The sequence below is a fragment of the Paenibacillus taichungensis genome (genome assembly GCF_013359905.1).
GTDB lineage: Bacteria > Bacillota > Bacilli > Paenibacillales > Paenibacillaceae > Paenibacillus > Paenibacillus taichungensis.
Genome location: NZ_JABMCC010000108.1, coordinates 57,672 through 115,342, shown reverse-complemented (window position 1 = coordinate 115,342; position 57,671 = coordinate 57,672). Strand labels below are relative to the sequence as shown.

Sequence of the window (57,671 nt, the reverse complement as noted above, 5' to 3'; positions counted from 1 at the left end):
AAAGCAGACCCTTCTATTGTTCTACGTGACTTCCCTGACCTTTGCCATTCTGATTATACCGTTCCAGTTTGGTGCAAAGTGGCTGTCTATGGGCTGGCTAATCGAAGGGGTTCTACTGGTTATGTTCGGACATCTGAAGCGATTCAAATTGGTGGAGCGCGCCGGATGGGGAATCGTGCTTCTGTGCATGTTCACCTTTGTGTACTATGACGTGCTGGTGCTGTTCATCATGGGGGAGCAATCCTATTTCATGCTAAAATACTCCTGCATTACGCTGGGTGCGCTGCTTATTACGCTCTATTACGCCTTAGATCGCAACGGCTCCCTATCCGGGGAGAAGTATCAATATAGCCAGACAGAGCTTGGCTTTTTGAATGCATTCAAGTACGTCACACTCGCCAATCTGTGGTTATATGTGCTGTATGAATCGAATGAATTGTATATGAAAGCAGTCGATGACTCATTCCTGTTATACCTGTTCTACAAATGGCTGTTGTTCGCTGCGCTGACCATTGCCATGGCCTATGGATTGGGTAAAGTGAGGCTTTTGCGTGATCGGATCGTGCAGGGTTATATCGTCTTCCTGCATGCGGTGGGCTGTTGTATTGCACTGGCAGTAACGTTATCCATGCCGGCACTTCAGCCGGATGTTCAGCAGCACACAGCGGCTGAAGTCGTAGGTTTACTCGTATTAATCATCTTTAATGTGGGCGTGTTCTTTGCAGGAAGGGATCTGCTGATCACGGCAATCCGCGGGCAGTTCAAAAGCATTGAATGGTATCCGGTTATCGCAGGGGTCTATCTGCTGGGTGTCATCACCGTGTTCCTGACGATCCAATTCCAGTGGGGAGATGTAGGGCTGTTATTCAGCCTAATCTATCTACTGCTTGCGATCCTGTACATTGCCTATGGGTTCCGCAGAAAATATGTAATGATTCGGCGCCTCGGTCTGGGCCTGACGTTGTTTTCCACCGGGAAAATGGTGTTCTATGATGTGGGATTGCTTACATCGGGCAGCAAGATTATTGCCTATTTCAGCTTTGGCGTACTGCTGCTTGGCATTTCTTATCTGTATCAGAAGGTGTCGAGCCGGATGGAGGAAATTCAGGTTAGAGAGACCAAACAGTCTGATGAATCCGATCTGCCGGAGGATGAAAAAAACCAATTTTAGGATCGTTGATGCAACATGGGATTTGACCTGAGTATCATATTATGGCAACTGTTATGGATTGCCGGCCCTGTAGCACTCATAGTGTATGGGTGGAGGAAAATTGGTATCAGGAAAAAGCGGCGTTAAGTGCAGGGAATGCCGTTGCAACATCGCTTTTGACATAATTTCATTATCGGATGCACTGATCGGTATCCATATCATAAAATTATATTAAAATGAGGCTCTTGAGCGCTGGTTGGTAGCGTCCAGGGGCCTTATTCTGATGAATGGATTAAGATATGATCCTCATTCAAGATGGTATGACCCAGCATAAGATGACATTCGTGAAACGTTTTTTCTGTTGATCACGTTATAATAGAGTATACTTACCGCTGGGTATTCAGTTGCAACCATGATGTTTCGGTTGTGGTTATGCCTTTCAATGATTCTCCGCGATCATCGTTGATGCGAGAGAGCACTGTTAATGTAATAGACAGGGTGAAGGCGAGCAGCACATATATGAAAATGTTTTTTTTGTTCATGATGAGGGACCTCTCTTGTTGGTTGGGCTAAGGCATGCATACGACGGTTATGAGAAAAAAGGCACAACGTCTGGTATAGTAGAGAAAAGCATATAACGATGCCTGTATACACTATATAAATTATGATGGATGCAAACAATGGAACAAATCTGATGAATTTATCATTATTTATGAACGAAAGCGCTCATAGAGATAGAGTGATATTTGAAGGTGGGAGAATAACATGCGGGAGACGGCAAAAATCGTCATTCGTACGCCAGGGCAGGAAAGTGATGGTTCGTTCGCTTATGTCAGCCAGGGGCGTTCCATTACAGTGGGGCGTTATACGGGTGGAGATGAATTGGACCTGTCTGTCTACAATCAGTTGATATCGAAGCGACATTGCCGTATTCATTATGATGCGCAGCAGCAACTGTGGATTGAGGATCTGGATAGCAAAAATGGAACGGAATTGAACGGGCAACGCCTCGTTCCTTATGAGAAATATCCGTTTTCCGAAGGAGACAGCCTGACGCTGGTCAACGGCTTGATTCAGCTTCGCGTAGAAGGGGATCTCGAAGAAACGAGAGAATATCGGCTATCTGACCTGCTGGGCGAAGGCGTGCGGTTACAGGATCACCTGCAAACCGTGCAGATTGGAGAAGTGGAGATTCCACTGTCCAAGAAGGAGTACCAACTGTTCAAGCTATTGTACAGCCAGTTGGATCACTTTGTGACACGGGAGCAGATTGTCGGCCAAGTGTGGCCGGAGCGAAGCATGCTGGAGAGTGAGCCGGTGGGCATTGACGAGATTAACTCGCTCATCTACCGGACGAATCGCAAGCTGGGCGTACATTTTACAATCAAGTCGGTGTACAAAAAGGGTGTATACATGAAGTCCCATGTGCCGGACTGAATGCGTGAAATGAGCAGCGGGATGGAATGAGATTAACCCAAAATAGAATAACAAGCAGGAAGCTTCTGTCAGGTTTTTTTAGACCTGGGGAAGCTTCTTTTGTTATGATGAAGGTGCAAATGCCGCCTCTTAATTAAAATCCAAAGGGTTGAGGTTATGTTCATATTTCAATTTATACCATGGCTCATTGCTGTGGTGACACTTATATCGGTAGTATCCATCGTGCTGGTCAGTTGGAAAAATGGAATCTCACCGATGCCTACATCCAGCATCGTCAGGCAGACAGTCATTCAGGAGGTCAACCGCATTCCCGGTTACGGCGATGTTATTGAAGCAGGCTCCGGGTGGGGAACGCTCGGAATGGATGTGGTGAGGCATTGCCCAGGCAAACGGCTTACGGGGATCGAAAATTCAATCATTCCCTTATGGGCCTCCCAATTCATTGCTTTTCTAAGTGTCCGCTTACGGCGAGCGAAGGGAAAGCGTCATTCTCTGGAGGGGCGGCTGCGATTCATCCGTGGCAACATCTATACCAGTTCATATGAACACGCAGATTGCGTCATCTGTTATTTGTTCCCTGGAGCAATGAAACGTCTCGTCGACAAATTCAATCGGGAGCTTCCGCCGGGAGCAAAGGTGATTAGCGTTTGTTTTGCACTGCCAGGCAAGGTACCGCTACGGACGATTACATGCCGGGATACGCTGCGTACCAAGGTGTATGTATATACGTTTTGAGCGCTAACGAATGTACAGCATCTTAAAAGATGGATATCAAGGGATGCAGCATTTAATGAACATCAGCAATGTTATTCCTTCACAGACCTGGGCAATTGAGAGCGAATAGCGTGTACCAGCTTCTATAGAACAAAATAGCAAAAATAAGGGATGTCCCTCGTCATATTCATGACGTATGGGACATCCCTTATTTTTAATTGTTTAATCGTTAGCTTTTTATAGCCTGAATCTTAGCTTACTTGGCGGTATCTGTAGTGCCCGTTGTACCTGTAGTGTCTGTTGTTGTGCCCGATGTACCGGATTGCGTTCTGTTTCTACCGCCTCCGAATCCACCTTGGCCACGGCCTCCGCCTGGACCACCCATACCTGAATTGGCAGTTGTAACACCAGATTCATTTACCCAAGTTGCATTGCTTGTGGATTGGAAGGCAACCACTTTGGTTCCGCCACTATACGTTCCGTCTGTATAGAGCCCATCCACAGCTTTACCAGTCGATGATCCGCCGGAATAGATCACGTAAGAGCCATCTTTTTTCAGATCCGGGGAGCTGACTACCACCGTTTGATAATCTTTCGCTGGAGCAAAGGTCAGGATATTATTGCCTTCGCTGTCTTCCACGTGTACCAGTGTTCCTGCTTTTTGCGTTTCAGGGAACGTCATGGCAATAGTATTTTGAGTCGATGATTCAGATGTTGCCTGAGCCATACCGGAGCTGCCAGCTGAGACCAGATATCCACCGCTAATCTCGAAGTTACCGTCATAATCCAGTGCTCCGTTGCCGCTGTCTGTAGGACCGTTCACAATGACCGTACCGTCTGTCATATAGATGGAGCCATTCGAATCCAGTCCGTCGCCGCCTGCATTGACAGTGAGGGAACCGCCGTTGATATGAAGCTCACTGTTGCTGGCGGATTCACCCGGCATACCACCTGGAGCACCGCCTTGTGGGCGAGTATTGCTATTCGCGTCTGTACTTTGATTGGCCTGATCCGTAGTTGATGTTGTGCCAGTCGTCTCTGTAACAGAAGTGTTGGAGACTGCAGTTGTATCGGTATCGGCTGCTTGAGTGCTGTCATCTGCAGTGGTGGTTGCATTTGCATCAGTTGCAGTTATTTCACCAGAAGCATTCACGCCATCATCTGATGCAGTCACATCTACATTCCCATCGTTCATAGTGATAATTGCACCTTCAAGTCCTTCATAGCTCTTGGCAATAGTGATCGTTCCGCCGTTAATGGTAAGCGCCTGATCTGCATGAATACCGTCATCACCGGATTCAATGCTGAACTTGCCGTCATTGACGGTCACATTGTTGTTGCTGTGCAGGGAATCATCCATGGAATCGATCGTATACGTACCGCCATTAACGGTAAGATCTGCTCCTGCTTTAAGTGCTTTGGCACTCGTTGTTTCTTCTTCTGCAGCTGTTGTGCTTGTGTCTGCATCTGCATTGGAATCAGCAGGTGCTGTTGCATTTGTAGAGCTGGATGGTGCTGCGCCTGCTGCGTTCGTTCCATTATTGTTCGGCATATCAGCAGGTGGTTCCCCATCCGGTGGTGTGCCCATATCGGTTGGAGGTGTACCGCCACCCCATCCGCCGCCACCGCCGCCAAATGGTCCTTCTTCTACTTTTTCTGGTGCATTGGCACTGCCGCCTCCGGTTACGATGTCAAATGTGCCGCCATCCGTAACCAATGCGGTTTCCGCTTGAATGCCGTCGCTGCCGCTCTGGATGTTGAATGTGCCTCCTGCAATGGCAACGAAGCCTTTGGTCGTATCCGTATCGTTTGTGGATTTGATGCCGTCACCTTCTGAATTAATGGTAATGGTACCGGCTTGAATCGCCACCATATCTTTACCTTTGATGCCGTCATCGGCGGATTTGACGTTAATTGTGCCGCTGACGATTTTCAGGTCATCCTTGCTCGTAATACCTTCATTATAGTTACCCGTAACTGTCAGCTTGCCTGTACCATTGAACGTCAGGTCTGCCTTGCTGAAGATGGCTGCATCCGGCTCATCTGTTGTTGCGTCGGCGTATACGTAAGTCTTGCCATCCGAGACGGCATTCTCGGTTCCTTCCTCCAACGTAATAATGGCTTTGCCCGCTTTCTGGATATAGATAGCTGCACTGTCGTTATCATTGATGGTTGCCCCGTTTAATACGAGATGTACGGTGCCCTTATCAGCAACATTGACCACAATCTGTCCATCGGTAAGCTTGCCACTAAGTACATAGGTACCTGCTGCGGAGATGGTTACCGATCCGTTTGCTGCTTTTGCACCCGATCCTGTGATGGAAGCGGTCGTACCGTTCAGCTTAATCGTTGTGGAATCTGTTGCACTCCAGCTAACGTTGGTATCGTCTGCATCCATCGTGACCAGATCGGCATATTTCACTGAGGTTTGTTCACTGACGGATACGGTTTTGGTTGTCCCTGTCGTTGACACTGCGGCGTTTGCAGTGCTGCTGGTTGCCGCCGGGGCGCTGCAAGCCGTAACCATTGCAGTAATCATCGCGACGGACCACAGTTTGCTGCCAGTTATGATTTTCTTTTTCATAGTATATCGTTCCCTTCGGATTCAATTTAGTATTCTGGTGTTGGACTCATCGTTAACGAGATATCCAGATTTCCGTTTCGTGTACGAATCGCGTCCAAGAATTCCTTTTGGCTTACACTTTCGTGAATGGTAACACTGTAGACAAGCTCGTACAGACTGCCGAGTTCGGTCGTTCTGATTTTTTTGAGATCAAAAGGTACGTTAAATTTATGGAACACTTCGTTCAGTGCTTCTTCGTAGCTCAAGTTTTCCGGAATGGTTACTTTCAGCGTTTTTTGCTGGGCTTTCTTCCCTCCGAAGTTGAAGCGACTCAGGACAAACATCAGTACACACAGGATAATGGTGAACATTACAGCATAACCGAATGCGCCTACACCGCAGGCAAGACCGGAAGCCATGGTGAATAGAACATAAGCAATGTCTTTCGGGTCACCAGGCGCACTTCTGAATCGGATGATGGAGAAGGCACCCGCGAGGCTGAATGCACGGGCAATGTTGCTGCCGATCAGAAGAATGATGATGGCTACGATGACTGGCAAGACAACCATAGTTAGTGTAAAGCTTTGGGAATAAGTGCTTTGATTTGTCTTCATGTACGTCAGGCTGATGATGACCCCCATGATGATGGCAAGTCCGATCGTTAGAATCGCATTACTAAAAGTTAGGGTGGTATCTGTTAAAGCTGAGCTGAAAATGGAATCAAGCATATACTACACGCTCTCTTTCTGTGATTGTTTTTTCTTGTTCTATGGATGGGTTGAAATCGGTACCCGGCAGCAATTCTCGTTCCGTCTGGTAGTTCAGGTTGGTTGTTCTGGCCAGATGTCTGTACTCATTGCCGTATTTCGAGAATCCGGTGCGATATAGGCCGTGTTCGGATAACAGTTGAGAGAGCCACATCGGAACGGTTTTCTCGGCTTTGACTTCCATCAGCCAGCGTCCATCTTTCACCAGTGGTTCACCGTAATCCCCTTGCTCCAGCTTCAGATCGTATCTGCGACTGCGGATGTTGGTATCAAAGGTGATGCGGAGATCGCGGCTGTTCTTGTCGAACAACGCTTTGCGTTCATACGCCAGATATACTTTTGGTTCCAGATCGTACAGCCGGAGGAAATACTTGATCTCTTCGACAACCTGTTTGTTCATATAATCGGCGAGATCAGGCGCTTTGCCTGTCCGTACGAATTCGTAGGCTTCATCCAGCTTCAGGGCAGTTCGGCGTTTGTTCACCAGGCCAAATACTTTCTTTTTGATCTCCAGATATACCTTCGCATTCTCTTCAGGAATTCCGTATGCCCGCAGTCTCAGCTTCTCCTTGTATTTGGGTTTGGAGAGACTGGCGCGGATCAGGGAATCCTGCGGAGTATCAAAGTACAGGTTGCTAATGGAGTAAAACTCGTGTTTCTTGTTATAGGCGTCCAGCTCCATATACTTCAGCAAGTCGGTGTAGAAGTTCTCGTACTGCTCATCGGTGAGGAGATACTTGCTCTCATATCGGTTGAATACTTCAATTGCCATGGGGGTTCAGTCCTTTCATCCATGTTTTGTATGTTTTGTTGCATCGTGTATTGCTTCCATGTCTGTATCTTAGAGCCCCAACCTTGAATGAATCTTAAATGATTTTACATTCCGTTGATCTTTTTTTACCTTCCTTTAATAGTTCGCGAAAAAAGTGGAATTAAGATTGATTCAAGGTTCGGTTGTTACAATCGTTGGTATAATAGATTGACATATATCGAAACCAATTCATGCAGAGGAATGAAGAACCGATGAGAATACTTATTGCGGAAGATGAGGTTCATTTGGCAGAAGCCGTATCGCAAATATTGAAAAAACACAATTACTCTGTAGACATGGTGCATGACGGGAGATCGGGTCTGGATTATGCGCTGAGTGGAATCTATGATCTGTTGCTGCTGGACATCATGATGCCGGAAATGGACGGGATTACCGTGCTGAAGAAACTGCGCAGCGAAGGCAATCATACGCCTGTCATTCTGCTCACAGCCAAAGGAGAAATTTCAGACAAAGTGACCGGGCTGGATTATGGAGCCGATGATTATATAGCAAAGCCCTTTGCCACGGAGGAATTGCTCGCACGGATTCGGGCAGCCCTGAGAAGGAAGGGAGAAGTCGTTCCAGAGGATGGACTGAAGTTCGGTGACGTCGAATTGAACACCACGCAGCTGAAGCTAAGTGTTCAAGGTAAGGAGATCAAGCTGAATCTGAAGGAAAATGAACTGCTGGAACTGTTAATCACTCGCAAACAGGCCATCACTTCCAAAGAGCAGATTATTGAGAAGTTGTGGGGTTTCGATTCGGAAGTGGAGTATAACAATGTGGAGGTGTACATCTCGTTTTTACGCAAAAAATTAACCTTCCTGAACTCCGCGGTCCGCATCAATACGATTCGGGGTGTGGGGTACGTACTTGAGGTGACGTCCTGATGTTCAAGAAACTCAGAAATCGATTTCTGATCGTGAACCTGGTATCCATCTCAATTATGATGCTGGTTGCCTTTGCTACGATCTACATCATTACGTACCAGAATGTACAGAGGGAAACCAACATGGAGCTGTTCAAAGTGTCGGATTTCTATCATGGTCCGTACAACTCCAGCAAGATGCCGCGTGGTGATGACAGGGATTCAGTGACAGGATCACAACCATCGGATTCCATTGCGAATGGAGCACTGGGAAGTGATCCGAACTCACCGCCAGGTCGTTCTGTATCGTTCATGGTCAAGACAGACAGTGAATGGAAAATCACGGATGCACACTCCAGGTTTGATATGGATGACACCTTCTATACTGAAGCTTTGCAAAAGGTGGACAAGGTTAACGATTTGGATCGGAAGACCGGACAATTTACGCTGAATGGAACGGACTGGGCTTATGTGATCGATCCGAGCAGCACAGGGCACATGATTGTGTTCATCGATGTGACGGCCCAACAGGGCATCCTAACGAATCTGATTTATACTTTTGCCATCGTAGGTCTGATCATGCTGATCGTCATCTTCTTCCTGAGCCGTTATTTCGCCAATCGTTCCATTACCCCGGTCAAGGAAGCCTTTGAAAAGCAAAAGCAGTTCATAGCCGATGCTTCACATGAGTTAAAAACGCCGCTGGCGATCATTAATACCAACACGGATGTGCTTCTCGCGAACCGGGAGGATACGATTGAGAATCAGGCCAAGTGGCTGCATTACATCAAGTCGGAGACGGAACGTATGTCGGGACTGACGAATGATCTGTTATATCTGACTCAAATTGACGATTCGCGATCCTCGATGATTCATGCCAAATTCAATATGAGCGATGCGGTGGAGACGATCATTTTGACGATGGAGGCTGTGATTTTCGAGAAAAATATATCCTTGGACTACAGCATTGAACCGCAGCTCATGGTCCATGGCAACAGCGAACAGATTAAGCAAGTCATTCTGATTTTGCTCGATAATGCTGTGAAATACTCCAGAGCCAAGGGCTCGGTCAACGTATCGTTGAAGAAACAAAATAATGATGTTGTGCTGGCCGTTTCCAACACGGGAGAGGGCATTGCGGCTGAACATCTGGACCGGATCTTTGATCGTTTTTATCGCACGGATGCCTCCAGAGCTCGGAAACATGGTGGACATGGATTGGGTCTTGCGATTGCAAGGTCGATCGTGGAGCAGCACAAAGGTGAGATTTACGCCCGCAGTGTGGTAGGGGAAGGTGCAACATTTTACGTTCGTTTATCCTAGGGGTAAGGAATAAGGCATGACTGTTGTGGGTTAACCTATGCTACAATGACAACAGAACGTATGAATCAAGGAGCTGACTTTAACGTGACTGAGGCAAATTCAATTAATGAACAGGAAATGAAGGCATATATTGCAGAGAAGACAAAGGCAAGCGAAGCGAATATCGCTCTTGTCCTGAAGCACGAGCAGGCATACATTAACAAAGCACATGAAAATGCCAAAGGCGACGTGGATATCGACGGTGATGATCTGGCCGACTACATTCTGAGCCGCAAAGATGTGAAGCTGGACGAGCTGACCGTTGAAGGCATTCTGGATGCTGAAATGGACTACTTGATGGAAAAAGGTCTCGCAGGCTACGTGGATTAAATTTAAATCAATCTATTAAGAAAAATGACCTCAGCTTCCACGTTATTGTGGAATTTTGAGGTCATTTTGGATTGTGCTTTGGGAATTACCTTTTAAACAGCCAGCCCGTTGGGCTAGGCCCATTTTCCTTATTGACCCATCATACCGCCATCGACAGTATAGAGGGAAGCGGTGACATAAGAAGCTTCTTCGGACAACAGGAAGTTCATGATGGCTGCGACTTCTTCCGGTTCACCATAGCGGCCCATCGGAATTGCGGATACGGTAGCGGATTGATAATCTTCCACATTACCGGAGTTTGCTTCGATTTGACGCATCATACGGGTATTAATGGTGCCTGGCAATACCGCGTTAACCCGAATACCATGAGGCGCGAGTTCATTCGCTGCTGTGCGGGTGAGGCCAATCACGGCATGTTTGGACATAATATATGGAGATACGGCTGGAGCACCCATCAGACCTGCGAGGGAAGAGGTATTCAGAATCGCACCAGATTTTTGTTTTTTCATGACAGGAATGATGTTCTGCAAACCAAGGAATACACCGCGCACATTGACGTTATATACGAGGTCGAGCGCTTCAACGCTCAGATCCTCGATCAGTCCGGTTGGACCTTCAATGCCGGCATTGTTGGCAAAATAATCGATACGACCAAACGTATCAAGTGCTTGCTGCACATAGTTTTTCACGTCGGCTTCTTGAGATACGTTTGCTTTCACTGCAATGGCGTGCTCTTTGTCGAGTTTCAGATCCGCGATGGTTTGCTGGATGGCTTCTTCGTTCAGGTCGACCAGCACCAGATTAATTTTACGTTCAGCAAGGCGGCGTGCCAATTCTTTACCGATGCCTCCGGCTGCTCCTGTAATAACTGCTGTTTGGGTATATGATGTACTCATCATGTATTCGCTCCTTATAAAATGAAATCAGGTGAACTGTGAGTGAACGTTCAACCTGTGGTCTATCGTTCCTATCTCAATGTTAAGATATACATAGAAATGTGACAATCATCATTGACAGCGCATATGTCAGCTATCGGACAGAGATGTAAGCGGTGTTCATTTAGGTTACAATAATGGACAGAGGAGGTGGAAATGTTGATTATCGAACACCCTCAGGATCGGAGAGCACGAAGAACGCAGGATGCCATCATCGCTGCGGCAGTTTCTTTGATATTGGAAAAGGGAGCTGAAGCCGTCACGATTCGTGACATTACGGAGCGGGCGGATTATAACCGGGGAACGTTCTATTTACATTTTCCTGGTAAACCCGAGCTATTGCAATTCATACTGGATGATTTCATGCAGGGCGTGGGACAAGCTTATGCATCACCTTATGCGGAGTTAAAAGAAGTGGATATGACGGCATTGCTGCCATCAACGATGCCTGTATTTGAATATATCGAAGCGCATCAGGATATCTTTCGAGCCTTGATGACGATGCATGGGGATATGGGAACGAGACTCTGCAATATGTTCAGAACATATTTAACCGAGGATTTTGTATTGGTGACCGAAGACAGCGACTACACCATTAATTACGATATCATGCTAAGTTACCTGGTATCTGCGACCGTTGGTGTGATTATGCACTGGGCGGAGATTGGGTTCAAGTATTCTTCCCACTACATGGGAGAACAGTTGACCGCGTTAATTAACATCAAACCGACCCGTCTCCTGATTGAACCAGGGCAGAAGGGCCGGACCATTCATGAACGCATGCTTCAGGACTGAATAGCGTGCCTGATTGTCTTATTCCCAAGGATAACTAACGGTGAGGAAGTCGGTGAAGTTCTTGCTTTCTGCCCGCCGTTGTTTCCGCATGGCCGCCCGGGCTGGAGCAGTCTCGTATAATTTATTCTCTTCCTCCGTCTCCGGAATGATGCGAGGAACAATGAGTTTACGGTTATTTTCATCCAAAGCGACAAAGGTAAGGAATGCGGTCGCCGCAATCTTCTTCTCCCCCGTCTTCAGATCCTCGCGGATCACCTTCACAAAAATCTCCATCGAACTTCGTCCCGTCCACGATGCGAAGGATTCCAACGTCACCGAATCCGTCGGATTAATCGGATACAAGAAATCGACCGAATCGGTCGAAGCCGTAACGGTATTTACCCGGCACAACTTGGATGCGGCGATGGATGCAATGTCATCGATATAGGACATGAGTTTGCCGCCAAACAAGGTATTATGGTTATTTACATCGGTTGGAAATACTCTTGCCGTCTTGAAACAACGTGTTTCGCGCACATACTTTCTCTCCACTTGATCTAATTCCGTAGGTTTAGGTATCTCTCTCATTCTTTGTAGTCCTCCTGACAGTATGGCTGATGGACGCTGCAAGATATGCCGCGTCCATCCTCTCTATATGTTAGTTCTAGTATAGGTGTCGGTCACTTCTTCCTCGCCATCAGGAACCAGTTCAAAGCGCAAGCCAAGCGCAAAAGCCACCTTCTGGAGCGTATCGCGAAGCGCGGAATCTGCGCGGAGCTCTCCAGACGGGCAATAGCCGACTGCTTGAGTCCTGCTCGTTCACCGATATTATCGGAAGCTAGGACGCTTCTAGCGTCGACGACATGCCGTCTGATGTACCAATATAATAGACTGTCATACACTGTTACATTTCGAATACACAAAAAAGGATTCGAGCTGCCGATAATGGCCTCGAATCCTTTTTTGTGAATAATCAGTCGTAACGGATTTTAATGTTTTATGCGTTAGCTTCAGTGACGCTATTGGAAGCGAATGCAGACCACTTTGCATTTACACCACTGGAACAATGGAATGAGATGGTATAATCACCACCGCGCATACCTTGCGGATAATCCGCCGTGCTTCTCCAAGTATATGCTGCTCCCGGCTTAACAGTAGCTGCAATATACTCTAATCCTGATGAGTGTGTCATCGTAACAGTTAGATTGCTTGTTCCATTGTTTAGGAAGTAGAATTTACCATGTCCGTAACCAGCTGGAACCGAGAAATAAGCGGGGACGATAGAAGTAGCAGCGCTCACAGTTGTGAGCGGCTGTTGGTTACCAACAGAGAACGGAGTAACAATTGGTGGCGTTGTCTCATCTGCCGGATTTGCTTGGACGCTATCAGCGCTAACTACTGCTGGAATCGCCAAAGTTGCGGCTAGTGCTAAGGATAAAACTGCGGATCTTGCTTTGTTTCTCATTTGTTATAAACTCCCTCACCTAGTAGAACGTTGTATATGACATGTTAATATTATACTTTTTTTCAGAAAAAGAAATGAAAAAAATGGTAAAAAGTAAAAAAGAAGCTGTATCCCTATTCAAGTGAAGCATGATTCAAAAAAACCGCCAGGCGCGGACCGGCGCGCTGGCGGTTTGATGCTGTATATTAAGCCTTGGGTCTGAAAATGCCAGACGGCTTGCCGATAGGCAAGAACGTATAGCCGAAGTGAGCGTTCAGTACGGAAGCACCTGTGCCGTACAACGACACGATTCCGATTCCCATTTCAGCATAAGCTGCGATGGTATGGAAGATATGAGGAGCTACGCCGAAAGCGTCAAAGGTCAGGCCAAGGAACAGGAAGTCAATGAGAATGAAAATGATGAGCAATACTTTGTTGGCTTCCACGGCACCCAGCGTCATGAACAGGGTGAACACGAGGTATCCGGCAAAAGCAAATCCGAGCTGCTTTCCATCTGCCTGTTCCGCAAGAGTGGAGCCAAACACGCCCATTTTGATCAGCCAGTTGGCACCCATGGCGAACCAGAAGAATGCATATGCGCCGAAGGCAGTTGTGCCAAAGGTATTGTTACGTTTGGAATCTTGAATACAAGCGAACAACTGGGCAAAAGCACCTAGGAAAATCGCCCAAGGAATGGCGTAGCTAAGGCCGTCTGTAATGCCAAGCTTTTGGGAAGAAGCGACCAGAGTGACGATGGCCAACCCAAATAATCCCATCGCGCTGGGATCGGCGTTTATGATTTTGACTTTAGTCTGTGAATCGGTTTGCATGGTGTTGATGAGCCTCCAAATAATCAAATCAGGATGATCCGCTCGAACTGAATCGTCCTCTATACTTCTTATTTTGTATCCGCCTGGTCCGGACACACACATCGCCCTATTGTACCTGAATGAATTACGTATGAAAAGGGATTTTATTACCTTTTGGAGCAAGGTGGAGAAAAACGGAAAATTACATGTTCATTCTTTAAAGTGAACTGACGAAGAAGCACCTCTTTATCGAATAGGGTTACCCCTTGGGTAAGCCTGTAGATCGAGAGGTGTTTTTTTGGTTTTTTAACATACACAATAATGACACAACTGTTTGAATATGAAGTTAGTGGGGAAAATTTGCTCGTGAAATTGTAAACCAACCTTCAATTAGGCGTTGCAGAGCCATTTTCGGATCGTCTTGTAGAGATGGCTATAGAGACTTTCAAAAATTGGAGAAGGATACAAAACATCCATGCGAACTATGCCATATGTTAATCCAACTATAGATTGACAGGAAAACCTAAAATGTAACACAGAAATAGGGAGGGATTAGACGCGATGGTTATGAGTTTGGAATTGAAAAATCAAATAGAGAAAGCCAGACATAACCTTCATATGTTGGTAGAGCATAACGAGGGTAGATTTGGACATCCCGATGTGCTTCAGCAGTCCATGGTACTGGATGAATTGATCAATGAGTATAATCGAATGCACTTAAGCAAGCCGAGGGCTTGATGGATATAGATGAGCTATTTTTTGCAATCATGCGCACATGATAATAGCTGGAATAGGCAGCAGGAAGAACGAATGCTGTATCAGTTCCAGTTCGATCATGAGCGCATGTTTTTTTTACTCTTTAATGCAACAGCCGCTTGGCTTCCAGATACAGTACCTGAACGAACTTTTTGGTGTTAATGCGGGTCTGGGACAAGGAGGGCTCCACATTGTTTTGCAGTTCCAGCATTTTCTTGCGAATCTCCGTAAAGTCAAAGAACTTTGACGCGTAATTCTCGAACTTTGGATGTGTGTAATCCGTGAGTCCGAGCGATACGACATGGCTTAATGTTTGGAAAATTGCCCGGCGAACGCGCTGCTCGGATGCCTTGATCTCCTTCGTTATTTCCGCTGATGTGGCATCGGAGCCCAGTTTGCGTATGGCTACATTCTGGAAGATATCCTTAAGTGACGGGAACGTGTATGGAGAGAGTTTATGTTCCTCCGTTTCAATCTGCTCCAGGTATTCCAGCATGTCCAGCAGATCTCTACTGCCGGCTTCTCCGATCATGCCCATCTCGGATAACAGGAAATGTCCTGCTGTCGTGATCGTTTTGTCAGGGGCCGGTGTTGAAGCACGTTCAGAAGATTGTAATCTGGACAGTCCTTGCAGCGTACGCTGAATATCTGCGATGGATTGCTGCATACGCAGACGCTCGTCCACCAGTCGCAGAACAGACAGAATCTCCAGTCGATTAATCGGCTTCGTAATATAGTATTCGATGCCAAGCGAATAGGCTTCCCCAATCATATTTTTCGACTCAATCTGGGAGATCATCACGATCTTGCCATCGAACCTTCCTTCAAGCGCACGTATCGTCTGAATCCCGTCTCGCTGCGGCATGAGCAGATCAATCAGGAGTACATCCACCTTATGCAGCTCCAACAGTTCAGCATGAATATGAGCCCCATCTTCGGCTTCTCCCACAATCTCACCGAGCCCCTCATCTTCAATAATATCCATTAGCATGGATCGAACCCCAGGATCATCATCCACAATAAAATAACGCATTTCCGTGGTCCTCCTTTCTGATTAAGTTCACTCCTATATATTTCGTTCTCTGCATCTATAAATGATCTTTCCCTGCTATTAATGTCCCCTATTATCATACTTGGTTGTATATCCCGATGTGAAGACCCGTGTATGCTGACGGATATGTCAGATAAAGTAACAGTGAATGGATAAACGTTGCTTATTTATAAAAAATTTAAATGTTTCCGTGTAGGTATTTGTCGGTTTCCGTAGATGACCCTGTAGTATAGGTAACATCCGAAAATGTGGATTCCGAGATGTGCAGAATGGTGCAAACGATCTCTTAACTATCGTACTGCAGCAGAGATCTGTCCGTCTGGAGCGATAGAACTGCATGCCTTTATGAAGTAGTATGAGAATTTTTCGCTCAGTCATACAGCTGGGGAACGCTTTTTAACGAACCGTCAACGAAAAGGGGCATAGCCAATGGAGCAAACAATACAAGATATTATTGCAGTTTTCAATGATTTTCTGTGGTCCAAGCTGTTAATCATCTTGTTGGTCGTATGTGGTTTGTATTTTACGACCAAGACCCGGTTCATGCAATTCCGCATGATTGGGGATATGGTGAAAGTGCTCAAGGAGCCGAAGAGCAAGGAGCCCGGCAAAATTTCGCCGTTTCAGGCATTCTGTATCAGTATGGCGGCCCGCGTGGGAACCGGGAATATTACCGGTATTGCACTGGCAATCGCACTGGGGGGACCAGGGGCTGTATTCTGGATGTGGGTTATCGCAATTTTTGGTTCGGCTTCGAGTTTTGTGGAGAGTACGCTTGCTCAAATTTATAAAATCAAAGATAAAGGCGGATTCCGCGGAGGGCCGGCTTATTATATGGAGCGTGGCCTCGGGAAACGATGGATGGGGATATTGTTCGCAATTCTCATTACGTTGTCGTTTGGTTTGGTCTTTAATGCTGTGCAGTCCAACACGATTACAGTCGCATTCAAAAATTCTTTCGGCATCGATCGGTTGACTGTAGGCATCATTATGGCCGTTGTGTTCGCAGGAATCATTATGGGTGGTGTTAAACGGATTGCCAAGGCGTCTGAATACATCGTCGTTGTTCTTGCTGTGCTGTACATTGGTGTGGCTGCATTTGTTGTTCTGTCGAACATCACACAACTTCCGGCCATGATTGCGCTGATTGTGAAAAATGCCTTCGGCATTGAACAGGTCGCGGGTGGTACACTTGGAGCCGCGCTGATGAATGGTGTCAAACGTGGTTTGTTCTCCAATGAGGCGGGTATGGGTAGTGCACCGAATGCTGCCGCTACGGCGGATACAACACATCCGGTCAAACAAGGGCTTATTCAGGCGTTTGGTGTGTTGACCGATACCTTGGTAATTTGTACAAGCACGGCCATGATTATTTTGTTATCTGGGGTGTACAAAGGTTCCAATCTGGGCGGGATTGAATTAACTCAAGCGGCATTAAGTGTGCATATTGGTTCATGGGCATCCGGATTTTTGGCAGTGATGGTGTTCCTGTTTGCCTTTAGTACGCTCATCGGGAATTATTACTACGGGGAAACCAATATTGAGTTTATCAAATCCAATAAAGTATGGCTGTGGGTATACCGTGTATGTGTCATCGCGATGGTGCTGTTCGGTGCCGTTGCCAAGGTACAGTTGGTATGGGATCTGGCCGACCTGTTTATGGGACTAATGGTTGTGGTGAATCTGATCGCCATCCTGATGCTGTCCAAGGTGACATTCGATGCGCTGAAAGATTACAAGAAACAAAAGGCCGAAGGACGTGACCCGATCTTTACTCGGGACCGTATTCACATTCCGGGAGAAGTGGAATGCTGGGAGTCGGAGGCCGAGGTAGTAGGGACTCCACGTACACCGCGATAAAAAGACAAATGAAACAGGACTTAGAATTTCCGTCACGGGGACGGGGATTCCAAGTCCTGTTTATTACATCTAAATTAGTTATTATTCAAAGAGTACTGGTGGAGTCGGTAACCTTCCTATCGGGAGATGCACATTTTCTTAATCATTCACAGAGTAACTGATCAGTTGCTCAGACAGGGCTTTCATGCATTCTCCCGCTTCATTCAGCTTCTCGATGACATCCGTGAACGAAGATACGAGCGTAGCTTGCTCCTGAGAAGAAGCTGCAATCTGAGATACTTCGACTTCCATCTGTTTAATAACCTGTTGTACATCCTTCAAGCTAATATCAATATCGCTGGTAGCCTGTTTGGCATCGACAGAAAGTTTGCGCACTTCCGTTGCGACCACACCAAAGCCGGCTCCGGCTTCACCTACACGCGCAGCTTCGATAGCGGCATTGAGCCCAAGCAAGTTGGTCTGTTCCGAGATTTCACGAATGAACCCGGCAACCTTGTTGATCTGAGACGAATTCTTTACCGCCAGGCGTGTATTCTCCAGAATCTGTTCGCTGGTGGCCTGCAATTCCTCCGCATGAGCGGCAACGTGCTGGACCATTTCAACCAGGTTTCCATTAATCGTTTGGTTTTCTTGTATAATAGCTTCAAGCTGATTCTGGTTCGATTGATCATATGATACGCAGAAAATAGCAACGACCTGATGATTATCATCAAAGATCGGTACATTAAGGATATCAAGCTCGATACCGTAGTATTCTGCCGGCAGGTGGGTCAGAGAGGCTTCGTTTCCGTTCGTGAGAGCGGTGAAGTTCTTATATCCATCCAAAAGAGGATCACCTTCGTTGAATCCAAGATTGAACTTATCGGTGGAGACAGAATACAGTACCTTCTCGTGATCATACACCGTTAGACTGGCTGGTTCTCTAAGAATCATACGGATATAAGGCATTACTTTCAAAAGAGCATCTACAACGTTCATAACAGGTAGAACCATCCTTTCTTTATTTGAATTCTAAATTAGCAGTTGTAACTATGCTTATTGCTTTATCTTTCATCGGATAAGAGTGCGCTATCATGTACTTCTTTTTTCATAAAATATTGTCATTTTGAAGGCTGGATTTTAAAGTGTTTCCCATTTAAATGAATGTATTGGATATAAGTTCTAGTTGTAACTATTTTTATATTAAGATATTTGTACTGATCTATATCGTTTATGGGACATGTGTCCAATGCATATGTAGATCTACACAGGGGGGTTCCGAGATGAGAGAAATCATGGACTTTGGATTGCTGCGCCAGCTTGCGCGGGAGCATGGCCTGGATCAGGTGCTCGACGAGCCTGCACTTGCTGAATTAAGGTTGCTCGAAGCCTCCAAAGGCGAGATTATATGTGCCAAAGGTGAACGTCCCGAACGATTATATTTTCTCGTCCAAGGTAAGCTCAAGATTTATACAACACTTCCGAATGGCAAGTCTTTGTTGCTGCGTTTCAGTATGCCTCCTGCTCTGGTAGGTGATCTGGAGCTGGTCAATGGTAAGGAAGCCAAAAACACGGTGGAATCCGTCAACAAGAGCCTGTTGCTCGGTGTAAGCTATCGCTATCTCAAGAATACATATGCTGAAAACCCGAAATTTCTCCATTTTATGCTCAGTCATGTGACCCACAAATTATATACCTTCTCGAATCTATCGAGTCTTAATCTGCTTTATCCTGTAGAGAGCCGTTTTGCAAGCTATTTGTTGTCCACGATGGAGCAGGGGGAGCAGATCACAGAAGAAATCCAGACCTCCAAGTTAACAGAGCTGGCCGATATGCTGGGCACGAGCTATAGACACTTGAACCGGGTCATCCATGACCTTCGTGACCGTGAAATCATCCGCAAAGAACAGCGCAACATTGTCATCTGCAATCTGGAGCAGCTGCGTGAAATTGCGGGAGGTAATATGTACGAATAAGTAGGTTAGATGGCAGTACCTCACATCGTTTTACGGTAAAAATGTAAAGACACCCTCTGCAGATCAGAGGGTGTCCAGTGCCTCCACTTGTCAGGTGAAGGCTTTTTTTCTTTGTCGTTCTATTAATTTAGATATGGTTTAAACATCTCCACGCTGTTCGAATAATTGAGCGATTTCCACGATGACCTGTGTGGCCTTCACCATATTATCCACCGATACATATTCGAATTTGCCGTGATAGTTCTCTCCGCCAGTGAAGATGTTGGGTGTAGGCATACCCATGTACGAAAGCTGGGAACCGTCTGTGCCTCCCCGAATTGGGCGGATGACAGGTTCGATATCCAGGCGAGTCATCGCTTCGTGTGCAATATCGACGATCTGGCGCACAGGTTCGATTTTCTCACGCATGTTATAGTATTGATCATTTAATTCAATGGAGATACTTTTCTCGCCATATTTGTTTTTCAATTCGCCCACGACATCCAACAAATACGCTTTACGTTCCTCAAACTTCTCCCGGTCGAAGTCCCGGATGATGTAACTCATCTTAGTCAGTTCGACGTCTCCCTCGATAGATAACAAATGATAGAATCCTTCATAACCTTCTGTGAATTCGGGAGCTTCCTCCGCAGGCAATCGGCGGTTCAACTCCATCGCAATTTTAGCGGAATTGACCATCTTGTTTTTGGCTGTGCCCGGGTGCACGTTGGTGCCCCGTACTGTGATTTTGGCAGCAGCCGCGTTGAAACTTTCGTATTCCAGCTCGCCAAGTGGTCCGCCGTCCACCGTGTAGGCATATTTGGCTCCAAAAGCAGGGACATCGAACTTATGCGGCCCACGGCCAATCTCTTCATCCGGGGTAAAAGCAACACGAATCTTTCCATGTTTTAATTCCGGGTGTTCAATCAGGTAGGCCATTGCTGTCATGATCTCGGTAATACCGGCTTTATTGTCCGCGCCAAGAAGTGTTGTGCCATCTGTTGTAATCAGGGTGTGGCCTTTATATTCACGCAGTTCTGGGAAATCAGTTGTGGATAACACCACATCCAATTCCTGATTCAGCACAATGTCCTGTCCATCATAGTTGTCGATGACCTGTGGTTTGACATCTTTGCCTGTGAAGTCCGTTGCTGTATCCAGATGAGCCAGGAAACCGATCACTGGAACATCCTTGTCTGTGTTGGATGGCAATGTCGCCATTACGTAGCCGTTATCATCCATGGTCACTTCCTGCAATCCAATGGATGTACATTCTTCAACTAGGTATTTACCCAAGACCAGCTGGCCTGGTGAGGAAGGGCAGGTCTCGCTATTTTCATCGGATTGTGTGTCCATTTGAGCATAGGTTGTTAGTCTTTGAATTAAAATATCTTTCACCAGTAATCGCTCCTTCGGCTCGGTTAGTATATAAGTTGACCACTTATTTTACACTATCACTACGAGGTCAGAATACCCTTCTGATCGCTGTTATCCCCAGATTTTTTTGATTCCCTTATTAAAAGGGAAATCCGGTGATAAAGGCGAACGCTTCGCTTCTCCAGTTTATCCTGCCCTCTCCGTTTTCGTGTAACCGTTAGGTACAACTTATATAAAGTGGGTATAGTATAACCTGTATGTCTGTATGGCTATCATATCATGTTTTGGGTTCATTTCGAGTTGTGGTGAATGCATCAGAAGAAAATGGTCAACTAGGTATAAAAAAGGGTACTATCTCACAAAAAAGTACGTACTTGTATTTCTATAGGTTAGGTTCATAATAGTTATTGAGGATTTGGAGCAGGACAACTGCGGCAAGCATGGGCAGCTGTTTTCCGATCTGGAAAACAAGGAATTGCCTCAACATATATCAACATACTGAATAGGAGATGGAATTGAAATGACAGAGAAATTATTTTCCCCTTATCAATTCAAGGGACTTCAACTAAATAACCGTGTCGTTATGGCACCGATGTGCCAATATTCCGTTACTGCTAAAGACGGCATTCCGAACGATTGGCATCAGGTACACTATGTAAGCCGTGCGGTTGGGGGTACAGGGTTGATCGTGATCGAGATGACGGATGTTGATCCGGACGGACGTATTACTGACAATGATCTGGGCATCTGGTCAGATGAACACATTCCTGCCTTTACCAAGCTGGTGGATGGTATTCACGCATATGGCTCCAAGGTGGCGATTCAGATCGCGCATGCTGGACGTAAAGCAGAGGATGCGGCTCGACCTGTAGCTCCATCAGTGGTTACTTTCCCTGGAGAGAGCTTTAATACACCACACGCTTTAACTACAGAGGAAACACAAGCCATGGTACAGAAATTTGCGGACGGTGTACGCCGTGCAGTAGCTGCGGGGGTCGATGCGATTGAGCTGCATGGTGCACACGGTTATCTCATTCATCAATTCCATTCTCCACTGATGAACCATCGCGAGGATGAGTATGGACAGGATCTTTCCCGTTTTGGTGTCGAGATTATTCGCGCAGTGAAAAAAGAAATGCCGGAAGATATGCCGCTGATTATGCGGATTTCGGCAGTGGAATACGCTGATGGCGGGTATGACATTGATCATACCATTGAAATTTCCCGTGCCTATCAGGCAGCAGGCGTGGATATGTTCCACATTAGCTCTGGCGGTGAAGGACCTTCCGGACAACGTAAACCGGGTAACTACCCTGGTTACCAAGTGCCGTTTGCTCGTCGTTTCCGTGAAGAACTGAACGTTCCTGTCATTGCGGTAGGCATGCTTGAAGATTCAGCTCTGGCTCAAGCGGTTATCGGCAACGGTGATGCAGATCTGGTCGCGGTTGGCAGAGGTATGCTGCGTGATCCTTACTGGGCGACTCATGCAGCTCTGGAACTGGGTGTTAGCAAAGATAAAGCGGCTATCGCACAGCCGTATTCTCGCGGGTACTGATCTTAATTAGAACATTTTTAATTAGAACATTTATATAAATTCAATTAAAAAGGGATGTCCCATAAGTCATGAACATGACGGAGGACATCCCTTTTTAGCATCATTACAATCTAACGAACCTAGCAACTGTTATTAGCTGCAATTTTTACGTATTAACCAATCGTATGCACGTTACTTCCTCGATCTTGGATCTTATCCCGGTGTGGTCGATTCGATAGCGCTTTGACCTGAAAGTGAATCCACTTCCGAGGGTAGTCCTCGTGTCGCTTCAAACACAAATTTCTGATCAGAACGCGAAGGTTCCTGGTCGGGGTCGAAGTCGGCATATACAATAACTTCAACGAAACCGATCTGTTCCAGAATCATGCGCATCTCCTCCACGCCGTACCAACGTAATGCAAGCTGTTGCAGTTCTGTGGCTATGAGGGTGCCATGGCGCCACTTTTCATAGCGAATTAAACTTACTTTGTATTGCTGAAGCATATTGACTTCGATGTCTTTGCTCTCCATTGTAATCGTATCGCCATCCGGTAATTGAACAGTCGAGGTACCTGAGTAGTGTGAGGTCGTATTCGTAACATCGGGTAGGAAGAGGTCCAGCACAAGTCGGCCTCCAGGTTCCAGATGTTGATACAGATTATGCAGGGCCTTTATGGAAGCCTGTCTATCTTGAATAAGCAGCAGGGAGCCTGCGGCGATGATAATGACTTCATACCGATAAGGAAGATCAAGTGTCTCCAGATCAGCAGCGAACAATTCAGGCAGGGGCAATCCTCGCTCGGTACAAAGAGCCCGGCATGAATCGAGCATATCCGTTGAATAATCAAGACCGTCTACGTTCAAACCAGCCTCAAGTAATGGAATCAGCATTCGACCTGAACCAGACATTGCTTCCAGGATGCGTCCATTGCAGTTCATCAGATAATCACGGTAAAATTCAATATCGCCTCCGAGGGATTGGCCAACGGGTTTGGTGGCATTATAAACCTCGGTACATAAAGGACCATAATAACTAAAAGACATGTAACGTTTCCTCCACAACATAATTAGAATAGAATGTGGAAGGGACTAGCTACGAAATGTTTATCCCTTCCGGCAACGGTTGGAATTGAATTTTTCAGAGCAGACTATCATAAGAAATCACGCACCTTTTATGTAATATGTTCCAATTATAGATTTGTTTTCAATGCCGGTCAACAGAGTACCTGTTGTTAGCAGAATATATTTGACACATATCATCTAATCTTGAACAATGAGTTATATCCATTTAGAAGGAGAGATATCATGGAATCTTCAAGTGCATTGCCAGATATTCGGGAACAACTGTTACTTCACGCACCTGTGGAGAAAGTGTGGGCGATTGTATCGACGTCGAAGGGCTTGGAATCATGGTTTATGCCAAGCAATCTGGAGCCGGTGGAAGGGCATGAATTTATATTGGAAGCAGGACCCTTTGGTAAATCACCGTGCAAAGTCACGGAAGTTCAGCCGCTACATAAGCTGTCATTCCAATGGGGTAAGGACTGGACGCTTACGTTTGAACTAACGGAGCAAGGACAAGACACTGACTTTGCATTGATTCACAGTGGTTGGGACGCGGACAAACTGACTGAATTTGGACAGGCTCATGCCATGGTTCGTGAACGGATGGAGCAGGGCTGGGCTGGAATCGTGCAGAAACTGGCCCAGGTCGTTGGACAAGCGTAAGGAAACGAGAGAAGTAGAAAAGATAGTCAACAAATTCAAAAAGTCACGGGTCTTACTCCGGTCTGCATTCCGGTAGCTGAGCCTGTGGCTTTTTTGGCGTTAAAATATCATGTAAGAACTATTTCCGTCAGCAACAGAAACGTGTAACATGGAGTTATAGGTATAAAACGACAAAATTAGACGTCTCTCGCCATGGGGGCGGAAGGATTACATAGATGAGAAAACACTGGATTATGCTCACCATTAGCTTTATATGTATTGTTGCCTTTCCTCTGGGATCCATTATTCAAACGTTAATTATTGAGCGCGGCAACCCTCATGCAAGGGATGGGGTCATGGACCTGACCAGCTGGAACTTCGACAGGCATGGGGCTGCATCCCTGAATGGTACTTGGGATTTCTATCCGGGTCAGTTGTTGAAGCCTGTTGATTTTGAGGCGGACGTATCCGGACGCAAGCCGCTTTCCAAACCTCTACCTATCCATGTCCCCTCCCGGTGGAATGGGATTCTTGGAGAGGCGCACGGGTATGGGACCTATCATTTACGTGTTCGAATTCCCCCTAGAGCAGAGAAGAACGATTACGGAATCCGCACTCAAAATATCCGTATGGCTCATCGTTTATTTATAGATGGCAAAGAGATTGGCGGCAAAGGGCTGCCAGGTACAACACGAAATACCGACATTCAGCTCAATTTGCCTTTTACAGGATTTACTTCCATAGAAGGCGACGTTGCAGATATTATCATTCAGGTATCCAATTACAGCTACTCGTCTGGAGGCATTATCGCATCCATTTTGTTTGGAGACGAGCACAGTATCCTGAAGAGCCAACAACAGGATTGGCTCAAGGATCTGATGACACTATTCGGATTTATTTTGCCAGCGGCCTTCTTCCTGATGTTATTCCGGCTGCGGCGCAGTGAGAAAGAGCTTCGGTATCTAGGGTTATTCAGCCTGTCCGGTGCAATGTACGCATTAACTCATGGAGAGAAGTTGCTGGGAACCCTGTTACCATTCTTACCGAATAATGATATTCTGCGGCTGCAATTACTCAGCGCGGCTCTTGCGTATTATTACTTGCTACGTTACATGGATGCACTTGTTCCTGGAGCGGTACATCAATGGTTTGTTCGCTTGGGTGTGGTTCTGGTAATAGTCCAATGCGTGGTAGGCCTTACATTGTCTCCTGTTCTATTCTCATTGTTGGAGCTGCCTATGCTGCTGATTTCACTGGTGGTGATTGGTTACACGCTGCGAGCTATGCTCCATTGGCTGAAAAAGCAACCGAACGACGGTCATTTTGTCCTAATGAGCATGATGAGTATATTTATGGTGGTTGTGCTGCACACCGTTGGTGCTTTCACCACCGTGGATACGACATTTCTTGCGCTGTACGAGCTTCTGTTATTCGTCTTTGCACAGATGATTCTAACAGCGACCCGATTCGCACAATCATTCCGTGAAGTTGAAGCGTTGTCTGAACGTTTGCTTGCCATTGATATTCTCAAGGATGAGTTTATGGCCAATACGTCACATGAACTGAGAACTCCCCTACATGGCATTATTAATATTGCTCAATCGATGCTGGAAGGGGCGGCAGGAGCGGTTACACCCAAGCAGGCTAAAAATCTGTCCATGATCACCTCAACTGGAAAGCGGCTTTCACTGCTGGTAAACGATATTTTGGATTTTTCCAAGCTCAAAAATGGTGAAATTGAATTAAAACGGAATGCTGTGGACCTTGAATCCGTTGCCCGAACGGTGGTTGAAGTCTCTGGTTTTACCTTTGAAGATAAACCGGTTGTGCTGATTCAACAATGGCCTCTAGCGTTGCCGTTGGTTGAAGCGGACGAGGATCGCCTAAGGCAGATTCTGTACAACCTGCTGGGCAATGCGTATAAGTACACGAAGCAAGGTGAGATTCGGATCTATGCCCGTGTGGATGGAGCTATGGTGACGGTATCTATCGCCGATACAGGTGTTGGTATTACCCCAGATAAACTGGAAGACATATTTCAGTCTTACGAACAGGGCAACGGAACAAGTGAGAGGGTTAACGGAGGAACTGGTCTTGGACTGAGTATCACTCGCAAACTTGTCGAGCTTGGGGGAGGGATCATCTGGGTAGAATCGGAGCCAGGTGAAGGTTCGACCTTTCATTTTACCCTGCCTGTTGTGCAGTTTCCTTTGCTGCAAGTGAATTCGAAGCCTGTTGCGGCTCAATATGTATCTACCCAAGAAAGAAGAGCGCAGGATACGGCAGCAGCAGTGCATTGGGATGAGACGGATGATAGTCTGGAAGCAGAGCATACCATTCTGATTGTGGACGATGATCCTGTGAATCGACAGGTATTGTTCAATCTTCTATCAACGGAACGTTACCGTGTCATTGCAGCGGATAGCGGGGCAGCAGCACTGAAGCTTCGTGAAGAACACCCCTCCATTGATCTTGTCATTACAGACTGGATGATGCCACAAATGTCCGGGCTTGAGCTGTGTCGCAAGCTGCGTGAGAACAGCTCCTTGTCCGAGCTGCCTATTCTTATGCTGACAGCTCGCGGGCTGCCTGAAGATATCAAAATGGGGTTCCAGGCAGGAGCAAATGATTTTCTGAGCAAACCTGTGGATGCAGGTGAACTGCGTGCAAGAGTGCGGACGTTAATTGAGATGCGTACCTCGGTACAGGAAGTTATTCGTACGGAAATGGCCTTTTTGCAAGCTCAGATCAAACCGCACTTTTTATATAACGCGCTCAACGTCATTATTGCAACATGCGCCGTCAATCCGGATAAAGCGACCGATTTGCTTATTGAACTGAGTCATTACTTGCGGGGAAGTTTCGATTTCCAGAACCGCGACCAACTGGTTCCGCTAGCGAAGGAACTGGAGTTAGTGGAGTCCTACGTACATCTGGAACAAGCTAGGTTCGAGGAACGTTTGGTGGTCCATTATGATATCGACCCAGATGTGCGTCTTTACCTGCCACCACTCAGTATTCAACCACTTGTGGAGAATGCGATTCGTCACGGGGTGATGGAGCGTGCTGCAGGCGGTACGGTTAACCTTGGTATTACCAGGGAAGATGAGCACATCGTCATTGTGGTACAGGATGATGGAGTAGGCATACCTCCTGAGCGTTTGGCTCAAGTAAGTTCAGGGCGAACTGAAGGTCCTGGAGGTGTAGGGCTACAGAATATTAATCGACGCCTGTTGTCTATATATGGTCAAGGGCTGGAGATTCAGAGTCATTCGGGGAAAGGAACGCTAATACGGTTTCGCATACCTGTGGAGAAGAGAAATGGTTCCAAATAATGGGCCGAGCTGGGCGGATTTGGTTAACAGACTATTAAGCGGGTGCCAAGATAACCGGTATTCCCATTGAATAATTCACGGCAGGAGGCTGGAATAGCGATGAAAGCCATTGTAATCGATGATGAGAAACCGGCGCAGCTTCATCTGGAGCGCCTGTTACGATCGGATGGGCGGATTACACCCGTGCAGTGTTTTTCAACAGCCCGTGCCGGTCTGGATTTTCTGGCAAAAGAGCGTGTGGACGTAGTGTTTCTGGACATTGGCATGCCGGAAATGAATGGACTGGAAGCGGCTGAATATATACAGCAATTGGACAGCAGTATTCGCATTATATTTATAACGGCTTACGCGGATCATGCGGTTGAAGCCTTCGAACTTCAGGCGTTGGATTATGTGCTGAAGCCGGTAAGTTCAGTGAGGCTTGGCAAAACGATCGATCGCATTGCCGCAGGGATGATAGCCTCAACCCCTCAGGTTGCTGCAACTGCTGAGGTTCTGGAATCTGAGGCTGTGGAGTTGGATACCCGTGTGCCTGGATTGCTTACTTTTAAACATCTCGATATCTACAGAAGCCTGGATCAGGAAGCGCAGAAACATAAGTGGCGTACAGCCAAATCGCAGGAACTGTTTGCTTTTTTGTTTCACCATAGAGGAGATTGGGTAAGCAAAGAGATTCTACTGGATAAATTGTGGGCGGATGTTTCGCAAGAGAAAGGGCTAACGCATTTGCATACATCCGTTTATCAAATCCGCAAACTGCTGAGGGAATGGAGTATGACGGGCAAGCTGGAATACAACATGAACCGCTATCGTTTGTTATCGGGTAATCTGGTGAGTGATGTAGAGCAATTTGAGCAAGGTATGGCCTATGATACCGTTACGTCAGACAATGTTGATCAACTGCGGGATATCGTCCCGCTCTACCGCGGTGATTATCTGGAGGAGCATGATTATCGCTGGGCTCAAGCCAAAGCTAGAGAACTGAAAAGTAAATATGTAGGACTGGTTATGGATATCGCCGAATGGGACATGAAGCATGGACGGGGCAAGGAAGCGATGGAGCAGTTGAACGAACTACAGGAACGGGAGCCATATGCCGAAGAGATCTGCCGATTAATGATGAGAGTATGTGCATCCATGGGTGATCAACAAGCCATACTCAGAATATATCATTCATTTACGCTGACCCTGCTTGAAGAACTGGGACATCAACCGGAGCAGGAGACAATCAGGCTGTATGAAGATTTAACGGCAAAGTAGGCTGAAATCCAGTAGGAGGATGAAGCATGAAGTTATTCATACATCGCAAAGATTTGCGTACAGATGATCTAGTCGCATTTGATTATTTGCGGAACCAGGATGCAGAGAGTCTGCATGTGCTCATCTATGATCCATTTCTGCTGCGGCAAGGTCGCGAAGAGGAACATAGTGGAGTGAACTTTCTACAGCATGCTGCTGAGCTTGGTAAGCGGTATCGCGAGTCAGGCTGCAAGCTGCACGTTCTTTATGGCAAACCAGCTGAGGTGATTGAACATATCCTCGATCGGATGCAAAGTCGTATAGATGAAGTTATAGTTCATCGGGATATGACGCCATATGCAATCGAGCGTGATCGTGGAATACGTAAGGTAACGGAGTCACGAGGAGTCACGTTTACGCAGCTGACGGATCATTTGCTGATGGACCTGAAGGGGTTCGCTGATTATACGGGTAAGTCCGAGCCTTACAAAGTATTTGCTGCCTTCCACCGACGCTGGGTGGAATTCATGAATGAGCATCCTAATCCAGCTTCAACCACTACGGTTGCGGATGTGAAGGTCAGTGATCAGCAGATAGAATGGCCGGAGACCTTCCAGGTGCCACCTCAATTGCTGTCATATGATGTATCGGATTTGGAGGAACCTCATCAATTGTTGGACGGCTTTTTATCTGACAGAATTGCCGATTACGGAGACCATCGGGATGAATATGAAGCTTATGAATCGAGTCGGCTCAGTTCTTATGTAGCTGTGGGGGCTGTTTCCATCCGTAAGATGTACGATGCTGCAAAACGCACGGAGCATTCGGATGAATGGATCAGACAATTGTGCTTCCGCGACTTCTATCTGTATCGGGCCGTATATGAGAGTCATTATTTTACATATGAAAAAGTTTATGATCTGTCGGCGCTCAGTGAGGTTCACTTCGAACAGTGGTGTAAGGCCGAAACGGGCATTCCGATTATCGATGCAGCCATGACGGAACTGAATGAGACTGGACATATGCCGAATCGGCTTCGTATTCTGACCGCGATGTTCCTTACCAAAAATCTGCGATGCCCGTTCACGCTGGGTGAAGCGTATTTCAGACGCAAGCTTCGTGACTATGACAATATTCAAAACCGGGGCAACTGGCTGTGGTGTGCATCACTTGGCGAGAATGCAGCTCCATACTTTCGGGTGAACAATCCGGTGACACAGTCAGAGAAGTATGATCCCCAAGGGGATTACATCCGCAAATGGCTGCCTGACTTGAAGGATTTGCATAGCAAAGAGATTCATCAGCCTCGGCAGGGTGCAATTGTGGATCTGAAAGTCTCAAGACAATCGGCTATTGAGGTCTATAAACAAATTCTGGCCAGTCGTCAACATTGAAGTTTACCATTTTCATCCCAGTGAACCAACAATATTTTGGACAGATACGAAACATGCTTAAAGGCCGCGTCATAGCGGTCTTTTTTACATATATAGACATGAAAAAACTGTGAAACATGTTGAAAATTTAGGAACTTTTAAGAATTTGGACTACCCATATTAAGCTTTATGCTTTTTAATAGATAGTGTGCTTATCGTATTAAGTCATCTTAGACATATCAACGAAACATATTAAGGAGAAACGCTAATTATGAGTGAAACCATCAAAAGAGAGCGAATCCCAGAGCTGAATCTCGTACGGGCAATGGCTATCATCGGTGTGCTGTGTGTGCATTCCACTTCATACGCGACGGTGGACATGACAGGTTCAGGGTATTACTGGCTGTACAATTTTATTAATATTTTTATGAAATATGGTACACCAACGTTTATTTTCATGAGCAGTTTTGTACTGTTCTATAATTATTATTCTCGTCCGCTCGATAAGAAGCTGGTCAGCAACTTTTACAAAAAAAGATTTGTTTACATTTTACTGCCCTATTTCCTATTTTCATTAATGTATTTTGTAATCCTGCACTTCACCCACTATCAGGGCCGTCCGTTCGGTGAATCAGCAGTAAGTTTCATAACGAAACTGTTCACGGGCAAGGCGTATACGCATCTGTACTTTGTATTTATCAACATGCAATTTTATCTGTTATTCCCGTTGGTATTGTGGCTGCTTAAGAAATATCCCTCAGTCGTCAAATGGTCGGTACCGATTGGGTTGCTCATTCAGTGGGCATTTATCGTAAGTAATAAATATGGCTTCCAGGTGCCGAACAAGGGAAGTTGGGCATTTTCGTACTTTTCCTACTTCATGCTGGGTGCTTTTATCGGAGTATATTTTCCGAAGATTAAACAATGGTTTGTCATTAGTCGGGAAAATGCAACCAAGGCTCGTGTAGTTTCATGGATTGTGCTGTGGGCGGTATGGATTTTTGCCGGACTCGGCCATGTATATATTTATTATCTGTTGCGCCTGAAGATTGCGACGTATAACACGCTGTGGTACGAGTTTTTCTGGAATCTGCATACGTTCGCCTGTGCGCTGGTGCTCATTCAGATTGCGTACCTGCTTTATCGTAAAGGACCATCGCTGATCGTTAAGCCACTCAATCGGCTTGGGGCATTGTCCTTTGGTATTTATCTGATACATCCATTCTTCCTCTTGGTCTATCGGAATTATCCACCACAAACCGGGGTTTCCTGGCTGATTCACCTCTGGTACGCGGGAGGTTTTGGTGTGGCGTTGATCGCATCTTGGATTGTGGTTGGACTCACTGCAAGATTCGTTCCATTTGCATGGGTGATTTTCGGCAATTTGCCAAAACCAAAGCCTCGTCTGGTACCGCAACAAAACTCGGGACAACTCGACGTTCGTTAAAATATTTATGCCAATACAGGAATAATAAACCGTTTCTTGGTCGACCATTAGGGTTGAGCAGGAAACGGTTTTTTGATTGCGGATTTAATTCATATATGGGGAACGGATGTTTCTTTTTTGCACGCGAAGGGTAATGAGAAGGCGGAACACATTTTATCATTTGATAAGCAGATAACTTTAAGAACAGGATTAAGGTGAGAACAATGACAACATGTGAACAATGCGGGAAACCGATGCAAGATATATTGGAATACGTGGAACACATCCTTCACGAATGCGTGGGGCAGACCCAGGAGTACAAGACAAAAGACTATGGGACATCTGGCTATGAGTGTGTTGGCGAGCAGATGTGATACAATAGAAAGAAACCGGATTCATACGGAACCGAGGTGACAACATGGAGATGGGCTCGGCCCCTTTCCGGCAGGAAATGACGGAACATGAAGCGCAACTGACCAAGACATGTATGTACTGCGGGCAAAAGCGTCCTTTGTCCGAATTCCGACGAAGAACCGGAAAGCGGGCTGGCCCTGGAGCCAGACGTGGCGCTTGTCGCTACTGTCGTCAGCTCGGTGGACAAGCGGATAACAATAACAACTCACTCCGGCCTGAGGATGAGTCGGTAAAGAGTCATAAAGGTGCTGGGACTGCCCGACCTTCTGCACCTGCAAGTCATACAGCAGAACGGAGCGTCGATCCAGCAATTGGTACGCCTTCTGTTGCTGCTGCTTCAGAAGGACACGGCGAGTCACAGCCGCCGGTGGGGTCATCTTCTTCGATGGAAGGTGAAACGGCTGAATTCGTTGCTTCTTCAACTGTCTCTTCGTCTTCGGGCAACCGCAAGAAGAGGAGAAGGAGGAGAAAAGCAAAGCGTCCAGAGCTTCAGTCTGGTATAGAGCAAACGGAATCGCTCTCCCGAACTGACAAGGAGAGCGAGACTGTAGATCAGCCTCAGACGGGGGCTGATCTGCAAGACAGGGATTCGCAGGTGCATACAGCGAATGCTGATCCATCTGCGAAGCGTGCCCGCGCGCGTCTAGCCGCTGGCACGGATCAGGCCGCCGAGCAGGAGATTGCGGCGGCCAAGGCTCTGCTGCCAGCTAAGCCGCAAGGCCCGGCAGCAGAGCCAAAGGCTGCGGATCAGCCGACCGCAGCCAAGCGCAAACGCAAGCGGCGCCGCAAACGTGCTGCCGCGCTGCCGTCCGGCGCAGGACAGGCCCGCAGCATAGCTGAGGCCAGTGCGCCGAACCTGAGCGACCGTGGCGATGCCTCGGTCGTCGGCCCCCCCGCAGCGGCCGCACAGCCTGCCGCTGCTGCAAAGCCCGTGCCCGGCCAAGCACCGGGCACGGACATGGAGGCTGCGCCTCCTGCACCCGGGCGCCAGCCAGGCTCGCCCGGGTCGAAGCCGCGCTCGGCACGCAAGGAGCGTGCGCCTAAGGCGGGCGGCGAAGACACAGCCCGCGCCGGATCATCCGGGCAGCGGGCGCCAGTACATTCCAGCCGCAGTCATGGGGCTGGAACGGAAAGTCGTACCCGCCGTCATGCACCGGCGGTGCCTGTAGCGATTGATCCGGAAGATCCGGCATCGCTTCGGACGAACCGGCAGGGCATGGTGCGCATGCGTGGCAAGACGGACAAAGGGCGGCGCTGGCATCAGGAAGTGGATATGGAGCTGGCGGTCACGCTGGTCAAGGAAAAAGCCGCTGTTGTAGTTAATCGGTACACGATCCGCCGATTGTTTAGCAACAAGGATTTCAAACGGTTTATTTTGACCCGTGATAACTATACCTGTTACTTCTGTGGATCGTATGGAGATACGATTGACCATCTTCTGCCGCGGGCCAAAGGTGGGCATACCACCCCACTTAACTGTGTCTGCGCCTGCAATCTGTGCAATCAGTCCAAAGCAGCGATGGATGCCGAGGAATTCATGCGTTCCGGTATTCCCGAGTGGAATGCTGCGCATCAGGAAGAGCTGAATGAATTGGCAATGCAGGAAGCTCAGCTAGAATAAACGGTTTATGCGAAATACAAATACTGCCCTAGGCTTGTTAACCAATGATTTCAAGCGGGTATCCGATATATAGAGCACACCAAGACTGAACAGGTCAGGGTGTGCTTTTTTGTTTTTCAGCGTCGCTGGTGAAATTTCTTCAAATTGACAACGGTACAGCGCTCATATGTACGTTATACTGGGGAGAAGTGAGTCGTGAAACTTCACATCGGTTTACCAGATGTATTTTATAATGGGCACCACATCTTTAGAAAATTTGAACTGTATAGATTGGAGGGAAGCAGATGAACCCGGCATCTTTGGACATCATGTCCTATATTACGGAAGAGAATATTCGTTTTTGGCTGGAGAAGTTCCGCTCCCTGGGCCCTTTACCTGCAATTTTGCTTACCTTTATGAAATCATTCGTGCCCCCGCTACCTACACTGCTCATTGTTGGGGTTAACGGAGCAGTGTACGGGCTATGGGCTGGATTTTTATATTCATGGATCGGGATGGTCCTGGGATGTACCGTTACGTTCCTGATTGTACGAGAAATTGGGAAATCGGCTTTTGTGGAACGTTGGGCCAACAAACCCCGTGTGCAGCGCAGTATGGTATGGATTCGGCGGAATGCGTTCAGCTATGTGTTTTTGTTGAGTATATTTCCAGTGGGTCCGTTCGTGATTATCAATGTTGCGGCAGGTATCGCACGGATGAGATTAACGTCCTTCCTGCTCGCGGTGAGTTTTGGCAAAGCCATTATGATTTTCTGTGTGACGTATATCGGTTCCAATGTAGCTCAGTTTATGGAACACCCTGTGCGCTGGGGCGGCGTGTTGCTGTTTATCGCAGTATCCCTGTGGGCAAGTCGGAAGTTGGAGCGGCACTTCACCCGTTCGTCATCCAATCGTGAGGAAATGAATGAACGGAGTCACTCCTCTGGAAAGTCTATTTCTTCGTAAACTTACGATGATACAAATACGTACTCGATTTTGAATGGTTAAGTGTGGAGATGACCATCTGTTCAGACTGTTTAGAGGGGGATAAACATGATTGACAATGTCTTTGATTTTGATCAGGAGCTGTACCGTATGGATGAGGACGAGCTGCGTTCGTTATTGCGTACGCTCTATCTCAGCGCAGATATGGCAGTCAGTGATCAGTCAGCGGAAGAACATTCTGTTCATTTTGCAACAAAAATTCAGTCGATATTTAATACATTGGACGAGAATCGGAACCGGGAGAAAGCGGAGCAACAGGCACTAAAGGCACAAAAACCACGTGAAATTCATATAGCAATTGGAGAATCGCCGCTAGGCAGCATTAAGGTTGCGATGGGCAAAGTTCCAGGGCGCTCGGAGCGGCGGTTTTTCTCTATGAATGACTACTATGCGATCGGTCCATTGGGCGATTTGACGAACAAGGCGGATTTACACCGCAGGCACCTCTGGTTACTTGAGAAATTCTATTGGAATGAGCATGGAAGATATGCCGTCCAAGGCATGGATGAGCTGATTCAATTAAACAACATGTTGAGTTCAATTGATGAAGATACGCGAATCATCATCTGGTATGCGAATAATGCTCATGAGAGAACGGGGCTTTTATATGCCATGCATTTGCTTCGTAAAAGGCTGGGGCCTATTTATTTGATCGATACCGGTGCATTGTATCGGGAATTATTCAACCCTTCTGAAGTTCAGTATGATGTTCCTAGAACAGGTGAAATTTTTTCCGAGAAGTTGTTAGCGATGTGGCAACACCGTGTGAATGCTGAACCGTTGTCTGTGGAGGAACGAAAACACATTGAGCAAGAGTGGGGGAATCTGGCTGTACAGCCTGGACTTCTGCGATTAATGAAGGATGGGCAGATTCAGAGCGTGCCCGAAGACGCGATTGACGAGTACATTATGCAGAAGGCTAGAGAGGTTACGTTAACCAGACAGCATGGCGAGTTTATAAAATCAGCCCGCGTCGTAGGTGAGGTGCTGGGCCATCTCGAACAAGCTGTCGGAGACGCATTCATTGAATACCGTGTTCGACAGTTGATCTTACAAGGACAGCTTGAGATGGAAGGGAAGCCGCATGCCATGCGATTATACAGTGTGAGGCTCCCTCAGTGACCGAAATATGGACTGTTCCCGGTAGTTTTTTTATCCCGGAGCAGTCCATTATTCTTTCATGTCTTATTCTGTTTCCATAACTCCAATAGTGGCCCCTCTTGCCCATAGACCGGATCGGTATCCGGGGTGGGAACCTCCTGAATTTCACGCAGAACTTTGGGACGCTCTCCCGGTTCACCCGTTCGGGTATTATAACTCATGCCACCTGGATAGGCCCCTGAAATGCGGAAATCCAGGCTCGCACTCCGCCGCTTATGTCCGGTTCCCGCAGGTAATACGACGACATCTCCTGCCTGAAGGCGCACAACCTTTCCATGTTCTCCACCAAGGATGAGCTCAACCCAACCACTCACCACTGCAAGTGCTTCGTGAGCATTGCTGTGATAATGATGATAATCAAACACGCCGTTAATCCAGCTGTTTCCCCATCCGTTTTGGTTCAGCAACGACTCTGCACGAGAGGAATCTGTTGCCCAAATCCCCTTATACAGAAGTACAGGCAGACTTGGATGATTGGGGATCACACCATCGTCCTGGAACAACATTGTCTGTACATTGTTCATGTCCTCTTTCATCGTAAATATCACCTCTCTATGGCATTACCCGTTTATTTCTGGAGAAGAACAAAAAACAATTGTAAAATGATACAAAATGTATCACTATAAGGTTATAATCAGAACATAGACTCTCTTCAGTGAACTTGTTGTATTAATCCAAGGGGGAATGTGCTTGAATATTGCCATTACAGGGGCTTCTGGTTTTGTAGGATTTAACCTTTCTCAGTATTTGGCGCAAAAGGGACATCGAATCACCCTGGTGGACCAGGATGATTATTGTCAGAGGCTTGTTCATAGCTCTCCACTTCATGAGATGGCCTTTATCTGTTGTGATCTCGCGAAGGACAGATTCAGCTTGCCGCACGAAACAGACTATATTATTCATCTGGCAGCGATGCCGCACGTAGATTATTCGTATCATCACCCCGGAGAAGTGTTTCGTAACAACACCCTCAGTACACAGGCCATTCTGCAATACGCTTCCGATCACCATATTCCCGTGGTACTGGCTTCATCCGTTGAGGTATACGGAGGGGAGATGGGCAGAGTGTATCACGAATCCGATGAATATGCTCCGGTATCCCCTTATTCCGCTTCCAAAGTAGCCTGTGAGATGCTCGCAAGATCCTACGCTCAATGTTACCAGCTTCCTGTAAAAATATTTCGTTTAACCAATCTCTATGGTCCTTGGCAGTTGCCGGATCGGATTATCCCGCGTAATTTTGGCCGAATGATGGACGGCCTTCCTCTGGATATTCAGGGATCAGCTGTACGTGATTTTCTGTATGTGGATGATGCGCTGCGAGCGATTGAACAGATTATGCTGAATGGACAAGATCAGCAGATCTATAACATTTCGACGGGGCAAGGAACGACCATGCAAGAGATCGGAGCTCAATTGCAACAATTGCATACTTCTAATGGAACGGCGGAGATTCGAGAGCAGGAGCCCACCCAGTCCAGGGGTTCGAGTCTGGTCGTTCACTCTGGAAAGTTACGGTCAGAGACCGGATGGTTCCCCCAGACGACGCTGGAGCAGGGACTGGAGCAGACCTTTCGATGGTATCAGGAACATCCCGAATGGGTAAGACAATTCAGCCGTGAATACCACACGACAAGAGAAGCACGCAGTTTTATTATCGATATGGCAAGATATGCAGTTCCGGCTATCTAAATAGGACAAAAAAAGCCAGGGAAGGGTGTAGTGAATAACACCTTCCTTGGCTTTTTTGCGCCCCCGTCGAATCCCGGCTTTCAACCGATATGGACGGTCGGGCAAAGATTCTATATTTACTGCACGAATCGTCGTGCGTGTTCACGTTTAACGAATGGATCTAGTGATGTTTTTTTACATCAGCAATTTTGTCCTGCACAGCACCTTTGGCTTTGTCTTTTTTGCCCTCAGCCTGAAGGGATCTGTTGTTAGTTGCATTACCGACCTGATCCTTCACTTCGCCTTTGGCCTTGTTTACGCCTGCTTTGATTTTATCGCTAGTTGAGTTACTCATATCGAACATCTCCTTCGTTTCTGGTGTAGTCCTTATTAACCGGGATGTCCGCATTCTAAACGTTCGCTAGTTCATGCGGGCAGAAATTTGTTCTGAATATTCTGTCAGAAATGATCTGTACGAAGAGTCAATATAAGTATAGGCATTGCATGATCGCGTGCTTCATTAAAGAAATGAGAGGATGTTATGATATGAGCAATTATATTGGAAATGGTGCATATTGCTACGCCAATTCAGCTTCAATGCTGCTGTCGTCCATTGGAGAAAAGGTAGACCCTGGTCTGCTTGAAACCGTCGGTGGCTTTTCACTAGGGGCCTTTCGAACGCAGGAAGACCTTCTCTTTTTTGATAATTGTACCTCTAGTCCTGATCTGGCCATCAGCAAAGCGATGAGCATTCTGGGGTTTAGTGTGCGTGAAAGTGTGCAATCACGGGGTACAGAGATGCCTGTAGATGAGCTAAGAGAGGCCTTGAAGCAGGGTCCTATGATGATGGGTCCGCTGGATATGGGCAAACTCGTCTACAATCCCAACTTTCCCAACCTGGGTGGTTCCGATCATTATGTAGTGGCGTTGAGCATGGAGGGCGATGAAATATGCCTGCATGACCCGGCTGGATTCCCGAATGTCTTCCTGACATTGGATACACTTGAGGAAGCATGGAAGTCTGAATTCCCGTGGAGTAGCGGTGTGTATCGACGATGGTGGAGTCCTGAACGCATTGAACAGCCTGATCTGGAGGAGATTAACCGCCGTGCTTTTTCTTGGTTCAAATCAACCCTTACACAGATCCATGATATTGCTGCACAGGAAGGACGAACCGGAGTTTCAGCAATTCTACATAAGGCGGAACAGGTTCGTGCTGGAGCAATTGATGGTAATGAGTGGGCTCATTATGTGTATTTTGCTCTGCCAGTAGGCGCGCGTCGTGCCCATGATTATGGCTTGTTTTTTAAAACAATCCATCCTGACCTTTCTGCTTTGAAATACGCACAATCCCGCCAATTCGGGGAATGCCAATCCCGTCTTGTCTCCCGGAACTGGGAGGCTGCTGCGACAATCATGGAGGCGCTTGCGGAGACAGAAGCCATGATCGAAGCTGCTATTTTGAAGATGGAGTAATGGAAGTGAAGCGAGGCTATGAGAAAGGAAAATCACATGGACGAATTAACTGTTAATCATCGCCATATCAGCTCAGGGCAAGATGAAACATTCGAGAATCGGCAAAAGGAGTCGGACATTGCGCTTATCCAACGAGCCCAAACTGGGGATACAGAGGCCTTTGGTGAGTTGATTCACCGTTACCGCGGACAATTGTTCCGTTATGTGCGAGCACTTACGCATGATTCTTATCTCGCAGAAGACATTTTACAGGATGGGCTTATTCGTGCGTTCATTCATATGAGACAGCTTCAGAATGCTGACCGTTTTATGGCCTGGATGCAGCGCATTGTGCGTAATCAGGCGTATTCACATATGCAGCGCCGAGAGCAGCAGCGGGAACAACATTTTTCTTCGTTCTTTGCATTTGGATTTGGAGCCGATGATGCCTCGTGGAGCGATCAAGACTCGCTCGACATGACGCTGAACCATCTTCTGAACGACGCCGAGCGGAGATCGCAGGAAACAGGCTATGATCCATATCAAGCTGTTGCTCAGCAGGAAATGAGGAACAATCTCCACAAGCTGCTAGGTTGTCTGAATGAGAGAGAGCAACAGGTCTTTGCATCGTATTGGATGGAGCAGCTGTCGCCGCAGGAAATTGCCTGCAAATTCAATCTGACAAGTGCTAATGTGTATCAAATTCTGTCCCGTTCACGTAAAAAAGTGTCGCAGCTTCATATTCATTTATCTGTAGAAGAAATGCTGGCAGAGTGGCATTCAATCGGACAAAATCGATTGATTTTGGAGGAACCCCTTTCATTTCGAGCTCCCCAAACCTGGAACTCGGCAGCAGCATCCATTCACGAGATGTTAGGTTATATCGGTTCATCTCCATCTCTCCCCATGGTTATGGGGATGATTGGACTTTCTTTTCGTCTGACCATCCTGCCTCAGGACATACATATCGCTGGCCCCACCGCCTATAACTTCAAAGAGGTGCTTACCCGAGGATTGCACCATATGGGTTATCGTTCCCATGCGGTTGAGGCTTTGGCGAGCGAAGCGGGGCTCAATGCCAATCTGGTCGATCCTTCGATGCTAGAGGAGAAAGCGAAAGGGAAAAGGTTGCTAAATCCAAGGCTAGTTCGGGCCCTCTCCCTGATTCGTTACTCCATTCATCGGGGAATTCCGGCCGTCGTATGGGACCTGAATATTCCCGAATTCGGATTGATCTATGGCTATGATGATGCAGTTCGAACCTTATACGGTACAGATTTCATTAAATCAGGAACAATTCCCTATGATCATGTAGGGCGGGGTGTGAATCAGGAAGTATTTGTACTGACAGCGGAATCAGATGGCATGATACGAGAAATGAACCTGCGCGCAGCACTGACAGATGTTTTGGCTCATTATCGTGGGGAGGACCCGTATACCTTGCCGAACACGGTCAGTGGTCTGGCTGCCTATTCGGTCTGGAGAGAAGCCCTAGAATATAGACGGGTAGAACCGAACGGTCATGCCTATAACCTTGCGGTTTTGTGGGATGCAAGACGTTATGCAAGTGAGTTTTTCAAAGTACTTTCTGTAAAGTGGGCTTCGACTCCCCTCCATTCCAGCTTGATTCCACTCTGTCTTCAGGCGGAAGAGTTATATCGAAACATGTCCCAAAGGTTAAATATGCTCAAGCAGTGTTTTCCTTTTCCAGATGGAGGACTGCCTAATGAGAAGCTTCATGCCGATCAGGCTATCTCGATACTTCTGGAGGTGGAGGAATTGGAGCGGGCTGCTGTCATTGTAATACAAGCGTTGCTTGAAGAAATGGATCAGCATTCCCCAGAAATGGTTATGGTGTGACCTACATGTAACGATCAGATCAGGCAAACAGTGAAAGAAATATCAGAAGGCCGGACGATCCGTCAGGCCTTCTTTCTGACTTTTTTGCTTTCATGCCCGGATAGGTTCATACTTGAACAAGAAATGATGTCATTTCAGGAATAAGGCTGCACCCCTAGCTGCATAATAACGACAGTGACCAATTTCGTTGCATGAAATTCATGGTTTTGGAAAACAATTCCTGTAAAATTCAGTTGAAAAAATCCTTCCTTGTGTACATATCGCACATATGGTCATATGGGGTCTTGTCTTCATACCACATGTGGTAGGATTACGGATCTGGGACAGGAGAATAATCGATTTTAAACCGACCGCAATGCTTGACAAAAAAATCGATTTTGTTACAATGTTCACAATATCTTCACAAGTGTAAAAAATTTCTTTTTCATGTTCATGTGTAAGAGGTGTAATATAGGGGTATAGAGTTCGGTTTCGGCCTGCTTGTCGTTTTGCGTCAACACATGTTGTCCGCAATAGACCCAAGATACAATACACGATGTGGGAACGGCCCTTGGGCTATGCTCATTCTATTGTGTGAAATTTGGTACATTTAGTTGTATTGGATGTATTTGTGGTTCGGCTCTGCTTGACAGGCATCATGAAAGTCGCGGACTTCTATCCCAAAGTAAAGGAGGACTTTCTCTTATGTCACAATCGCCTACTCAACAAGAGGTGCCGGTTACAGAAGGTGCCGACGTTTCCCAACGCCAGTCCTTGGACGTACTGGATCAATTGATGAAGCCTGAGGTACAGGAGTCTCTGACCGTTCTGGTGGAGAACCTGCCTAAACTGGCTGAAATGGTCACTGCAATGACCAAAGCTTATGACTTTGCACAAAGCGTAGCTACAGACAAAGTTCTGATCAGCGACACAATGAGCGCAATGGGCGAGTTTGCTAAACCTGTTGTAGACAAAGCTAAAGGTGTAGCTTCTGCTGCCATCGAAGCAAGTGATCGTGCGCAAGCCGAGCAAACTTCGGTTGGTTTGTTCGCTATGCTCAAAATGCTTAAAGATCCAAACGTACAACAAACGCTGCGTTTTGCTCAATCATTCCTGAGCATCCTGAACGAGCGTCAACAACAGCAACGTTAAGATTAGAAGAACGGAGGATGGATATGTCGAAGCAAATTTTGATCTTGGGCGGAGGTTACGGTGGTCTGTTGACTGCGCTGACTGCGCGTCAATACCTGACACCGGAAGAAGCGACTATTACAGTCGTGAACCGTTACCCTACGCACCAAATTATTACGGAACTGCACCGTCTTGCAGCAGGAAGCATTGCTGAAAAAGCAGTTGCCCTTCCACTCGAAAAATTGCTGAGTGGTAAAAATGTGAACTTGAAAATCGATACGGTGGATACAATCAAGCCGGACGAGAAAAAAGTTCTCATGACCAGCGGTTCTACTTACTCTTACGATGCACTCGTTGTTGCCTTGGGCAGTGAAACGGCATTCTTCGGAATTCCGGGATTGCAGGAGTACAGCTTCACGCTGAAATCCGTTAGCGATGCTAACCGCATTCGTGCACACGTGGAAGCTCGTTTGGATGCTTACAAACAATCCGGCAACAAAGCAGACGCTACGTTTGTTATCGGTGGCGGTGGTTTGACAGGTATCGAGCTTGTTGGTGAATTCGCTGACCTTCTTCCGGCTGTATGCCAAGAAAAAGGTATCGACTTCAAAGAAGTTTCCCTGTACACGGTTGAAGCAGGTCCTTCCATCCTGGCAGGATTCCCGCCAGAACTGGTTGAGCGTGCAAAATCGAGTCTGGAAAAACGTGGCGTTAACTTCATCGTTGGCGTAGCGATTACCGAAATGAAAGAAAATGAAGTTCTGCTGAAAGACGGAAGCTCGATCCCTACGAACACACTCGTATGGACAGGCGGCGTTCAAGGTAATGCAGTTGTTGCCAACAGCGGAATTGAAGTGGATCGTGGCCGTGCGAAAGTTACGGAAGTACTGCAATCCACATCCCATAAAGACGTGTTTGTTGCTGGTGACAGCGCAGTGGTCTTCCCTAGCGAAGGCGCTCGTCCATACCCTCCAACAGCACAATTGGCTTGGCAAATGGGTGAAACTATTGGTCACAACTTGGGCGTAATGTTCAAAGGTGGCGCAATGGAATCCTTCACACCAGTATTCTCCGGTACACTGGGAAGTCTGGGTCGTAAGGATGCTGTCGGCATGATCGGTGGCAACCAGACTCGTCTGAAAGGTCTGCCAGCAACCATGATGAAAGAAGCAAGTAACATCCGTTACCTTGCTCATATTCACGGCTTGTTTGCACTGGCTTACTAATACCTGTATGCCATGCAACAGAAAGGCACCCCATTTGGGGTGCCTTTTTTTATTTTTAACCAGCATCCGTTTGGCATAGGGGCTAAGTTCCATGAAGTGAATGCGGAAGTATAACCGTTGTTATCAGATATATATTGAAGAAAAAAGTGCTCGGTATAACCGTATAGGGTGTATGGTATATTAAAGGAAAGACATGTTATCCGCATCTTGCCAGATGCGCTGAACGGTAGTAATACATAGCAGCCGGCGCTTAGAAGCGTCGGCTTTCGTTTAAATTAAAGACAAGTCTGTTTTATAAAAGCTAGCTTATAAAAGGAAAACCGAGAGGAGAATGACATATGAACGTATTAGTCATTGGAGCGAACGGACAAATCGGCAAATTTCTGGTGCAGCAACTGGTGGAGGAAGGGAAACATCAGGTCACCGCGATGATTCGCAAACCGGAGCAGGCAGACCTACTTAAGCAGCTTGGTGCCAATGTCGTAATTGGCGATTTGGAAGGCGGCGTGGATGATCTAGCCGAGGCAATGAAAGATCACAATGCCATTGTATTTACAGCGGGTTCCGGTGGATCTACGGGCGAAGACAAAACATTGCTCATTGATCTCGATGGTGCAGTGAAAACAATGGAGGCTGCACAGCAGCAGGGAATTACCAGATATATTTTGGTCAGTGCGTTTGGGGCAGATCAACGGGAGAAATGGTCGGACGCCATTAAGCCGTATTACGTGGCGAAGCATTATGCTGATCGGGCGTTGTTCGCAAGTGATCTGAATTACACCATTATCCGTCCTGGCGGTTTGAAAAATGAACCGGGCACCGGCAAAATCTCTGTAGGAACAGATCTGAAACCGGGAAGTATTCCACGTGAAGACGTGGCTCGTGTCATCGCTGCTTCCCTCCAGGAGGAGAAGACGTATCGAATGGCTTTTGATCTGATTGCTGGGGATGACTTGGTAGAGGATGCCTTAGGTAAATTGTAATTCGTATTGTAATATAACGGGAGAATGGAATGACGGAATGAGGGGGAGCTCTGCATGAATGAAGCCGTGCTGGTGATCGAGGATGAGCCCAAAATTGCACGCCTGCTTGAACTGGAATTACAGTATGAGGGATATCAGGTAGGCAAGGCAGGCAGCGGAACGGAAGGGCTGGAGATGTATGGGGACGGGCAATGGGATCTGATTCTGCTGGATATTATGCTGCCGGGTCTGAGTGGGATTGAAGTGCTGCGGCGGATACGTGCCAAAGATGCGACCGTGCCCATACTGATGCTCACAGCCAAAGACTCTGTGGAAGACAAAGTCTCGGGACTCGATCTCGGAGCTAACGATTACATTACAAAACCGTTCCAGATTGAAGAACTGCTCGCGAGAGTGCGTGCTGCACTGCGCCTGAGTGCTGCATCGGCTGCTGCTCATTCTTCTTCTTCGGTTCCACGGGACACGGCGCAATCATCAGAGCACACGGCGGAGAGTGAGACAGGCTGGCTCACCGCAGGTGGATTGAAGCTGAATGAAGGAACCCGTGAGGTATCCAGGGATGGTCAATCGATTGAGCTTACCCCGCGTGAGTTCGATCTATTGGTGTATCTGCTGCAAAACCAGCGCCAGGTGCTGAGCCGGGATCAGATTGTTCAGGCCGTCTGGGGATACGATTATTATGGAGATACCAATGTGGTGGATGTGTATATCCGTTATGTGCGCAAAAAGGTCGATAACGGATTCACACCACCCTTAATACATACCGTTCGGGGTGTTGGTTACGTCCTGAAGGAGCAAGTATGAGCCTGCGCAGCAAAATCTACGGATACTCGTCCGTATTGTTCGCCGTGCTGCTGATTGCCGTCAACCTGTCGGTGTATATCGTGTTTGAACGAATGTCGATCGATAACGAGATCAAGCGGGTAGAGGCTGAGGCCGAGTCTATTGTAAAAGGAGTGCGCCAGTCTGCCGGTTCCATTCCGCCGGACGACTTGCTCCGGGCCTACGCGCCGCTGGACGGCATGCTGCGGATCGTCAATGAAGACGGCACCAGCTCCCCACCGGTGACGACCTCGGCTGAGGAGCAACTGAGCAAGCTATCCTACAAGTACGAAAGCGAAAAAAAATCCGAGTATACCCAAGTTGAGCAAATCGGTTATGTCTGGGTCTCTGTTCCAGTGATCTGGCCGGACGGAGAAGTGGTGAATCTACAAGTCACCGAGAGCATTGAGGATACCGAGAATCGCCTGTCTGTGCTTCGTACGGTTCTTGTTGCCGTGACCATCATCGCGCTGATTCCGGCCATCATCTCCAGCCGTATTCTGGCGAACCGGATGACACGGCCGATCCAGCAGATGACACGTACGATGAGTGATATCCAGTCGAGCGGTCAGTTCAAGCGGCTTCCCCTCGACGAAAAATCCAAGGACGAGCTGAAAACGATGGGGCAGACGTTCAACCGCATGATGGATCTGCTCGAATCCAACTTCGAGCGGCAGGAGCGCTTTGTTTCCGATGCTTCTCATGAACTGAAAACGCCACTTACCATCATTGAAAGTTATGCCAGTCTGCTGCAACGAAGGGGCAAGGAACGACCCGAAGTATTCGATGAGGCGGTAGAAGCGATTCTATCCGAATCCGTGCGCATGCGAGAGATGACCGAGCAGCTGCTATTGCTGGCAAAGCAGCCAGAGCAGTGGAATGTACAGCTGGAGCGGGTGGATATCACCCGGCTTGCGCTGGATTCCACACGTGCATTTCGCGAAGCCTATCATCGGGAAGTCCACTGTGATGATCCAGGCAGGATATGGGCGATTAGCGATGTGAGCAAGCTGAAGCAGCTGCTTTTTATTTTGCTGGACAATGCTCGTAAGTATAGTGAAGATGCTATTGAAGTGCGGCTGGAGGCAAAGGGGCAGGAATGTCGGATACGTATTGTGGATAAGGGGATCGGCATGCGTGAAGAGGAATTGTCCAAGGTGTTTGACCGGTTCTATCGCGTTGATCAGGCCAGAACACGCAGCGACGGAGCAAGCGGTTCGGGCTTGGGACTGTCCCTGGCCAAAGATATCGCAGAAGCCGTGGGCGCACGTATTGAACTGAGCAGCACCGAGGGCAGGGGAACCGAGGCTTCCATTATTTTGCCCACATCCGTACAGAACGGGTCACTCTCATGAAAATCTCATTCTTCTCTTATATACTGGTGAACACGGTACAATTTCGGATCATAAGAGAGTACGTAAGGGGGAACCATGATGGAAGAGCATGAGGGGCGTCCGGAAATGAAACGGGAAAAACAACGACGCAAAGGATGGGCAAAGCCGAGACGTTCATTTTGGTGGGGTGTGGGGCTACTGGCTCTCCTTGTCGTTATAGTGGTCATGTGGTGGAAGCCATGGCAATCAGACCGCGTGATGTTAACAGCAGATGCAGCCGCCCAATCGGTCTTGGATCAATATCCGGGAGAAATCGTGAATTCCACGTTGAAGGACGGAACCTACATCATGCAGCTCCGCTCAGAAACCGGACTGTATGACGTACAAGTTGATGCGGTTACGGCAACTGTGAATTCCATTAAACGGCTGGAGTCCAACCCACAAGCCGAGGAGAAGACGTTATGGAGCCGGGAACAAATCAAGACGGAATTGCTGAAACAAACGGATGCCGAACTGGTGTCGCTTGAACTTGTCGAGCAGCAGGGAATCCCGGTGTATCTGGCGGTATTTAAGATGAAGGACAATACTCGGGAGCAATGGACCATCGATCCCTATACCGGAGAGAAACAGTCTTCAAAGACGCTGGAATCCTCTTCACCCGACCCGACGACAGGGGAAGGCACTAAGACTTCATTTCTGAGCGAGAAAGAAGCAGAGCAGAAGGCGCTGGCTAGGATTTCTGGTGAAGTGGATGATATCGAACTCCGTGGAACGAATAGTGGCAATCCGTATTATCTGGTTGAAATTGACCTGGAAGACGGCCGTGAGGCTATTGTGCAGGTGAATGCCATTTCAGGCGCGATTCGTTCGGTCACTTGGGATGATGACGATGATTAAAGGTATAGAAGCCATTCTGTGAGGTTCTCACTCATTTTCTCATCAAATTCTAATCTAACTCTCGCTGAACTCTCATTCGTACAGGTTATTCTATAACTGTAGACGAGAACGAGAACAACAACGAGGAGATGAATGATGATGATGAACAAACATAAACTATGGATTGGCAGCTTGTCGGCAGCGGTGTTGCTCGGAGGATCAGCCGCTCTGGCTAGTGGGAGTGTAAACGGACAATCGGTACAGCCTACGCAAACGTCCACTACACAATCAGTAACACAGACCCAGAACGCAGGTAAATTGCTGACGGTCGCACAGGCAAAAGAAGCAGCCTTGAAAGCAACGGATGGTAAAGTGGATGATGTGGATCTGGAGCGCAGAAACGGCCAAACGTTCTATGAAGTTGAAATCGATAAAAAAGGTAGTAATGATGTTGTCGTTCGTTTGGATGCTTACACAGGTAAAATCCTTGCAGTAGTCGATGATGAAGATTACGATGACGACGATGATTATAATGGGACTGTGGCAGGTACTTCTTCTAATCAAGCTGCTTCAAAACAGGTTAAACTGACAGAAGCACAAGCTTCGAACATTGCCCTGAAACAGGTGACAGGCGGAAAAGTAACCGAAATCGAACTGGATCATGATAACGGCCGTTATGTTTATGAAGTGGAACTGAGAACAGCAAACGGTGAAGCCGATGTAGACGTCGATGCCAATACAGGCAAAGTGCTTTCGTTTGACCAGGATTTTGACGACGAAGATTAAGAAATAACATATATTATAGGGATTTGGCTTGTGTATAACAGAGGACGCTTCGGATGAAGCGTCTTTTTGCTGTTCGCTCCATAAGTTCAGTGTTTAATCGTACATGTTCCGCCGTATTGTTCACTATTCGAGCAGGAGGATCGTGGATACAATCGTAATCAGGAGGTGAGTGCCGAGCCAGTCTGAGTAACGGTAATCTATGAAATGCATCATCGATCGGAGGAAGAAGAGACGTATCGATTTTATTGTAAGCGCTTTATAAATAAATTACGGAGGTGTATTGTTCTATGAATGAGTATTGGTTGGAAAAGAAAACAAATTCGCATCGCTTCATTCGTCGCCTTTGTTATCTGCTCGCTCTAATCTTGGCGCTACAATCGCTAGGTATGCTGGTCGCTCCAGGACAACAGGCTTCCGCTGCTTCACTCAGTGTGACCAATGGGGTACAGTTCAAGGATACAAACGGCAATGTCATTCATGCCCATGGGGGCGGGATGATTAAGGCTAACGGGTATTATTATTGGTTTGGAGAGAACCGCAATCCTAATGGAACGTTCAAGGCGGTTTCCGTATATCGTTCAGCAGATCTGAAAAACTGGGAGTATCGCAATGATGTGCTTACCAGCAGCTCGGCTGCCGAGCTGAACATTTCCAACATCGAACGCCCGAAAGTCATTTATAACAGTGCCACAGGCAAGTATGTTCTTTGGATGCATAAGGAAAACGGGGTTGACTATGGTGAAGCGAGAGTGGCGGTAGCGACCTCAAGTACAGTGGATGGCAATTATACGTATGTGGGCAGCTATCGTCCGCTTGGCTATGATTCGAGAGACATGACGGTATTCAACGACAACGGAACGGCTTATCTCATCTCGGCGACCAAAGTGAATGCTGACCTGAATATCTACAAGCTGACTCCTGATTTTCTCGGTGTGGAATCGCTCGTAACGACGCTATGGCCGGGTCAGTATCGTGAGGCACCTGCCATGTTTAAAAAGGGTGGCGTCTACTTCCTGATCACATCCGGGGCTACGGGATGGAATCCGAATCAAGCCAAGTATGCAACGGCTACCAGCATAACTGGCACGTGGAGCGGCCTGAGCAACTTTGGGGATAGTACAACCTATGGTTCCCAATCGGCGTATGTGCTTCCCGTGGAAGGCTCACAGACAACATCCTATCTCTACATGGGCGATCGCTGGGCGGGCGCCTGGAGCGGGCCAGTGCAGGACTCCAAGTATGTGTGGTTACCGTTGTCTTTCCCTAGTGCAACCAGTCTGGCAATGAACTGGGCAAGCACGGTTACCATCGATGCAGCCACGGGTTCCGTAACCGGAGTGGATAACACTAACGTATGGGACCCGAATGCTTCGTATCAGTTGATTAGTCGCAAAAGCAATAAATTGCTTAATGTCATCGGTGGTTCTGCGGATAATGGTGCCGATCTGGAGCAGCGGGCAGACAGTGGCACAACCAGTCAGCAGTGGCAGATCACGGATGCAGGTGGCGGTTATGTCAAAATCATTAATCGTTCAAGCGGTAAGCTGATCGGTGTAGAGAATGGCTCTACTGCAGATGGAGCTGTTATTGAACAGTGGAACGATGGCGGCTGGGCCAGTCAGCAATGGCAGTTGGTTAGTATGGGCGGTGGTTATTATAGATTGAAAAACCGCAGCACAGGCAAGGTACTTGATATTTCGGGACAATCCCTGGCAGACGGGGCAGCTGCAATCCAGTGGACAGATAATGGTGGTACGAATCAGCAATTCCAGATTGTTAAGGTTCAATAAAGATTTATTGTTTTGTTATCGACATTAATCTCTGGGTTGCTAGGCTATCTAACCTATAGATTATTATTGAAAAATAGAGCAGGGATTATTGTGACGTTGATATCATCCGCGTTTATAGCTTATACTTTTACAGATTTATATGCTTTTTTTGGGGTGATAGGAGGGGTGCTGTTTTACCTTTTATTAATAAGAATTTCAACTAAATAAAAAAATAATAATTACCAGGCTTAATTAGTGAATTAACAAAAATTGTATTCTGTTTTATAAATTTTGGACCTTTGTTTGCATTTCTTTATGCAGAGCAAAGGTCTTTTAATTTTTCTTTATCCCTCTCTGTTAATCCAATCTGTGGTAAACTAGTAGAATTGTAGAAAAAGTTGAGACAGGGGCTGGATAACGAAGTGAGTGAAAAACAAGTACTGTCAATTGAAGGCTTGCGTATGCGGTATAACGGGCGTTATGTGCTCAATGGGATTGATCTGGAAGTGAATCGGGGCGAGATGATCGGATACATCGGTCCGAACGGTGCGGGTAAAAGTACGACGGTCAAGATTTTGCTCGGACTGGTTGAGGGATATGTGGGTACGGTCCGCATCTTTGGCAAGGATATCGCGGATGGTGACGCGGAATATAAGCGCAGAATCGGTTATGTACCGGAAGTCGCGGAGCTATACGAACAATTAACCCCGGCAGAGTATCTGACCTTTATAGGAGAATTGTACGGATTGTCCTATGAAGATTCCGATTATAAGGCGAAGCAGTTGATGGACTGTTTTGGACTGGAAAAATCATATCATTCCCGCATTGCTACCTTCTCCAAAGGCATGCGTCAGAAAGTGCTGCTGATCTCCGCGCTTCTGCATGACCCGGATCTGTTGTTCCTGGATGAACCACTTAGCGGACTGGACGCTAACAGTGTGATGGTGGTAAAAGAGATTTTGACACAGCTGTCAGCCAAGGGCACAACGATATTCTATTCGTCACACATCATGGATGTGGTGGAGAAGATCAGCAGCCGAATCGTTCTGATTGCCGAAGGACGTGTCATGGCGGATGGTACTTTCAGGCAGCTTCAGCAGCAATCCATGGAAGGCTCACTGGAGGAAGTATTCAACCAACTGACGGGCTTCAATGAGCATCGGGCAATTGCCGAACGTTTTGTGTCTATCGTGCAGGAGGTGTATTGATATGGCGGAATCCTCGGACTTCCGCACGCTGAAGATTCTGGACCGTTTTCGGCCTATTATCGCCAAAACAGGAGCGGATTATGATGTACTGCGTTTGATTCTACGGGTGAAGTTTCAGATGGATCAGCGCAGGGTGCCGACGGTATTGTCAGCGCGTAATGGCAATAAGAAGCAGAAAGAAGGCAACCTGTATCTGCGTTCCCTCTGGTTGTATGCACTGATGGGGCTGATTATGGTTCCGTTTGTTGTCTGGGATACGGGACATTATATGCTTCAGATGGGTCTAGTGACCGCCATGCTGATGTTTATGATCATGACCTCCATGATCTCCGACTTTTCTTCGGTACTGCTTGATATCCGGGATCGTAATATCATCATGACCAAGCCGGTAAATGGACGCACTGTTGGCTTGGCTCGTGCCATTCACGCAGGGGTTTATTTGCTGCTCCTGACAGGCTCTCTGACGGCTGCACCGCTGGTAGCCGGATTGATTGCCCACGGGATCGGCTTTTTCCTGATTTTTCTAGTGGAACTGGTGCTGATTAATATGTTAATTCTGGTGACCACGTCCCTGATCTATCTGTTCATGATGAAGTTTCTGGATGGTGAGAAGCTGAAGGACATGATCAATATGATGCAAATCCTGCTTTCCATCGGGATTGCTGTAGGTTATCAGCTGGTCATACGTTCGTTCAGCATCATCGACTTTAATATGGTGTTCACGCCTGCCTGGTGGCAGTTACTGCTGCCTCCGGTATGGTATGCAGCGGTTTTTGAGCTGCTGTTCGGCGGCGGGGGAGATGCCTGGCTTTATACTTTCTCGGCGTTTGCTGTGATTGTTCCAATGGTCAGTCTGTTGGTGTACGTGAAGCTGATGCCTTCCTTTGAATTGTATTTGGAGAAAATGGCACACGCAGGTCAGGCATCTGGACGAAGACGTGGGGGTTGGGATCGCAACATGGCGAAGGTATTCTCTCGTTCGAGAGAAGAGCAGGCGTGCTTTCGTTTGTCTGCCAGTATGATGCGAAGTGAAAGAGAGTTCAAGCTGAAGGTATACCCGTCGATGGGTTTATCTTTTGTATTGCCCTATGTATTCTGGTTCACTCAATTGCAGAGTTCTTCGTGGGCAGAATTCAGGGAAAGCTCCTTCTTTTACACGCTATATATTTTGCTCTTGCTGATTGTGTCTGTTGTGACCATGCTGAAGTATTCCGGACAATACAAGGCGTTTTGGACCTTCCGGGCAGCCCCTCTGGCCAACGAGAATGTGCTATATAGTGGAGCGCTGAAGGCTTTCTTATGTAATATGTTTCTACCTGTATTTATATTGAACACTATCATATTTGTGTGGACCTTTGGGTTAAGAATTCTTCCTGATCTGATCGTAATATTTTTGGTGGCAACTGCACTTATTCCGCTGTCTGGAAAGTTGTTGATGCGAAAACCGCCGTTCTCCCAATCCTTTAGTGTGGCCGGGCAGAGTGACGGCTGGCTCGTCTTTGCCTTCTTTCCGCTCATGGCACTGTTATGGGGACTACATGTATTCATCCGCACCATACCAGCAGGCATCTGGATCTATATAGCGCTACTAATCGTGATTAATATGCTGTTCTGGACGATGCTGCATCGAGTGAAGCGGGCCGCTGTAATGGTTGAAGGTTAAGGCGGGCGGTAGCAGGTTGAGGTTGCCTGATGAAGTTTAGCAGATGGAATTATGAGAATTATGAAGAAAAGTTGATTAAAGCCAATCCGGTGTTGATGAATCGGATTGGCTTTTTTACGTTTTTTCTAATTCTTTACGTGATGCGATGTACTTTAAAGATGGAGAAAATAAATGATATGCCGAACTGTAACAGTGATCTCGATTCTGGAGCACTTAAAAGATTGGGAGATTGAATTAGTGTGTTAAATCGGTATCGGTATGCTAAGCATGGGGTTTTCCGCTTTGTAGGACAGCTTCTGCCAGCTGATCGGCTGCATCCGCCGTGGAGAGGGCAGATTGCTCTGCTATCGCATAGACCTTGGACAGCGTGCCCGCAATCCCCGCCACCTTTTGGCGGATTAGGTCGGGCCCTGCGCCCTCCAGCTCGTAGGCGGTGCTGATGATTCCGCCTGCATTGAGCACATAGTCAGGCGCGTACAGGATGCCGCGCGCCTGCATGCCGCGAACAACCAGCTCCCGGTGGCTGAGCTGGTTGTTTGCCGCCCCGGCAACGATGGAGCAGCGTAGCTCCTCCACCGTTGCCGGGGTCAGTACGCCCCCAAGGGCACAGGGGGCGTACACCTTGCAGTCAGCGGCGTGAATATGGGCCGGATCGGCCGACATGGCGCCGCTGAACTGCACAAGGGCACGTTGTACACGTTCGGGTACAACGTCTGCCACAATGAGCCGTGCCCCGGCTGCATGCAGGTAACGGCACAGGGCATACCCGACCTTGCCCAGTCCCTGGACGGCAACGGTAATGCCCTGCAAGGCGTCAATGCCTTGGTGACGCAGCGATGTCACAATGCCAGTGTAAACACCGTAGGCGGTCATCTCGGCTGTGAAATCATCTTGTGCACCAAGCGATCCAGTCGTATCTGTCACATGTACCGTCTCCAGCCGGATCTGGTCCATATCTGCCGCCGTAGTGCCCAGATCCAGGCCCGTCACATAACGTCCGTTCAGTCGTTCCAGATAGCGGCCCAGAGAACGGAACGTTTCAGCACGCCGGGAAGCTAACCGGTTGTTTTTGGATGTCGTATCTAACCCCTTATCTAATCCGTTCGATGTATCCTTGCCTTTAATGATGTTCGTATGGGGTCCGACATCCTGTTTGCCTTTTTTGGGATTCAGATGGTTGTCTGGGCTGGCTACGCCCCGTTGGGTGGCCAGTTCGGCGGGCACATCCCACACCACAACTTTGCCCCCGCCATAAGGCAGACCGGAGACTGCCGACTTGTATGTCATGCCCTTTGCGAGTTTGATGGCATCCCGAACCGCTTCTTCCTCCGATGCATACGTCCAGCAGCGGCATCCCCCAAGTGCGGGACCCAGTACTGTGCTATGGATGGCGATGACGGCTTTAAGCCCGCTGCGTGGATCATGGCAAAATATGAGTTCTTCCATACCTTCCCGCTCCATTTCGTGCCACAACTGCATGACAGTTCCCCCTTTTGGTAGCCGTCGTTTCCCGAACCTGTTTGCCTGTATGCCTCAATCTACCTGCTGTTGGTTCAGCATATTCAGTCAAGCCGATTTTCGCCCCTGGGTCTCAGGCCGGGTTGATAATGCGCAGAAAGGGCTCTATAATGGCAGTTCCGGCAAGGAACTGCAATCCGATTTACGTTCCACCGTTTAAAATGACCTCATAACGTCCAATGATGGAGATAGAGTAAATACAAAGAAGCGTAAATGACATGCAGAGGAAGCGGAAAGAAGGCGTGCATCAAACGGCCCATTCCGTTGTGAAAGTCAGGAAAGAGGGATTGCGATTGTTTAAAATATTGGTATTTATCTTTTTGATCCAGATTGTGTATGTATCTGCCTATACACTTCGGATGATTCTGACGCTCAAAGGACAGAAATATATTGCTGCGCTCATTAGTATGGGCGAAATTGTGATCTACGTACTCGGCCTGAATCTGGTACTCAAATATCTGACCCAGCCGTCTGCGTTAATTGTATATGCCGTTGGTTATGGACTGGGGGTATTGCTGGGTGCCTGGATTGAAGAGAAGATTGCACTCGGTTACGTTACCGTTAAGGTTATTTGTAACCAGATGGGCGGGGATGTAGCGAATGCATTGCGAGATAAAGGTTACGGGGTCACCGCTTGGGTTGGTAGTGGACGAGATGGAGATCGGCTGGTTATGGAGATTTTGGCGAAACGCAAAAACCAGAAACTGCTCTACCAGACGATTCTCGGGTTAGACCCCAAAGCCTTCGTTATTACGGTGGAGCCAAAACAATTCCATGGTGGCTTCTGGACACGTTCTATTAAGCGATAACTTGTAATGATGCAACATGGTAGAATCAAAAAACTCGCCAATGACTTTTCTGGCATCGTTATATTGCATAGTCACTTCTTTAATTTTTTGAATAAGATACACTATTTATCACACCTGTAGGTTATATGTTATGGTTAATGTACCACTTCAGGGTGCATTTATAACCATAAATTTGTGTGCTACCATAACCGCGAACAAAAAGGAATCCCGGCACATCATGTCCGGGATTCCGTTTCATTTATGAATGGGAGAGATCGCACAGCTAACGTATCACTTGTTCAGCGAGAGTACCGAAGCATCTTTGATATCATAGAGAACTCCGTCAGGGGTACTTTTAACGAGTTGGATAATCTGTCTGTAGGCATCACCGTCTGATGGGGCGATGGCATCAAATACAATCTCGTCTGCTTTCAGTTTATCAGCTATTTCTTTAATGCTAAAGGAAGACAAGGGGAGTGACTCATGGACAGGGGCATCGGTAATGAATATAATCCGTTTGGCGTTGTCGCTGCTGAACTCCGAGAGCTTATTAGTAGCTAAGTTAATAGCCTCCAGTCCCGATTCTCTTATATCCCCTCCGCCAGAAGCCACCAATGTATTCAAATCCCCCTTTAACTTATCTTTATCCTGGGTAAAATTAAAGAACTTCAAATTGTAATCGCCATTTCTGTAAATGTTAACGTCCCGATAGGTGATAACCGCAAAATTCGAACCGGCAGGTACGGAATCAACGAAGCTCTTAACCGTTTCTTTGATATAGTCGATCACTTCACCCATACTGGCCGTCACGTCTATAACAAATATAATATCAGACGGAGTATTAATTCCCTTCGATATATTATTTAAAATAGGCGAGGAACTTGAAGACCCAGATTCTGTTGTTTTTGTTGCTCCCGAAGCCGGTTCTTCGCTTTCAGCAGATGTAGGAATGGATGGCTTATTTAGAAAAATGGTAACCGAACCAGCTTCTCCGTGCCACTCTACTTCTCCTCCGAATGCTTCACTGACGAACCGTAGTGGCACCATGGTTACGCCGTTAATGATCTGTGGTTTTGCACTTAAGGTTACAGCGACACCGTTAATGTAGGCAATTTTAGAGCCGATCGTCAGCACGATAGTCCGGCCTTCTCTAATTGCCGTAACCGTTTGAGTGGAACTGTTCCATTTAACATCGGCTCCCAACGATTCGAAGATTCCTCGAAGCGGCACGAGCACACTCCCCTTGAAATTAGTCGGGGGTTGCTTGTAAACCTGCTTCTCACCTTCAATAAACACCTGAATATTCGTAGGCTCATGGTTGATTATAACGAATTGAGGAATAGAAGCAGACAGTTCACCTGACTGATTGGCCGATTTTAGGTAAAAATAATATCCGCCTGTTGGAAGCCCCATCTTTCTTAGTGTGAAACTGAAGGTCTTTCCTGGCTCAATCTTTATTTGCCTAACCACCTGCCCGCTTGCATTTTTCACCATTAAATAGGAGGTGTACCCGGAAACGGAGGCCGATTCAGACAGTTTGATGGTAATGGTATTGCCTGATCTGATCGTAATACTGCCGGGATAGCGCTCTCCTGTTGGAATTTGAACAAGAGGCTCCGATGGTTTGTTTGGAGTTGGACTCGGACTCTCAATCACTTCTTCGGAAGGAGAGGGTTTACTGGAAATAGAAGCCTTAGGGATATAGAAATAGACTTTGGCACCGGAGTGCGGAACCTGCTGTTTTTCGGATAGGGTTACGGTATTCGTTGTTGCGTTGAAGGTAAATCGGGACGTGGCTACCTTCGTTAGGTCAATGGAAAGACTGATCTGTTTGGTTGAATTTAGCGTATAGTTTAACGACACTGGAAAATTCCGTGTGGAGCCATCTCCCTCAGGCAAGGCAAAACCCATATTGGCACCTTCTTCCCACTCAAATCCGGGAATAATGCCGTATTTAATATGAATCTCGGCACCTCTGTCGGGAGCTTTATTGAAGGTGATGCTATAGTTGGCATAATCCACAACATAGTCCTTGGAGTCCACTTCTATCGCATTGACATACAAGCGCAAAGTGGTATTGGATGCGGTCAACTTGTTCTTCGTTGTAAATCCGAAGACGCGGTTTTCTCCATCACCATCTTTTAGAATATTGATTAAATCATCGTGCTCCCTGAATTCAAGGGAATCAGCAGCGTGCACAATTACGCTGTGAAGGCCCAAATTGCCAAAAATAAAAATAGAAATAAACGATATCAAGAGCATCTTTCTAAACTTCATCTGTTTCACTCCATTTTATGTAACTTATAGATAAGTCAGCGGCTGTTTGTCCTATTAATACACTCTATCCACAATGTGGAATTGCCTGCTGCTCTCTTACTTTATCACAGGAAGTAGGACTTAACTATATATATCGGAAATGTAGTCATCCTGAAACCAAGTTAAACCTATACGATTCATAGTTGATTACAGTATAACCTCTTACCAGATTTGGTTTTTCCACATGGATGTGAGATTAAGATTATTGTTGTAATCGCTTTCAAAATATACAGTGAGGACATGTCCTTCATGACACGGTATGGCAGCGAGGGACGAGCCTTATCAATTATGAAATGGGAGGAATGAATGGGATGAAAACAAAATTAAGAAGCTGGTGCAGTGCAGCCGTGGCTGTAACGTTGGGGATCACACTAATGTCGGGTCCTGCAAGTGTGCAGGCAGCAGGGAATGCAGATTACAATCTCACGGGATTCTCCCAAGGTAACACGGGCGGTGGCATCATCAGTGAGTCGAACACGTCCACGTATAAGAAGGTATACAATGCGACTGAACTGGCACTGGCGTTGAAGAAGAACTCCGGCGTCAAAGTG

General features: G+C 47.2%; 50 protein-coding genes (2 of these 50 cut by a window edge). 34 read left to right on the top strand and 16 right to left on the bottom strand.

The window, feature by feature from the left end; genetic code table 11:
• Positions 1-1,171, top strand: partial view of a DUF2339 domain-containing protein gene (locus HP548_RS13215; RefSeq protein ID WP_175381926.1) — the 3' portion only. It extends 1,418 nt beyond the left edge of the window; the window shows 1,171 of its 2,589 coding nt (coding positions 1,419-2,589); the start codon falls outside the window, past its left edge; the stop codon is at positions 1,169-1,171.
• Positions 1,172-1,536: 365 nt separating this feature from the next.
• Here the strand turns inward: HP548_RS13215 and HP548_RS13210 are convergent, their stop codons facing one another.
• Positions 1,537-1,692: a hypothetical protein gene (locus HP548_RS13210; protein WP_163755688.1), complete on the bottom strand. Its 156-nt coding sequence runs from the start codon at positions 1,690-1,692 to the stop codon at positions 1,537-1,539.
• A 223-nt stretch (positions 1,693-1,915) separates the two neighbouring features.
• Between HP548_RS13210 and HP548_RS13205 the strand changes: the two genes are divergently transcribed.
• Both HP548_RS13205 and HP548_RS13200 read left to right on the top strand, forming a co-directional pair.
• The gene (locus tag HP548_RS13205; protein ID WP_175381925.1) at positions 1,916-2,587 is read left to right on the top strand and encodes an FHA domain-containing protein; all 672 of its coding nucleotides are present in this window, start codon (positions 1,916-1,918) and stop codon (positions 2,585-2,587) included.
• Positions 2,588-2,743: 156 nt separating this feature from the next.
• Positions 2,744-3,322, top strand: coding sequence for a class I SAM-dependent methyltransferase (locus HP548_RS13200; RefSeq protein WP_175381924.1), 579 nt, complete (start codon positions 2,744-2,746; stop codon positions 3,320-3,322).
• Positions 3,323-3,557: 235 nt separating this feature from the next.
• Here HP548_RS13200 and HP548_RS13195 read toward each other — a convergent pair whose 3' ends face one another.
• The 3 genes from HP548_RS13195 to HP548_RS13185 are packed head-to-tail and all read right to left on the bottom strand — an operon-like array spanning position 3,558 to position 7,403.
• Entirely contained in the window at positions 3,558-5,885 is a 2,328-nt protein-coding gene (locus HP548_RS13195) for a carbohydrate-binding domain-containing protein (protein ID WP_175381923.1), read from the bottom strand.
• A gap of 26 nt (positions 5,886-5,911) precedes the next feature.
• Entirely contained in the window at positions 5,912-6,592 is a 681-nt protein-coding gene (locus HP548_RS13190) for a DUF4956 domain-containing protein (protein ID WP_076287340.1), read from the bottom strand.
• On the bottom strand, positions 6,585-7,403 hold the full coding sequence (locus HP548_RS13185; protein WP_076287341.1) for a polyphosphate polymerase domain-containing protein: 819 nt from the start codon (positions 7,401-7,403) through the stop codon (positions 6,585-6,587). Before HP548_RS13185 ends, HP548_RS13190 begins: the two co-directional genes overlap by 8 nt.
• A gap of 251 nt (positions 7,404-7,654) precedes the next feature.
• Here HP548_RS13185 and HP548_RS13180 point away from each other — a divergent pair, with 251 nt between their 5' ends.
• The 3 genes from HP548_RS13180 to HP548_RS13170 are packed head-to-tail and all read left to right on the top strand — an operon-like array spanning position 7,655 to position 10,002.
• The gene (locus HP548_RS13180; protein WP_076287342.1) at positions 7,655-8,332 is read left to right on the top strand and encodes a response regulator transcription factor; all 678 of its coding nucleotides are present in this window, start codon (positions 7,655-7,657) and stop codon (positions 8,330-8,332) included.
• Positions 8,332-9,633 (top strand): sensor histidine kinase, encoded by a 1,302-nt coding sequence (locus HP548_RS13175; protein ID WP_175381922.1) that lies wholly within the window; start codon positions 8,332-8,334, stop codon positions 9,631-9,633. Before HP548_RS13180 ends, HP548_RS13175 begins: the two co-directional genes overlap by 1 nt.
• Before the next feature lie 45 nt (positions 9,634-9,678).
• Positions 9,679-10,002, top strand: a complete 324-nt coding sequence (locus HP548_RS13170) for a hypothetical protein (protein WP_240342987.1) — start codon at positions 9,679-9,681, stop codon at positions 10,000-10,002.
• A 128-nt stretch (positions 10,003-10,130) separates the two neighbouring features.
• Here HP548_RS13170 and HP548_RS13165 read toward each other — a convergent pair whose 3' ends face one another.
• Positions 10,131-10,898, bottom strand: a complete 768-nt coding sequence (locus HP548_RS13165; protein ID WP_175381921.1) for an SDR family NAD(P)-dependent oxidoreductase — start codon at positions 10,896-10,898, stop codon at positions 10,131-10,133.
• 198 nt (positions 10,899-11,096) lie between these two features.
• Between HP548_RS13165 and HP548_RS13160 the strand changes: the two genes are divergently transcribed.
• Positions 11,097-11,732, top strand: a complete 636-nt coding sequence (locus HP548_RS13160) for a TetR/AcrR family transcriptional regulator (protein WP_175381920.1) — start codon at positions 11,097-11,099, stop codon at positions 11,730-11,732.
• 18 nt (positions 11,733-11,750) lie between these two features.
• On the opposite strand, the gene HP548_RS13155 is transcribed toward HP548_RS13160, so the two are convergent.
• The 3 genes from HP548_RS13155 to HP548_RS13145 form a co-directional block, all read right to left on the bottom strand.
• A complete protein-coding gene (locus HP548_RS13155) occupies positions 11,751-12,263 on the bottom strand; it encodes a hotdog domain-containing protein (protein WP_175382021.1) in 513 nt (170 codons plus the stop codon).
• 445 nt (positions 12,264-12,708) lie between these two features.
• Positions 12,709-13,176, bottom strand: a complete 468-nt coding sequence (locus HP548_RS13150) for a hypothetical protein (protein ID WP_063567766.1) — start codon at positions 13,174-13,176, stop codon at positions 12,709-12,711.
• Between the two features lie 185 nt (positions 13,177-13,361).
• Positions 13,362-13,985, bottom strand: coding sequence for an acetate uptake transporter (locus HP548_RS13145; RefSeq protein WP_062322933.1), 624 nt, complete (start codon positions 13,983-13,985; stop codon positions 13,362-13,364).
• Between the two features lie 540 nt (positions 13,986-14,525).
• On the opposite strand from HP548_RS13145, the gene HP548_RS13140 reads away from it, so the two are divergent.
• The gene (locus HP548_RS13140; RefSeq protein WP_053782597.1) at positions 14,526-14,702 is read left to right on the top strand and encodes an aspartyl-phosphate phosphatase Spo0E family protein; all 177 of its coding nucleotides are present in this window, start codon (positions 14,526-14,528) and stop codon (positions 14,700-14,702) included.
• A 121-nt stretch (positions 14,703-14,823) separates the two neighbouring features.
• Here HP548_RS13140 and HP548_RS13135 read toward each other — a convergent pair whose 3' ends face one another.
• On the bottom strand, positions 14,824-15,753 hold the full coding sequence (locus tag HP548_RS13135) for a response regulator (RefSeq protein WP_076287347.1): 930 nt from the start codon (positions 15,751-15,753) through the stop codon (positions 14,824-14,826).
• A gap of 447 nt (positions 15,754-16,200) precedes the next feature.
• Between HP548_RS13135 and HP548_RS13130 the strand changes: the two genes are divergently transcribed.
• On the top strand, positions 16,201-17,631 hold the full coding sequence (locus tag HP548_RS13130) for an alanine/glycine:cation symporter family protein (protein WP_076287348.1): 1,431 nt from the start codon (positions 16,201-16,203) through the stop codon (positions 17,629-17,631).
• A gap of 138 nt (positions 17,632-17,769) precedes the next feature.
• On the opposite strand, the gene HP548_RS34105 is transcribed toward HP548_RS13130, so the two are convergent.
• The gene (locus tag HP548_RS34105; protein ID WP_409347656.1) at positions 17,770-18,228 is read right to left on the bottom strand and encodes a methyl-accepting chemotaxis protein; all 459 of its coding nucleotides are present in this window, start codon (positions 18,226-18,228) and stop codon (positions 17,770-17,772) included.
• 665 nt (positions 18,229-18,893) lie between these two features.
• On the opposite strand from HP548_RS34105, the gene HP548_RS13120 reads away from it, so the two are divergent.
• Complete coding sequence (locus tag HP548_RS13120; protein WP_063567772.1) at positions 18,894-19,586, top strand: Crp/Fnr family transcriptional regulator; 693 nt, start codon at positions 18,894-18,896, stop codon at positions 19,584-19,586.
• 138 nt (positions 19,587-19,724) lie between these two features.
• Here the strand turns inward: HP548_RS13120 and pepT are convergent, their stop codons facing one another.
• Entirely contained in the window at positions 19,725-20,963 is a 1,239-nt protein-coding gene (gene pepT, locus HP548_RS13115; RefSeq protein ID WP_175381918.1) for a peptidase T, read from the bottom strand.
• Positions 20,964-21,462: 499 nt separating this feature from the next.
• Here pepT and HP548_RS13110 point away from each other — a divergent pair, with 499 nt between their 5' ends.
• Positions 21,463-22,497, top strand: a complete 1,035-nt coding sequence (locus HP548_RS13110; protein ID WP_076287351.1) for an NADH:flavin oxidoreductase/NADH oxidase — start codon at positions 21,463-21,465, stop codon at positions 22,495-22,497.
• Positions 22,498-22,689: 192 nt separating this feature from the next.
• Here HP548_RS13110 and HP548_RS13105 read toward each other — a convergent pair whose 3' ends face one another.
• Positions 22,690-23,520: a class I SAM-dependent methyltransferase gene (locus tag HP548_RS13105; protein ID WP_175381917.1), complete on the bottom strand. Its 831-nt coding sequence runs from the start codon at positions 23,518-23,520 to the stop codon at positions 22,690-22,692.
• A 261-nt stretch (positions 23,521-23,781) separates the two neighbouring features.
• Here HP548_RS13105 and HP548_RS13100 point away from each other — a divergent pair, with 261 nt between their 5' ends.
• The 8 genes from HP548_RS13100 to HP548_RS13065 all read left to right on the top strand — a co-directional run bounded on the left by HP548_RS13100 (position 23,782) and on the right by HP548_RS13065 (position 35,696).
• Positions 23,782-24,204 (top strand): SRPBCC family protein, encoded by a 423-nt coding sequence (locus HP548_RS13100; RefSeq protein WP_076287352.1) that lies wholly within the window; start codon positions 23,782-23,784, stop codon positions 24,202-24,204.
• 215 nt (positions 24,205-24,419) lie between these two features.
• Positions 24,420-27,518, top strand: a complete 3,099-nt coding sequence (locus HP548_RS13095; protein WP_175381916.1) for a hybrid sensor histidine kinase/response regulator — start codon at positions 24,420-24,422, stop codon at positions 27,516-27,518.
• Between the two features lie 99 nt (positions 27,519-27,617).
• Positions 27,618-28,778 carry a response regulator gene (locus HP548_RS13090; RefSeq protein ID WP_175381915.1) on the top strand — a complete coding sequence of 387 codons (1,161 nt, stop codon included), beginning with the start codon at positions 27,618-27,620 and terminating at the stop codon, positions 28,776-28,778.
• 26 nt (positions 28,779-28,804) lie between these two features.
• Positions 28,805-30,151 carry a cryptochrome/photolyase family protein gene (locus tag HP548_RS13085; protein ID WP_175381914.1) on the top strand — a complete coding sequence of 449 codons (1,347 nt, stop codon included), beginning with the start codon at positions 28,805-28,807 and terminating at the stop codon, positions 30,149-30,151.
• A 250-nt stretch (positions 30,152-30,401) separates the two neighbouring features.
• Positions 30,402-31,577 carry an acyltransferase gene (locus tag HP548_RS13080; RefSeq protein ID WP_064641670.1) on the top strand — a complete coding sequence of 392 codons (1,176 nt, stop codon included), beginning with the start codon at positions 30,402-30,404 and terminating at the stop codon, positions 31,575-31,577.
• 430 nt (positions 31,578-32,007) lie between these two features.
• Positions 32,008-33,591 (top strand): HNH endonuclease, encoded by a 1,584-nt coding sequence (locus tag HP548_RS33930; protein ID WP_343054835.1) that lies wholly within the window; start codon positions 32,008-32,010, stop codon positions 33,589-33,591.
• Between the two features lie 284 nt (positions 33,592-33,875).
• On the top strand, positions 33,876-34,535 hold the full coding sequence (locus tag HP548_RS13070; protein ID WP_175381913.1) for a TVP38/TMEM64 family protein: 660 nt from the start codon (positions 33,876-33,878) through the stop codon (positions 34,533-34,535).
• Positions 34,536-34,622: 87 nt separating this feature from the next.
• On the top strand, positions 34,623-35,696 hold the full coding sequence (locus HP548_RS13065) for a DUF1835 domain-containing protein (protein ID WP_175381912.1): 1,074 nt from the start codon (positions 34,623-34,625) through the stop codon (positions 35,694-35,696).
• A 56-nt stretch (positions 35,697-35,752) separates the two neighbouring features.
• Here HP548_RS13065 and HP548_RS13060 read toward each other — a convergent pair whose 3' ends face one another.
• Positions 35,753-36,271, bottom strand: a complete 519-nt coding sequence (locus HP548_RS13060) for a cupin domain-containing protein (protein ID WP_246318051.1) — start codon at positions 36,269-36,271, stop codon at positions 35,753-35,755.
• Between the two features lie 148 nt (positions 36,272-36,419).
• Here HP548_RS13060 and HP548_RS13055 point away from each other — a divergent pair, with 148 nt between their 5' ends.
• Positions 36,420-37,427, top strand: a complete 1,008-nt coding sequence (locus HP548_RS13055) for an NAD-dependent epimerase/dehydratase family protein (RefSeq protein WP_175381911.1) — start codon at positions 36,420-36,422, stop codon at positions 37,425-37,427.
• A gap of 160 nt (positions 37,428-37,587) precedes the next feature.
• Here the strand turns inward: HP548_RS13055 and HP548_RS13050 are convergent, their stop codons facing one another.
• Positions 37,588-37,761 carry a CsbD family protein gene (locus HP548_RS13050; RefSeq protein WP_076287359.1) on the bottom strand — a complete coding sequence of 58 codons (174 nt, stop codon included), beginning with the start codon at positions 37,759-37,761 and terminating at the stop codon, positions 37,588-37,590.
• A gap of 191 nt (positions 37,762-37,952) precedes the next feature.
• On the opposite strand from HP548_RS13050, the gene HP548_RS13045 reads away from it, so the two are divergent.
• From HP548_RS13045 to HP548_RS12990, 12 genes are all read left to right on the top strand, one after another.
• Positions 37,953-38,882, top strand: a complete 930-nt coding sequence (locus HP548_RS13045) for a cysteine peptidase family C39 domain-containing protein (RefSeq protein WP_175381910.1) — start codon at positions 37,953-37,955, stop codon at positions 38,880-38,882.
• A 36-nt stretch (positions 38,883-38,918) separates the two neighbouring features.
• Positions 38,919-40,721, top strand: a complete 1,803-nt coding sequence (locus tag HP548_RS13040) for an RNA polymerase sigma factor (RefSeq protein ID WP_175381909.1) — start codon at positions 38,919-38,921, stop codon at positions 40,719-40,721.
• Between the two features lie 684 nt (positions 40,722-41,405).
• Positions 41,406-41,852, top strand: a complete 447-nt coding sequence (locus tag HP548_RS13035; RefSeq protein WP_024629786.1) for a DUF1641 domain-containing protein — start codon at positions 41,406-41,408, stop codon at positions 41,850-41,852.
• Positions 41,853-41,875: 23 nt separating this feature from the next.
• On the top strand, positions 41,876-43,057 hold the full coding sequence (locus HP548_RS13030) for an NAD(P)/FAD-dependent oxidoreductase (RefSeq protein WP_076287362.1): 1,182 nt from the start codon (positions 41,876-41,878) through the stop codon (positions 43,055-43,057).
• Between the two features lie 338 nt (positions 43,058-43,395).
• Positions 43,396-44,040 (top strand): SDR family oxidoreductase, encoded by a 645-nt coding sequence (locus HP548_RS13025; protein ID WP_076287363.1) that lies wholly within the window; start codon positions 43,396-43,398, stop codon positions 44,038-44,040.
• A 54-nt stretch (positions 44,041-44,094) separates the two neighbouring features.
• Positions 44,095-44,844, top strand: coding sequence for a response regulator transcription factor (locus tag HP548_RS13020; RefSeq protein WP_099857956.1), 750 nt, complete (start codon positions 44,095-44,097; stop codon positions 44,842-44,844).
• Positions 44,841-46,217 (top strand): sensor histidine kinase, encoded by a 1,377-nt coding sequence (locus HP548_RS13015; RefSeq protein ID WP_175381908.1) that lies wholly within the window; start codon positions 44,841-44,843, stop codon positions 46,215-46,217. Before HP548_RS13020 ends, HP548_RS13015 begins: the two co-directional genes overlap by 4 nt.
• A 78-nt stretch (positions 46,218-46,295) precedes the next feature.
• Entirely contained in the window at positions 46,296-47,093 is a 798-nt protein-coding gene (locus HP548_RS13010) for a PepSY domain-containing protein (RefSeq protein ID WP_175381907.1), read from the top strand.
• A gap of 138 nt (positions 47,094-47,231) precedes the next feature.
• The gene (locus tag HP548_RS13005; protein WP_175381906.1) at positions 47,232-47,858 is read left to right on the top strand and encodes a PepSY domain-containing protein; all 627 of its coding nucleotides are present in this window, start codon (positions 47,232-47,234) and stop codon (positions 47,856-47,858) included.
• 287 nt (positions 47,859-48,145) lie between these two features.
• A complete protein-coding gene (locus HP548_RS13000) occupies positions 48,146-49,648 on the top strand; it encodes an RICIN domain-containing protein (RefSeq protein WP_175381905.1) in 1,503 nt (500 codons plus the stop codon).
• Positions 49,649-50,049: 401 nt separating this feature from the next.
• Positions 50,050-50,835 carry an ABC transporter ATP-binding protein gene (locus HP548_RS12995; protein ID WP_076287368.1) on the top strand — a complete coding sequence of 262 codons (786 nt, stop codon included), beginning with the start codon at positions 50,050-50,052 and terminating at the stop codon, positions 50,833-50,835.
• 1 nt (position 50,836) lies between these two features.
• Positions 50,837-52,498 carry a hypothetical protein gene (locus tag HP548_RS12990; RefSeq protein ID WP_175381904.1) on the top strand — a complete coding sequence of 554 codons (1,662 nt, stop codon included), beginning with the start codon at positions 50,837-50,839 and terminating at the stop codon, positions 52,496-52,498.
• Positions 52,499-52,759: 261 nt separating this feature from the next.
• Here the strand turns inward: HP548_RS12990 and HP548_RS33720 are convergent, their stop codons facing one another.
• A complete protein-coding gene (locus tag HP548_RS33720; RefSeq protein WP_175381903.1) occupies positions 52,760-53,977 on the bottom strand; it encodes a Glu/Leu/Phe/Val dehydrogenase family protein in 1,218 nt (405 codons plus the stop codon).
• Between the two features lie 332 nt (positions 53,978-54,309).
• Here HP548_RS33720 and HP548_RS12980 point away from each other — a divergent pair, with 332 nt between their 5' ends.
• Complete coding sequence (locus HP548_RS12980; RefSeq protein WP_076287701.1) at positions 54,310-54,825, top strand: DUF2179 domain-containing protein; 516 nt, start codon at positions 54,310-54,312, stop codon at positions 54,823-54,825.
• A gap of 270 nt (positions 54,826-55,095) precedes the next feature.
• On the opposite strand, the gene HP548_RS12975 is transcribed toward HP548_RS12980, so the two are convergent.
• Entirely contained in the window at positions 55,096-57,081 is a 1,986-nt protein-coding gene (locus tag HP548_RS12975) for a stalk domain-containing protein (protein WP_175381902.1), read from the bottom strand.
• A gap of 350 nt (positions 57,082-57,431) precedes the next feature.
• Between HP548_RS12975 and HP548_RS12970 the strand changes: the two genes are divergently transcribed.
• Positions 57,432-57,671, top strand: the 5' end (the start) of a protein-coding gene (locus tag HP548_RS12970; protein ID WP_175381901.1) for a pectate lyase family protein. 1,188 nt of this gene lie beyond the right edge of the window; the window shows 240 of its 1,428 coding nt (coding positions 1-240); it begins with the start codon at positions 57,432-57,434; its stop codon lies beyond the right edge, outside the window.

Bases quoted from the DNA above. Each gene is read 5' to 3' on its own strand.
- HP548_RS13090 (WP_175381915.1), top strand. From the start codon at position 27,618: ATGAAAGCCATTGTAATCGATGATGAGAAACCGGCGCAGCTTCATCTG.
- HP548_RS13170 (WP_240342987.1), top strand. From the start codon at position 9,679: ATGACAACAGAACGTATGAATCAAGGAGCTGACTTTAACGTGACTGAG.
- HP548_RS33720 (WP_175381903.1), bottom strand. From the start codon at position 53,977: ATGCAGTTGTGGCACGAAATGGAGCGGGAAGGTATGGAAGAACTCATA.
- HP548_RS13000 (WP_175381905.1), top strand. From the start codon at position 48,146: ATGAATGAGTATTGGTTGGAAAAGAAAACAAATTCGCATCGCTTCATT.
- HP548_RS13080 (WP_064641670.1), top strand. From the start codon at position 30,402: ATGAGTGAAACCATCAAAAGAGAGCGAATCCCAGAGCTGAATCTCGTA.
- HP548_RS13005 (WP_175381906.1), top strand. From the start codon at position 47,232: ATGATGAACAAACATAAACTATGGATTGGCAGCTTGTCGGCAGCGGTG.
- HP548_RS33930 (WP_343054835.1), top strand. From the start codon at position 32,008: ATGACGGAACATGAAGCGCAACTGACCAAGACATGTATGTACTGCGGG.
- HP548_RS13120 (WP_063567772.1), top strand. From the start codon at position 18,894: ATGAGAGAAATCATGGACTTTGGATTGCTGCGCCAGCTTGCGCGGGAG.
- HP548_RS13085 (WP_175381914.1), top strand. From the start codon at position 28,805: ATGAAGTTATTCATACATCGCAAAGATTTGCGTACAGATGATCTAGTC.
- HP548_RS13060 (WP_246318051.1), bottom strand. From the start codon at position 36,271: ATGAAAGAGGACATGAACAATGTACAGACAATGTTGTTCCAGGACGAT.
- HP548_RS13210 (WP_163755688.1), bottom strand. From the start codon at position 1,692: ATGAACAAAAAAAACATTTTCATATATGTGCTGCTCGCCTTCACCCTG.
- HP548_RS13050 (WP_076287359.1), bottom strand. From the start codon at position 37,761: ATGAGTAACTCAACTAGCGATAAAATCAAAGCAGGCGTAAACAAGGCC.
- HP548_RS13180 (WP_076287342.1), top strand. From the start codon at position 7,655: ATGAGAATACTTATTGCGGAAGATGAGGTTCATTTGGCAGAAGCCGTA.
- HP548_RS13190 (WP_076287340.1), bottom strand. From the start codon at position 6,592: ATGCTTGATTCCATTTTCAGCTCAGCTTTAACAGATACCACCCTAACT.
- HP548_RS13165 (WP_175381921.1), bottom strand. From the start codon at position 10,898: ATGAGTACATCATATACCCAAACAGCAGTTATTACAGGAGCAGCCGGA.
- HP548_RS13195 (WP_175381923.1), bottom strand. From the start codon at position 5,885: ATGAAAAAGAAAATCATAACTGGCAGCAAACTGTGGTCCGTCGCGATG.
- HP548_RS13205 (WP_175381925.1), top strand. From the start codon at position 1,916: ATGCGGGAGACGGCAAAAATCGTCATTCGTACGCCAGGGCAGGAAAGT.
- HP548_RS13185 (WP_076287341.1), bottom strand. From the start codon at position 7,403: ATGGCAATTGAAGTATTCAACCGATATGAGAGCAAGTATCTCCTCACC.
- HP548_RS13130 (WP_076287348.1), top strand. From the start codon at position 16,201: ATGGAGCAAACAATACAAGATATTATTGCAGTTTTCAATGATTTTCTG.
- HP548_RS13200 (WP_175381924.1), top strand. From the start codon at position 2,744: ATGTTCATATTTCAATTTATACCATGGCTCATTGCTGTGGTGACACTT.
- HP548_RS13105 (WP_175381917.1), bottom strand. From the start codon at position 23,520: ATGTCTTTTAGTTATTATGGTCCTTTATGTACCGAGGTTTATAATGCC.
- HP548_RS13055 (WP_175381911.1), top strand. From the start codon at position 36,420: ATGTGCTTGAATATTGCCATTACAGGGGCTTCTGGTTTTGTAGGATTT.
- HP548_RS13145 (WP_062322933.1), bottom strand. From the start codon at position 13,985: ATGCAAACCGATTCACAGACTAAAGTCAAAATCATAAACGCCGATCCC.
- HP548_RS13150 (WP_063567766.1), bottom strand. From the start codon at position 13,176: ATGAGAAACAAAGCAAGATCCGCAGTTTTATCCTTAGCACTAGCCGCA.
- HP548_RS13015 (WP_175381908.1), top strand. From the start codon at position 44,841: ATGAGCCTGCGCAGCAAAATCTACGGATACTCGTCCGTATTGTTCGCC.
- HP548_RS13175 (WP_175381922.1), top strand. From the start codon at position 8,332: ATGTTCAAGAAACTCAGAAATCGATTTCTGATCGTGAACCTGGTATCC.
- HP548_RS13110 (WP_076287351.1), top strand. From the start codon at position 21,463: ATGACAGAGAAATTATTTTCCCCTTATCAATTCAAGGGACTTCAACTA.
- HP548_RS12990 (WP_175381904.1), top strand. From the start codon at position 50,837: ATGGCGGAATCCTCGGACTTCCGCACGCTGAAGATTCTGGACCGTTTT.
- HP548_RS13030 (WP_076287362.1), top strand. From the start codon at position 41,876: ATGTCGAAGCAAATTTTGATCTTGGGCGGAGGTTACGGTGGTCTGTTG.
- HP548_RS13135 (WP_076287347.1), bottom strand. From the start codon at position 15,753: ATGCGTTATTTTATTGTGGATGATGATCCTGGGGTTCGATCCATGCTA.
- HP548_RS13140 (WP_053782597.1), top strand. From the start codon at position 14,526: ATGGTTATGAGTTTGGAATTGAAAAATCAAATAGAGAAAGCCAGACAT.
- HP548_RS13095 (WP_175381916.1), top strand. From the start codon at position 24,420: ATGAGAAAACACTGGATTATGCTCACCATTAGCTTTATATGTATTGTT.
- HP548_RS12975 (WP_175381902.1), bottom strand. From the start codon at position 57,081: ATGAAGTTTAGAAAGATGCTCTTGATATCGTTTATTTCTATTTTTATT.
- HP548_RS34105 (WP_409347656.1), bottom strand. From the start codon at position 18,228: ATGGTCCAGCACGTTGCCGCTCATGCGGAGGAATTGCAGGCCACCAGC.
- HP548_RS13065 (WP_175381912.1), top strand. From the start codon at position 34,623: ATGATTGACAATGTCTTTGATTTTGATCAGGAGCTGTACCGTATGGAT.
- HP548_RS13020 (WP_099857956.1), top strand. From the start codon at position 44,095: ATGAATGAAGCCGTGCTGGTGATCGAGGATGAGCCCAAAATTGCACGC.
- HP548_RS13040 (WP_175381909.1), top strand. From the start codon at position 38,919: ATGGACGAATTAACTGTTAATCATCGCCATATCAGCTCAGGGCAAGAT.
- HP548_RS13035 (WP_024629786.1), top strand. From the start codon at position 41,406: ATGTCACAATCGCCTACTCAACAAGAGGTGCCGGTTACAGAAGGTGCC.
- HP548_RS13070 (WP_175381913.1), top strand. From the start codon at position 33,876: ATGAACCCGGCATCTTTGGACATCATGTCCTATATTACGGAAGAGAAT.
- HP548_RS13100 (WP_076287352.1), top strand. From the start codon at position 23,782: ATGGAATCTTCAAGTGCATTGCCAGATATTCGGGAACAACTGTTACTT.
- HP548_RS13045 (WP_175381910.1), top strand. From the start codon at position 37,953: ATGAGCAATTATATTGGAAATGGTGCATATTGCTACGCCAATTCAGCT.
- HP548_RS13010 (WP_175381907.1), top strand. From the start codon at position 46,296: ATGGAAGAGCATGAGGGGCGTCCGGAAATGAAACGGGAAAAACAACGA.
- HP548_RS13025 (WP_076287363.1), top strand. From the start codon at position 43,396: ATGAACGTATTAGTCATTGGAGCGAACGGACAAATCGGCAAATTTCTG.